Consider the following 56,052-nt stretch of genomic DNA (forward strand, 5'->3'; position numbering starts at 1 on the left):
GCGCGCGCCGCGGACGGCCGCCGCCGCGGCCGCGGTCATCGGGTTCCACGGCGGGGCGGGCTACCGGCGTCCGGGGCGCACGTTACGACGCCCCGTTCCCGGCCAGGTCGAGCCGCTGGTAGAGGAAGTCGCCGGCGTTCTCGACGACCAGGCTGACGTCGATCATCTCGTTCAGCGAGTCGGGCCGCGCCCCGCCCGCGCGCTCCACCCACGTCACCACGGCGTAGTGCCCGTAGACGCTGGCGTAGGCGGCGGTGAACCCGGGCCCGAACGACGCCACGCCCTTCGGCTGCAGCGGCGTCAGCCACCCGGCGCCGGTCGCCCGGTCGAGGTCGCGCAGCACCTGCGCGGAGCCGTCCTGGCTCGCCAGGTTCACGACCATGAACTGGCCGACGTACTTCTTGTCCGGGCTCACGTAGGCGCCGCGGACCACCTGCGTGCAGCCGTACTTGGCGAGATCGCCCTGCAGCCGCGCGCCCCAGGTCGCGCTCTTGCAGTCGGACGTGAGGTCCGAGGCGGCGAGCGTCATCGTGTACTTGCCCTGCTTGAGGGTCTTGGCGTCCGCCGAGAACGCCTCGCCCTCGGTGATCGCCCGGCTGTCGGCGGTGCGCTGGGCGATCTTGCTGAACCCGTCGCCGCTGAAGTCGGGCGTGTAGGCGGTCGGCAGCGCCTTCGCCGCAGGCTTGTCGCCGCCGCCTCCGCCGCCGAGCACGACCACGGCGACGACCGCGATCACGACCACGGCGACCAGGGCGGCCGCTCCTCCGTACAGCAGCTTGGGGTTCGGAAGGTTCCGGCGGGGCTTGTCCTCCGGCCAGAAGTCCTTCCCTGCGCCGTCGCGTCCGGCCGCGGGGGAACCAGTGTCACGGGCCTCGATCACGCCCCGGAGCTTAGCGGTCCCGCCGCCCCCGCCGCGCCCAAAAGGGCGATTCATCCGTATTTGTTGCACCGTCGGCCGGCCGCCCGCGCGCCGCCTGCGCGCGCCTACAGCCCGTTGGTGCCGATCACCGCGCCGACGCCGTAGGTGATCGCGGCGGCCGCCGCGCCGAACAGCAGCTGGCGCGCCCCGCCGAACCACCACGCCCGCGTCGTCACCCGCGACACCAGCGCCCCGGCGAAGAACAGCCCCAGCGCCGCCACCGCGGCCGCCGGCCACAGCGAGGACGCGCCCAGCAGGTACGGCAGCACCGGCAGCAGCGCCCCCACCGCGAACGACAGGAACGACGAGCCCGCCGCCAGCAGCGGCGACGGCAGGTCCCCCGGGGACACCCCGAGCTCCTCCTTGGAGTGCATCTCCAGCGCCCCCTCGGGGTTGCGCGACAGCTGCCGCGCCACCTCCGCCGCGGTCTCGCGGTCGACGCCGCGCGCCTCGAACACCTCGGCCAGCTCGTGCTGCTCGGCCACCGGGTTGCGGGCCAGCTCCAGCCGCTCGATCTCGATCTCCGCCAGCGCCAACTCCGACTGGGACGCGACGGAGATGTACTCCCCCGCCGCCATCGAGAACGCGCCCGCCGCCAGCCCGGCCAGGCCCGCCAGCAGCACGACCTTCGGGTCCTGCTTCCCGCCCGCGATCCCCGCGATGAGCGCGAAGTTGGAGACCAGGCCGTCCATCGCGCCGAAGACCGCGGGCCGCAGCCAGCCCCCGCTGACGTCGCGGTGCTGGTGGTGCAGCTCCGGCGGCCTGCCGGCCTTCTCTCCGGTCATCTCCCCCGTACCGGGCATCCCGTCCGCCTACTTCCCGTCCTTGACGGGCTCTCCCTTCCCTACCCGCTCGGGAGCGTCGGCGGCACCGTCCGCACCATTCTCGCTGCTCACGGCCGCGGCCGGCGCGCCGGGGCCCGTTTCGGACTCCGGCTCGGGCGCGGGCTCCTCCGCCGTCTCCTCCGGATGCTCAGCGGGCTCCTCGGCCGCCTCGGGGGCCGCTTCCGGTTCGGACGTCCCGTCGGGCTCCGCGGGGGCGTCCTCGGCGGGCTGCGCGTCCTCCGCGGCCTCCGCGGGCTCGTCCGCGTCCGGGACCTCCGGCTCCTCGGTCCCGGCCGCGGTCTTCGCGTCCTTCTCGGACGGGGCCGCCTCCGGCGCCGGCTCCTCGGCCTGCTCCGGCGCGGGCTCATCGGCCGTTTCCGGCGCCTCGGCCTCGTCCGCCGCCTCGCCGGGTTCCTCGGCCTCGGGGTCGGCGTCCTTCGCGGTGTCCTTCGCAGGCTCGTCGTCCGCGGGCTCGTCGTCCGCGGGTGCGTCCTTCGCCGGCACGTCGTCGGCGGGTGCGTCCGACGCGGTGGCCGCGGTGCCGCCGGACGGGGCGGCGGCACCCGGCGCGTGCCCGACGATCGCCTCGGGGCCGGTCTTGGTGCGCGCGAAGTACAGGTACGCGACGGCGCAGAGGAAGACCACGATCGAGGTGTAGTCGTTCAGCCGCAGGCCGAGGAAGTGGTGCGCGTCGTCGATGCGCAGCGCCTCGATCCAGCCGCGTCCCACCGTGTAGGCGGCGACGTACAGCGCGAACGCGCGGCCGTGGGTGAGCCTGTAGCGGCGGTCGGCCCAGACGATCAGGATCGCGACGCCGATGCACCACAGCGACTCGTACAGGAACGTCGGATGGTAGGTGCCGATGTTCTCGTACTTCGGGTCCAGGGCCGGGCCGTCGCCGAGCGTCGGGCGGTGGCTCGGGTCGATCTTCAGCGCCCAGAAGGTGTGCAGCGGCCTGCCGTACAGCTCCTGGTTCCAGTAGTTGCCCCAGCGGCCGACGGCCTGGGCCAGGACGACCCCGGGCGCGCACGCGTCGGCGAGCGCGAGGATCGAGATGCCGCGCCGCCGGCAGCCGATGTACGCGCCGACCGCGCCGAGCGCGATGGCGCCCCAGATGCCGAGGCCGCCCTTCCAGATCTCCAGCGCCCGCACCGGGTCGCCGTCGCTGCCGAAGTACCGCTGCGCGTCGGTGATCACGTGGTACAGGCGCCCGCCGACCAGGCCGAAGGGCACCGCCCACACGGCCACGTCGATGATCGTGCCGGGGGCGCCGCCCTTGGCCGCCCAGCGTCGCTCGCCGACCCAGACCGCGACGACGATGCCGAGAATGATCATGATCGCGTAGGCGCGCAGCGGGACGGGTCCGAGGTGCCAGACGCCCTGGGACGGGCTCGGGATGAAGGCGACCGGGTGCATGACCGTTGACGTTACCGCCTCCGGCGGCATGGGACGGAAACGTCGGCGGCACCGACGGCCGATCGCCGCGCTACGGACACCGGTTCGAGACCGTGCGGACGCCGCTCAGCCCCGCTCGGGGGCACGCCCCGCGGACCGCGGGACGGCGGACCCCGCCTTGGCGACCGCCTTCTGCAGGGCGCTCGGGGAGCCGAGGGCGTCGTTGCCGAGCTGCCGTCCGTTCAGCGCGAGGAACGGGGTCGCGGTGACGCCCGCCTTGCCGGCGTAGGCGGTGGCCTGGTCGACCTGGCGCATCTGCTGCGCGCCGTTCACGCACGCCGCGAAGGTGGGGGCGGAGACACCGAGCTGCCCGGCCCACTTGACCAGGTCGGCGTTGGCGAAGCCCTCGTCTCCTTCGGGCGGCTGCTCGGCGTACAGCTTGTCGTGGTACTTCACCCAGTGGTCGGCGGGCATGCAGGCGGCGGCGTTGGCGGCGCGCCGCGAGTTCGACATCAGCGGGTCCTGCTGGAACAGCTGGAACGGCCGGTAGACGACCTTCACCCGGCCTTCGGCGGCGAGTTTCTTGATCGTGCCGCCGACGCGGGCCTCCATCGCCTTGCACGCCGGGCACTGGAAGTCCTCGAAGACGTCCAGGACGGGCGCGGTGACGCCGGAGTTCGCCATGGCGACCGAGCCGTCCCGCTGGCGGGCGGCCGGCGCGATCGGGCCGGTGTACTTCTCGGCGGACGGCCCGCCGCCGCCGTTGTTCCCGACCGCGACGACGACGATGACGACCACGACGGCCGCGGCGGCCACCGCGCCGAGGACGACGACGAGCAGCCGCCTGCGCCGCTGCGCCGCCGCCGCCCGCCGCCGGTCCTCCGCGAGCCGGTCCCGCGCGGAACGCTCCCTGTCGGCCTTGCTCATCGGTCCCCCCACGGACGTGACGATGTGTTACCGAGCACATCTGCAGCGTAGTGGGCGGGGGCGTCCCGCGCGGTGAGGCCGCACGGAGGGTTCAGCGGTTCGGGCGGGCGGGGCTCGCTTCCGGGCTCACTTCTGGGCCGCGCCGGCGGCCGCGTCGACCGCGGCCTTCAGGCCGTCGGGGGTGAAGACCATGCTGCTGTCGAGCTTGCGCCCGTCGAGGAAGACCGTCGGCGTGCTGTCGACCCCGCGGGTCTGCAGCGCGTAGTTGGTCATCGCGTCGACCTGGGACTTCTTCTGCTCGTCCGTGACGCACTTGTCGAAGTTCGGGTCGGAGATCCCGATGTCCTTGCCCCACTTGACGAGGTCCTTCGGGGAGAAGCCCTTCTCGCCCTCGGCCGGCTGGAAGCGGAACAGCGCGTCGTGGTAGGAGATCCACTTGTCGGCGGGCACGCACAGCGCGGCCTCGGCGGAGCGCAGCGAGTTCGTCTTGACCGGGTCGGGGCTGTTGCCGAACAGGTGGAACGGCCGGTAGACGACCTTCACCTTGCCCTGCGCGGCGAGCTGCTCGACGGTCGAGCCGGTGTTCTTCTCGAACTGCTTGCAGTTCGGGCACTGGAAGTCCTCGAAGAGCTCCAGTTCCGGCTTGGTGACGCCGGCCTTGGCCATCACGATCGAGCCGTCGGCCTGGCGGCTGAGGGGGGCCAGCGCGCCCTGGTGGACCTCGGCGCGGCCGCTCTTGTTCTTGTGGTCGATGACGAGGACGGTCGCCACCACGATCACCGCTACCGCGACCACCGACCCGAGGACGATGGACAGCAGCCGCCGCTGCTTGGCCCGCGCCGCCTGCCGCCGCCGTTCGGCGGCGAGGCGCTCTCTCGCGGACCGCTCCCGTGCGGCCTTGCTCATTGGAACTCCTATGGATGGGGGCCGCGCGTGCTGGGTGCGGCGCGGGTCCGGCGGGACTAGTCGGCCTGACCGATCCGCCGGAACTCGTCGAACAGAACGAGGATGAAAAGCAGGATAGTGATGGCGTGGACCCCGCTGCACCACAGGCAGATCTTGTGCAGCACCGCCAGTTCGACCGTCACCAGGTAGACGACGAACAGGACCCCGACCGACACCGCCGCGAGCCGCGCCCAGCGCAGCGGCGGCCATGGCGAGCGCTGCGCCCACGGGGTGAGGAGGGCGCCGAACCCGGCGAAGAACGCGAGCCCGAACAGCGGCATGGGGATGCCGAGGAGCTCGGAGTACTCGCTGGTGGTGACCGCGTGGCAGTCCACCGTGGCGGTGGCCGAGCACACCAGGGCGCCCTGGTCGTAGTGCGTGATCGTCAGGTAGACGGAGATGCCGAGCCCGGCCAGGACGAGCAGCCAGGCGACGGCCTGGTACCACACGGGCGGGCCGGGCGCCGCCGCCGTCGCGCGTTCCCGCGCCGTCATCTCTTGCGTCATCGTGGATCCTTCCGGGACGGCCTCCGCCGGCGAAAACACCTTACGGGAGCGTGAGGCCGTCTCAAGCATGAACCGGACGGGGGCGACGGCGAGTTCCCGGAACGCGGAAAAACGTCCGCGGAGGACGGGACGGCCCCGTTCTCCGCGGACGTTCCACTGATCGTTCGGGGTCGGACCGGTGCGGGCGCCGGCCCCGGGAGCGCCGGGGTCAGCGGCCCTTGCGGACGCCCTCGGCCAGTTCCGCGGTGAGGGCGCGGACGCCGGCGAGGCCGGCGGCGAGGTCCCGGGCGTCCAGCAGCCGCCGGACGAACGCCGACCCGACGATCACCCCGTCGGCGAAGCCGGCGACCTCGGCGGCCTGGGCGCCGTTGCTCACCCCGAGGCCGAGCCCGATCGGCAGGTCCCGGCCGGACCGTCCGATGATCTCGCGGGTGCGCTCGACGAGCCGGGGCGCGCCGGTGTCGACGGCGGTGCGGGCGCCGGTGACGCCCATCAGCGACGCCGCGTAGACGAAGCCGCGGGACGCTCCGGTGACGGTCGCGACGCGCTCGTCGGTGGAGCTGAGCGCGACGAGGAACACCCGGTCGAGGCCGTGCTCGTCGGCGGCCTCGAGCCACTCGCCGCCCTCCTCGGGGGTGAGGTCGGGGGTGATCAGCCCGGCGCCGCCGGCGCCCGCGAGGTCGCGGGCGAACGCGCGGACGCCGTGCCGGTCGACGGGGTTCCAGTACGTCATCACCAGCGTCGGGACGCCGGTGGCGGCGACGGCCTCGACGGTGCGGAACACGTCGGCGACGCGGACGCCGCCGACGAGGGCCCGGTGCACGGCGTCCTGGATGACGGGGCCGTCCATCATCGGGTCGGTGTAGGGCAGGCCGATCTCGATGACGTCGCAGCCGGCGTCGACCATGGTCTTCGCGGCCTCGACGGCGCCGTCGACGGTCGGGAACCCGGCGGGCAGGTAGCCGACGAGCGCGGCGCGGTTCTCGGCCCTGGCCTTGTCGTAGGCGTCCTTGGCGGTCACTGCGGGTCCCCCTCGGGCATCAGGCCGAAGAAGGACGCGGCCGTGTGCATGTCCTTGTCGCCGCGGCCGGACAGGCACACCGCGATCGTGGCGTCCGGGCCGAGTTCCCGGCCGACCTTGAGCGCGCCGGCCAGGGCGTGCGCGGACTCGATCGCCGGGATGATCCCCTCGGTGCGGCACAGCAGCGAGAACGCCTCCATCGCCTCGGCGTCGGTGATCTCGCGGTACTCGGCGCGGCCGGAGTCGCGCAGCCAGGAGTGCTCGGGGCCGACGCCGGGGTAGTCCAGGCCCGCGGAGATCGAGTGGGTCTCCAGGGTCTGGCCGTCGTCGTCCTGCAGCAGGTAGGTGCGCATGCCGTGGATGACGCCGAGGGAGCCGCCGACGAGGGTCGCGGCGTGCCTGCCGGACGTGACGCCGTCACCGCCCGCCTCGAACCCGTACAGCCGGACGGACTCGTCGGGGACGAAGGCGTGGAACATGCCGATGGCGTTGGAGCCGCCGCCGACGCAGGCGACGACCGCGTCCGGCAGGGCGCCGGTGAGCTCGAGGCACTGCCGCCGCGCCTCCACGCCGATGATCCGCTGGAAGTCGCGGACCATCATCGGGAACGGGTGCGGGCCCATCACCGAGCCGATGCAGTAGTGGGTGCTCCCGACGCTGGCGACCCAGTCGCGGAAAGCCTCGTTGCAGGCGTCCTTGAGGGTGCGGCTGCCGGTCCGCACCGGGACGACCTCGGCGCCGAGCATCCGCATCCGGGCGACGTTGAGGGCCTGCCGCTCGGTGTCGACCTCGCCCATGTAGACGGTGCAGTCGAGGCCGAGCAGCGCCGCGGCGGTGGCGGTGGCGACGCCGTGCTGCCCGGCGCCGGTCTCGGCGATCACCCGGGTCTTGCCCATCCGGCGGGTGAGCAGCGCCTGCCCGAGCACGTTGTTGATCTTGTGGGAGCCGGTGTGGTTGAGGTCCTCGCGCTTCAGCAGCACCCGGGCGCCGCCCGCGTGCGCGGCGAACCGCTTCGCCTCGGTCAGCAGGCTCGGCCGGCCCGCGTAGTTGGCGAGCAGGTCGCCGAGCTCTTCGGTGAAGGCGGGGTCGCTCTTGGCGGTCTCGAACTCGCGGGTGAGCTCGTCCAGCGCCGCCATCAGCGCCTCGGGGGCGAACCGGCCGCCGAAGCGGCCGAAGTGGCCGGTGGCGTCGGGGACGGCGGCAGCGCGCGCCGCACTGTCGATGGTCATGGGAAAACGCGTCCTGTCATGCGTAAGGGGCCTGCGTCGGACATCAGTCGGATGCGCTGAGGCCCCGCCATCGCTCGTGGAGCGGCTCTGCGGGCATGACCGTAGCCTACCGAGTCCCGGCCGGCGCCGGTCGGCCGGTCAGCCGCTCTGCCGCAGCGCCGGGTGCGCGCCGGCGGCGACGAGGTCGGCGACGGCGGTCCGCGGGTCGCGGCCGATCACCAGGCTCTCCCCCACCAGCACCGCGTCCGCGCCGCTGGAGGCGTAGGCGAGCAGGTCGTGCGGGCCCCGCACGCCGGACTCGGCGATCCGCACGACGTGCTTGGGGATCGCGGGCGCGACGCGGGCGAAGACGTCCCGGTCGACCCGCAGGGTGCGCAGGTCGCGCGCGTTCACCCCGATGACCTTGGCGCCCGCGTCCACCGCGCGGGCGGCCTCCTCCTCGGTGTGCACCTCGACGAGCGGGAGCAGGCCGATCGACTCGGCCCGCTCGACCAGGGACACCAGCGCGTCCTGCTCCAGCGCGGCGACGATCAGCAGCGCCATGTCGGCGCCGTGCGCGCGCGCCTCCCACAGCTGGTAGGAGGTGACGATGAAGTCCTTGCGCAGGACGGAGACGTCGACGTTGGCGCGGACGTCCGCGAGGTCCTGCAGGCTGCCGCCGAAGCGGCGCCGCTCGGTCAGCACGCTGATCACCTTGGCGCCGCCGGACTCGTAGTCGCGGGCGAGGGCGGCGGGGTCGGCGATCGCGGCGAGCGCGCCCTTGGACGGGCTGCTGCGCTTGACCTCGGCGATGACCGAGACGCCGGGCCCGCGCAGCGCGGCGAGCGCGTCGCGGGGGGCCGGGGCGGCGGCGGCCTGGTCCTTCAGCGCGCCGAGCGGCACCTCCCGCTGCCGTTCGGCGAGATCGGCGCGGACGCCGTCGATGATCTCGTCCAAGACGCTCAAGTGGTAGGCCCCCTATTTCAGGTCGATCCGTGCACCGATCGTAGCCGCCCCCGCCGACGGTCCTCGCACCCGGGAGGGGTCCGGGACGTCCGCGGGACGCGGCGGTCCGGCGGCCGGCGGCACCGTCCGCGGGTCAGGGCGCCAGGGCGTGCGCGAACGGCAGGTTCCGCACGACCCAGTAGACGGCGACGACGCCGACGAAGACGTACACCGCGGCGGGCCGCAGCAGCGCCGACCACATCGGCCGCCCCTGGAGGCTCAGCACCGTCCAGCGGACGTACAGGTAGCCGAAGACGGGCAGCAGCAGGAACAGCAGCGGGTTGAACCCGAACGCGCCGCCGACGTGCCCGTGCGCGAGCGCGTTGACCAGCCGCATCGCGCCGCAGCCGGGGCAGTAGTAGCCGGTCATGGCGAGGAAGGGGCAGGTCGGGTAGTGGCCGGGCTGGTTCGGGTCGACGACCGCGACCAGGCCCGTCGCCGCGGCGGCCGCGGCCAGGACGATCCCGTGCGGCAGCAGCGCCCGCACCGGGCTCTTGCGCTCGCCCCCACCCGCCGGATGGGGATGCGCGTGGACGGCGGGACGGCTCACGCCCCCACCATAAGGCGGCCCCGCCGCAAGTCCGCCACCCGCGAGTCCGCTACTGGGCGTCGAGGACGTATCCGACGCCGCGGACGGTGCGGATGGGGTTGTCGTGGCCGAGCTTGGCGCGCAGCTGGGCGACGTGGACGTCGACGGTGCGGCTGCCCGCGCCGGCGCCGGGGCCCCAGGCGGCGTCGAGGAGCTGCTCGCGGGTGAAGACGCGGCCGGGGTTGGCCATGAGGAACGCGAGGAGGTCGAACTCGGTGACGGTGAGCGCGACGCGGTGGCCGCCGACGGCGGCGGTGCGCAGGTCCGGGTCGAGGGCGACGGGTCCGGCGCGCAGCGGGCCGGGGTCGGGCAGCGGGCCGCGGCGGCGCAGGGCGTCGGCGACGGCGGCGACGAGCACGCGGGGCCCGAAGGGGCGGTCCACGCGGTGCTCGCCGAGGTGCCGGGCGATCGCCGGGTCGAGGGGGCCGGTGACGGCGACGACGGGCGCGGGGCGGGCCGCCTCGGCGACGCGGCGGTACAGGTCGGCGGGCAGCGCGCTGGTGGACACGTCGAGGACGACGACGTCGGGGCGGGCGCGTTCGGCGGCGGCGGGCGCGCGGCCGGGGTCGGCCTCGATCCGCACGTCGTAGCCCTCGCGGGCCAGGTAGCGGCGCTGGAGTTCGGCGACGGCGGGATCGTGCTCGGCGACCAGGACGAGGCCGTCGGCGGTCACGGCCGGCCGTTCCGGGGGGCGGCGCGCTCGCCGGCCCTCGGGCCGTCCGGCTCCCCGGCCGGGTCGACGGGCTCGTCTTCGGCCGGCGCGCGCGCCGCGTCCTGCGCCGCGTCCTTGGCGGTCGGGTCCTCACCTCGGTCGAGGGACTTCCACAGGGCGGAGGGGTCGTCGGCGGGGGCGGCGGTCTTGGGGGCGGCGGGACGGGACGCGGGGGCGCCGGCCCGTTCGTAGCGGGCGGACATGCCGGGCCAGCGGCCGCCGCGTGCCGCGGCGACCAGGCCGCCCGCGACGAGCAGGACGCCGCCGGTCACCGACGCCATCCACCACAGGTTCACCGCGAGCGAGGGATGCGCGCCGATCTTCAGCAGGGCGCTCTTCTCCCCGGCGGCCGACAGCACGTGGGCGCGCTGGACGGCGGCGGCGGAGGCGTAGACGACGCCGGCGCCGAACAGGGCGATCAGCACGCCGACGGCTGACCGGACGCGGCCGCGGGTGGCGAACAGCGCGGCGAGCCCGGCGAGGCCGGCCCAGGCGAGCGCGGTCGCGGTGCCGCCGAGGTCGTGGCCGCTCAGGTGCGCGGAGAACGGCGTGATCGCATCCTCGGCCTTGACGGTGGCCCAGGTGCGGCCGCCGGCGAGCAGGGCCAGGCCCGCGCCGGCGGCGCACAGCAGCGCGGTGAGGCCGCGCTCACGCCCGGGGGTCATGACCGGGCGTCAGGGCGTTCCCCGACCACGGCGTCGAGCACGTCGGCGTCCCAGCAGGTGCGGTCGCCGGTGTGGCAGGCCGCGCCGACCTGGTCCACCTTGACCAGGATCGCGTCGGCGTCGCAGTCGAGCGCGACGGACTTGACCCACTGCTGGTGGCCGGAGGTCTCGCCCTTCACCCAGTACTCCCGCCGGCTGCGCGACCAGTAGGTGCAGCGGCCGGTGGTGAGGGTGCGGTGCAGGGCCTCGTCGTCCATCCAGCCGAGCATGAGCACCTCGCCGGTGTCGTACTGCTGGGCGATCGCGGGCACCAGGCCGCTGGCGTCGCGCTTCAGCCGCTCGGCGATCTTGGGGTCCAGGTTGGACGAGGGAACGGACATGACGTCCATTGTGCCGGGTGGTGCCCGGTACCCGCGACGGACCCCGCGCGGGGCGACCCGCCGGGGCGGCCCGCCCGGCGGCCGCCCGGCCGCCGGACACGAAAGGGCCCGCCCTCCCCCGCCGGGGGGAGACCGGGCCCAGACGTACGACTGCGGGTCTTACAGGGGGACGACCTGGTCGGCCTGCGGACCCCGGTTACCCTGCGTCACCTCGAACTGGACGCGCTGGTTCTCGTCCAGCGTGCGGTACCCGGAGGTCTGGATCGCCGAGTAGTGCACGAAGACGTCCGGCCCGCCGCCGTCCACGGCGATGAAGCCGAAGCCCTTCTCGGCGTTGAACCACTTCACGGTGCCCTGCTGGGGCATGTCTTTCTCCTTGCGGCAAAACACGGGCCCACACCTCGCGGGCCCGGCGCGGTCGCTGCGGAACGCTCTCGCCCCCGGTACGGTCCCGGAAAAGCCAAAACGCCCGCTGCCATCAGTCCGCGGGCGTCTGGACAAACGATCGAGAACCACGACTGCAACCGACCGCCCCACCGTATCACCGGTTCCGCGTAAAACGCAGGAGCGGGAAGGCCTGCGTTTCTCCTCTCGGCGAACCCTGCCGTTACCTGCCCGTTAAAGACTCCAACCGGTCTCGGTCAGGGTCTTGACAGAGTCCGTGGGCCCGGTGAGGCGGACCTTCGCGACGTCCGTACGGCCGAGCGTCCACAGGACCAGTTCCCCGACGGGCCCGTGCACCCGCACGGGTCCGGAGCCGCCGCCGGGCCCGCTCCGGCCCCGCGCGCGGCCCGCTCCGGACACCCGGACGCTGCGCCCGTCGGGCCGGACCAGCGTTACCTCGACGTGAACTTTTCTTAGTACAAACCGGGCAATTTTTATCCGTCTCCAGAGTAGTTCCTCGAGTTCACCGGACAGGTCCCTGGGCTCCCAGTCGGGCCCGGCCCGGCGGACGTCCTCATGGTGAACAAAGAACTCGACACCGTTGGCGATTTTGTCCATGCCCGGAACCGCGAACGGCGAGAACTTGGGCGGACCCTGCCGAAACCGTTCCACCAGGCGCTCGAACGGGACGGCCCGCGCGGTGCGGCGCCGGACGCGCTCGGTGTAGAAGGCCAGCGGGGGCAGCAGTATTCCGGGTCCGGTGTCCGGGCGCCCCTCCCGGACGACCAGGTGCGCGGCCAGGTCGCGGGCGTTCCAGCCGCCGCACCGGGTGGGCGCGTCGGGTCCCGCCTCGGCCAGGGCGCCGGCCAGCAGGCCGCGCTCGCGCCGGACGGGGTCGTCCTCGGGCGTGCTCATTGGATGATCGTAGGCCGCCCGGGCCCGCTCGGGAATAAGCGTCAGGGCCGCATGGTAGGGACTAATCAGGCCCGCGAATCCCCCACAACCCCGTACGCAGGGGGCATCACCCCGGGTCGCCGTGCCGTGATCGAGGAGTGAACCGTGCCGCCTGCGTCCAGACGCGTGTCCCCCCATGTCCTCCGCGAGGGACTGCGAGTGCTCTGGGTCGCCGTCCGCGCCGAGCCCCGGGTGTTCAGCGTCTCGGTGGTCGCCAGCGCCGTGTACGCGGCGATGACCGTGGCGACCGCCCAGGTGCTCGGCTGGGCGACCCAGACCGTCGTGCTGCCCGCGTTCCGGGAGGGCCGCACCACCGCCGGGGCGCTGTCCGGCGCCGCGGCGGCGATCGTCGGCGTCGCGCTGCTGAAGGCGCTCGGCGTCGCGGGCCGCCGCTTCTACGCGGGCCTCATGCAGTACCGGATGCAGGCCGCCTACCGCCGGTCGGTGACCCGGCAGTACCTGCGGCTGCCGCTCGCCTGGCACCACCGGCACCCGACCGGGCAGCTGCTGTCCAACGCCAACGCCGACGTGGAGGCGGTGTGGGCGCCGATCGCGCCGCTGCCGATGGCCGTCGGGGTCGTGTTGATGCTGCTGATCGCGGCCGTGTCGATCCTGGTCACCGATGTCGCGGTCGCCGCCGTCGGGTTCCTGATCTTCCCGGCGATCGCGCTGATCAACGTGGTGTACCAGCGCCGGCTCGCGCCGGTCGCGACCCGCGCGCAGCAGCTGCGCGCCGAGGTCAGCGAGGTCGCGCACGAGAGCTTCGAGGGCGGCCTGGTCGTCAAGACCCTCGGCCGCGAGGAGTCCGAGACCGCCCGGTTCCGGGAGCGGGCGCACGAGCTGCGCGACGCCAACATCGCGGTCGGCCGGATCCGCGGCCTGTTCGACCCGGTGCTGGAGGCGCTGCCGAACCTCGGCGTGCTCGCCGTCCTGCTGATCGGGTCCGTGCGCCTGGAGTCCGGCGCGATGACCGCCGGCGACCTCGTGCACGTCGCCTACCTGTTCACGCTGCTGTCGTGGCCGATCCGCGCGCTCGGCTGGGTGCTGGCGGAGGTGCCGCGCAGCGTCGTCGGCTGGAAGCGGGTCCGCGGCGTCCTCGACGCGACGGGGTCGCTGCCGTTCGGCGACGCGGCGCTCGGCGAGGACAAGGCGGCGGCGCTGGAGGTCCGCGACGTCCGGTTCGCCTACAAGGGCGCCGACGGCGACCGCGAGGTCCTGCACGACGTGTCGTTCGCCGTCTCCCCCGGCCGGACCGTCGCCCTGGTCGGGCCGACCGGGTCCGGCAAGTCCACGCTCACCTCGCTGCTGGTGCGGCTGGTCGACCCCGCCGACGGGTCCGTCCTGCTGGACGGCGTGGACCTGCGGGACGTCCGCCGCGGCGGCGTCGCGGAGACCGCCGCGCTCGTCCCGCAGCAGACGTTCCTGTTCGACGACACCGTCCGCGGGAACGTGACGCTCGGCCTGGACGTCCCCGACGAGCGCGTCTGGGAGGCGCTGCGGCTCGCGCAGGCCGACGGGTTCGTCGCCGCCCTCGCCGACGGGCTCGACACCCGCGTCGGCGAGCGCGGCGCGTCGCTGTCCGGCGGGCAGCGGCAGCGGCTCGCGCTGGCCCGCGCCCTGGTGCGGCGGCCCCGGCTGCTCGTCCTGGACGACGCGACGTCCAGCGTCGACCCGCAGGTCGAGGCGCGGATCCTGCAGAGCCTGCGGGAGGCCCGGTCGCTGCCCGACGACGACGGCGCGACCGTCGTGGTCGTCGCCTACCGCAAGGCCACGATCGCGCTCGCCGACGAGGTCGTCTACCTCGACCACGGCCGCGTCACCGGGCGTGGCACCCACGCCGAGCTGCTGGAGACGTCCGAGGGGTACCGCGACCTCGTCAACGCCTACGAGCGGGCGGAAGCGGAGCAGGAAGCGCTCGACGGCGGCGAGGAGGCCCTGGCATGACGGTCATCGACGAGGCGGCGGCCACCGAGGGCGGCCTCCGCACCCTGCGGCGGGGCCTGCGGCTCAGCCCCGAGTTCCGGGCCGGGCTGGCGGGCACGCTGGTGCTGGCGCTGCTGTCCACGGCGGGGCGGGTGGTGGTGCCGATCGCCGTCCAGCAGACCATGGACAAGGGCCTGGACCGCGCCGGCGGCCCCGACATCGGCTTCATCCGCTCGGCGGTGCTGCTGTGCGCGGTCGCGGTGCTGCTGACGGCGCTGTGCGCGTACGCGATGAACGTCCGGCTGTACAAGACGTCCGAGGGCGGTCTCGCGGGGCTGCGCGTCAAGGCGTTCCGGCACGTCCACGACCTGTCGATGCTGACGCAGAGCGGCGAGCGGCGCGGCTCGCTGGTGTCGCGGGTGACGACGGACGTCGACCAGATCAGCAACTTCATGCAGTCCGGCGGCCTGATGTTCATCGTGTCGATCGGGCAGCTGCTCGTCGCGAGCGTGCTGATGCTCGTCTACTCGTGGCAGCTCGCGCTGCTGGTGTGGGCGGCGTTCCTGCCGCTGGCGTTCGCGCTGCGCCGCTTCCAGCGGATCGTGTCCGCCCGGTACATGCGGGTCCGCGAGCGCATGGGCGACCTGCTCGCCGCGGTGAGCGAGTCGGTGGTGGGCGCCGCGGTCATCCGCGCGCACGCCGCCGAGGAGCGCACCGGCCGCCGCGTCGACGAGACCGTCGACGCGTTCCGCTCCACCCAGACCCGCGCGCAGGCGATGGTCGCGCTGACGTTCCCGGTCAGCGAGCTGGTCGCGGCCGTCGCGACCGCCGGCGTCGTCGTCGCGGGGACGCTGCTCGGCATCGGCGGCCACCTGACCGCCGGCGAGCTGGTGGCGTTCCTGTTCCTGGTCACCCTGTTCGTCAGCCCGATGCAGACGGCGACGGAGGTCCTCAACGACGCGCAGAACGCCATCGCCGGCTGGCGGCGCGTCCTCGGCGTCCTCGACACCGTCCCGGACGTCGCCGACCCCGGCGACGCCGGCGAGACGCTGCCGCGCGGCCCGATCGAGGTGCGGTTCGAGTCCGTCGGGTTCGCCTACCCCGGCGGCCCGCCCGTCCTGCACGACGTGAACGCCGAGATCGCGCCCCGCAGCCGCGTCGCGATCGTCGGGCAGACCGGGTCGGGCAAGACGACGTTCGCCAAGCTCCTCACCCGCCTCATGGACCCGGTGTCCGGACGCGTCCTCATCGACGGCGTGCCGCTGGACCGCGTCCGGTTCTCCTCGCTGCGCGAGCGGATCGTCATGGTGCCGCAGGACGGCTTCCTGTTCGACGCGTCCCTCGCCGACAACATCCGCTACGGCCGCCCCGACGCCACCGACGAGGACCTCGTCCTCGCCATGACGGAGCTCGGCCTCGCCGACTGGCTGGACGGCCTCCCCCAGGGCCTCGCCACCCCGGTCGGTCAGCGCGGCGAGTCCCTCTCGGCGGGCGAGCGGCAGCTCGTCGCGCTGGCCCGCGCCTACATCGCCGACCCGGACCTGCTCGTCCTGGACGAGGCGACGTCCGCGGTCGACCCGGCCACCGAGGTCCGCATCCAGCGCGCCCTGGACGGGGTGACCCGCGGCCGCACCGCGATCTCCATCGCGCACCGCCTGTCCACCGCCGAGGCCGCCGACGAGGTGATCGTCTTCGACGCGGGCCGCATCGTCCAGCGCGGCCCCCACGCCGACCTGGCCGCCCGCCCCGGCGTCTACGCCGACCTCCACGCCTCCTGGACCGCCCAGCGCGACATGTAACCCCGGCTGGGAAAACACCTCTAAAGCACTTGCCCGTTATCTGGTCTGGTGCGCATTCTGCTTGGGTGAGCAACGAGGTCGTGTTGGAATCGGCGGGCACGCTGCGGGGTCAGCTGCAGCGGGGGCTCGGGAGGGCCGCGCGGCGCGCGGCGGACAGGCCCGGCGCGGGCGAGTACGTCTATGACTGCATTCGCCGGGATCCGCGGTGGGATCGGCAATGCGAGGCGAGAGGCCTGTACTACGCCCGGTTGATGGTGGATCTGGAGTTGCCGGTGTGGCCGGTCGCGGAGCATCTCGCGGACCCGTCCGACCATGCGGACGGCGACGAGTGGCGGGTGCGGCTGGCGCTGGAGGTGCTGGGGCATCTGGTGCGGTTGAGCCGGCGGGAGGCGGCGGTGCCGCTGCGCCGGTACGCCGAGGAGGGCGCGCACTGGTTCGACGCGCTGGACGAGCTGGTGGAGCTGGGCGACCCGCGGTTGGCGGAGGGGCTGGACGGGCTTGTGGCGGCGCGGTGCGATGACGGTGACATCGGGTTGCTGGTGGCGGGCGGTGCGAATCCGGTGCTGGAGAGCTGGGCGGTGCGGCAGCCTCGGATAGCGGAGGCGCTGGCGCGGCGGCGGGAGGCGGGGCGGCCGCGGCGGCCGGTCGGTGCGGCGCCGGGCGGGCCGGAGCGGACGGACGCGGAGTTGGTGGAGCTGGCGCGGCGCCGGGACGACGGCGCCATCGCGGCGATCTTCGAGCTGGGGCGGCGGCGGACGCCGGCGCTGCTGGATCTGGCGGAGGAGCTGCTGCCGCAGCGGCCGAGCCGGTTCGGCGGGGCGGTGTGCCGGGCGTTGCGGGAGTACGGGCCGGAGGCGCTGCCGTGGGCGCGGGCGTGGGCGGCCGAGCGGGGCGGGTGCGCGTTCATGGGGATCAGCATGCTGGCGCGATATGGGACCCGGCAGGACGTCCCGCTGCTGATGGAGGAGTTGCGGGAGGCGCTGGAGAAGCGGGAGTGGCAGGGCGCGGCGGGCCCGATCGAGGGGCTCGGGAGGCTGCGCGCCGGTGAGGCCGTCCCGCTGCTGAAGACCGCTTGGACCGAATCACCCTACGCTTTCCTGAGACCTCGTATTGTGACCGCTTTGACTCGTACGGCGCCGCACACCGCGGAGGCGTACACGATCGAGGGCCTCTGGGACTGCCAGGAGGGCGTCCGGACGGAGGCCGCCCGGTTCGCGCCGCTGACCCGGGAGACCCGCATCCGGCTGCAGCGGCTGCACAACGACGACGCGGAGGATCCCGGCGTGCGGGCGGCGGCCGGCGGCCGCCTGGCCGCCTGAGCACCGGCTGAACCTTTCCGGGCCCGCGCGCGTACCGCCCGTCGTATCGCGCATCTCACCCCGGGAGGACGTGCCATGGGCTCCACGCATCACCTCGGACGTGCGGCGGGGGTCCCCCGCGCCGCGCTGGCGCTGGCGGTCGCCGCCGTGCTGGCGCTGCCGCTGGCGGCGGGCTGCAGCGCCGCCGGGAAGTCCGGCAAGTCCGGCGACGCCGACCGGGCCGCGGCGCCGGCGAACCTCGACGAGCTGGCCTCGCGGACGGGCTGCACCCTCGCCGGCCGCCGCAAGTCGCAGCAGCTGCAGCAGGGCAACTGCCGCAACTCGCGCGGCCAGTACGTGCTGCTCAGCTTCGACAGCGACCGGGACATGTCGTCGTGGCTGAACGAGGCGAAGCCGTGGGGCGGGACGTACCTGGTGGGGACGCGCTGGGTGGCGGTGAGCACCCCGGCGACGCTGCAGTCGCTCCGCAAGGACCTGGGCGGGCACATCCTGTCCGGCGAGATGCACGGGATGAGCCACTCCTAAGCCGGGGGCCGCTCAGGCGAGCGCGGCGGCCCAGCGTTCCAGCGCGGGGCCGGTGCGGGCGAGGACGCGCCGGGCGGCGAGGCCGCGGGTGACGGTGCCGGGCCGCAGCAGCGGGTGCCCGGGGCCGTCCACGACGACGCGGAGCGCGGCGACGGGGACGCCGGCCGGGAGCGCGGCGGCGACGTGCGCCGACTCCATGTCGACGACGCGGGAGCCGTCCGCCGCCCATGCGCGCCGCTCCGGCTCGCGGACGACCCGGTCCGCGGTGACGAGCGGCCCGGCGTGGGCGCGCAGGCCGTCGGCGGCGAGGGCGGCGGCGAGCGTCCGCGCGGCGGGGCAGGGCACGGGCTGGCCGCCGCCGCGGATCTCCTCGGCCACCACGACGTCGCCGGCGGCGAGCCGGTCGTCGAGCGCGCCGCCGAACCCGACGACGGCGACGGCGGCGCAGCCGGGCAGCCGGGCGGCGTGCCGGGCGCGGTAGCCGACGACCACGGCGGGCGCGCGGGTGAGCCCGCGCGCGACCGCGCGGGCCTCCAGCCGCAGCGCGGCGCACACGACCAGGCCGGGCGCTTCGTCACCGGTCATCCGTCCAGTGCAGCACGGGCCGGGCCGCGGATCCAGCTCCCTGGTGCGGCGGGCGCCGCGCGCCCCTATGATTCGTTCATGCGTTCGATCAGCACGGCGGAGCGGCGGGCGCGGCTCGTCCGGCGGCACCGGCTGGCGTCGGCGGCCCGCACCGACGACGTCCTGGAGATCGTCCGGTCGCTGGTCGTGCTGCACGCGACCGATCCGGCCACGGTGTTCCTGTCCGTCGCGGCCCGCAGCGGCGCGGCCGGGCCGTCCGACGTGGAGCGCGCCCTCTACGAGGACCGGACGCTGCTGCGGATGCTGGCGATGCGCCGGACGATGTTCGTCGCGCCGGTGGAGCTCGTCCCGGCGCTGCAGGCGTCCACCGCGTCCGCGCTCGCCGCCAAGCAGCGCCGCCGGTACGGGACGCTGATCGAGCGCGGCAGCGACATCGCGGACGTCCCGGCGTGGTTCCGCCGGGTGGAGGACGCGGCGCACCGGGCGCTGCTGGAGCGCGGCGAGGCGACCGGCGCGCAGCTGAGCGCGGCCGTGCCGGAGCTGCGCACCCAGGTCGACCCCGCGCCCGGCAAGCCGTACTCGCGGCCGACGGGCGTGACGACCTGGGTGCTGGTGACGCTCGGCTGCGAGGGGCTGATCGTGCGGGGCCGTCCGAACGGCGGGTGGACCAGCAGCCAGTACCGGTGGGCGCCGGTCGAGACGTGGCTGCCCGGCGGCGTCCCGGCCGTCCCGGCGGACGAGGCGCGCGCCGAGGTCGCGCGGCGGTGGCTGCGCGCGTTCGGCCCGGCGCCCGCCGCCGACCTGAAGTGGTGGACGGGCTGGACGGCCGGGGAGGTCGGCAAGGCCCTCGCCCCGCTCGGCACCGCGGAGGTCGACCTCGGCGGCGCGACCGGGCTCGTCCTCGCCGACGACCTGGAGCCCGTTCCCCCGGCCGAGCCGTCGGCGGCGCTGCTGCCCGCGCTCGACGCCACCCCGATGGGCTGGCAGGAGCGGAGCTGGTTCCTCGGCGGCCACGGGCCGCTGCTGTTCGACCGCAACGGCAACATCGGCCCGTCCGTCTGGTGGGACGGGCGGATCATCGGCGGCTGGGCGCAGCGCGGGGACGGCGAGATCGCGGTGCGGCTGCTGGAGGACGCGGGCGCGGACGCTGAGGCGGCCGTCGAGCGGGAGGCCGAGCGGATCGGCGCCTGGTACGGCGGCGTCCGCGCGACCCCCCGGTTCCGCACCCCGCTGGAGAAGGAGCTCACCGCCTGAGCGGGCGGCGGGTCAGGCCCGCTCCGGGCGGGGGACGCCGCCCGGCGGGAGGGCGGCGCGGGCGATGAGGCTCGCGAGGACCTGCGCCGTCTCGGGCGGGCCCGCGGCGAGCCGGCGCAGCACCGCGCGGTCGTAGTCGCCGAGCTCGACCCCGTGGTCGGCGCAGGCGCGCAGGAGCAGGTCGAGGTTGCGGGCCCGCATGACCCCGTGCTTGGCGTGGCCGGTGTAGATGTCGCGGACCTCGGCGAACGCGTCGGCCTCGGTGTCGTAGGGGCCGCTGGCGGCGCCCGCCGTCGAGGAGGCGGTCACCGGACGCGTCCCAGCCGGTAGGCGGAGCCGTCGCGCCACAGCAGCCAATCGCCCGCCGCGAGCACCGGGCCCTTCGTGATCGCCGTCCTGACGGCGGTCGGGTGCGTGCGCCCGGTCCCCAGTGTCCTGGTGTCGATCAGACCCGAGATCCCCCCGCTCGTGTAGGCGACCACGTGGTCGCCGGCGGTGATCCGCGCGCCGTCAGCCGCCTTCGCGTCCCGCGGTCTCGCGACGTCGAGCGTGGTGACGGTCCTCCAGCCATCCCGGGCGACGATCCGCAGCTTCCCGTCCGCGAGGGAGGCGAAGTACTCCTGGTTGGCCGCCGCCCGCCATTTCTGGTCGGGCCCGGTGCCGGGGACGGTCCGGTACACGGCCCCCGGGCCGGATTTTCCAGACTTCTCGGGCTGTTCGGTCTCGCCGGTGAGCTTCAGCGGCCGGACTCCGGGCGGCAGCGGATGCTGCGCGGTGATCGCCTGGGTCCGCAGGTCGATCTCGCGGACGACGTCGTCGTTGGAGGTGTCCGCGACGAACAGCGTCGGGTACGCGAGCGCGAGGGCCTGCCCGAGCACGCCCTTGCCGTGGTTGTCGAGGGTACGGCCGGTGTCGCCGCAGCCGGTGGCGGCGAACGGCTGCGCCATCGGGTCGTCGCCGACGACCGCGCCGCCGCCGGCGAGGACGGGGTCGGCGGGCGTGGCCCCCTGGGGGCCGATGGTGCCGGTGCGTCCGCCGGACGTGCGGCAGCTGAGCTTCCACGAGCCCGGCGCGATCCAGGTGACGAAGCCCTTCCCGGCCGCGAGACCGCCCTCGGCGCGGACGCCGAGCGGCCGGGGACGGCCGCCCTTCGGTCCGGCGGTGTAGACGCGGCCGTCGGCGGTGCGGCCGGCGACGGAGCCGTCGGCGCCGAGCGCTTCCGGAGTGAACGTCCCGCCGCCGGGCACGGCCGCCGGGATCGCAACGATAGTCGCGGGGTCGACCAGATTCCCCGGGGAACGGCCGCCCGCCACGGTGTTCGGGTCCGCCCGGTGCGGCCCGTCCCGCAGGCCCGCCGGGACGGCCGCCGCCGTGGCGACCGCGGCCAGCGCGAGCGCCGGCGCGGCGACCCGGCGCCGGGTCCGCGACCGGCGGATCCGGCGGTCGTTCTCCGCGCGCACGCCGGGGTGCGGGCGGACGGCGTCCGCGCGCGCGCCGAACGCGTCCTTCAGGCGCTCCTCGATGCCGTTCATGTCGCCTCCTCGTCCTTCAGCCGCCGGCCGAGCGCCGCGATGGCGCGGGCGGTGTGGGCCTTCACCGTGCCGGCGGCGATGCCGAGCGTCGCGGCGGTCTCGCGCTCGCTCAGGTCGAGCCAGTAGCGCAGCACCAGCACCTCGCGCTGCCGGCCGGGCAGGTCCGCGACCGCGGCGAGCAGCGCGCGGACCTCCTCGTCCCGGACGACCTCGTGCTCGGCGGACCCGGCGTCCGGCGGCGGCGCGAGCTGGGCGTGCCGGCGCCGCGCCATCCGCAGGTGCCGCAGCCGGCTGCGGCACGCGTTGCACACGCTCGACCGCAGGTAGGCGAGCGAGGCGTTCTGGTCGCGCAGGGTCCGGCGCCTGCGGTGCAGCCGGACGAACGCGTCCTGCACCACGTCCTCGGCGTCGTCGGCGCCGAGGAGGGTCGCAAGCCTGACCAGTCCCCAGAAGTGGGCGGTGAACAGTTCCTCGTACCCGTCGCCGGGACGCGCGAGCGGCACCGCTAAGGCCCCTGTCGTCTGCTGGTGGGTCACGAGGCAGAGACGAACGTGCGGGCGGAAGGTTTACCGCACTCGGGCGCTTTTGTTCCCGGAACCAAACCGAACAAAGCGGAGACCTCTTCCGCTCCGCCCTCGACCAGGGCTCTGATCAGCCATGATGTGGGCATGCCCGCAGATCGCATGCTCCCCTCGCCCGAGGCGGCGGACGTGGTCGCGCTCGCCCGCGACATCGCCCGCCGCGAGCTGGCTCCGCGCGCCGCGCCCGCCGAGGAGGCCGGCGCGTTCCCGCGCGAGGTCTTCCGGATGCTGGGCCGCGCCGGGCTGCTCGGCCTCCCCTACCCGCCCGACCTCGGCGGCGGCGGACATCCGTACGAGGTCTACCTGCAGGTGCTGGAGGAGATCGCGGCGGTGTGGGCGTCGGTCGCGGTCGGCGTCAGCGTGCACACGCTGTCGTGCTTCCCGCTGTACGCCTGCGGCACCGACGTGCAGCGCAAGCAGCTGCCCGAACTGCTGGAGGGCGACCTGCTCGGCGGGTACGCGCTCGCCGAGGAGCACGCCGGGCCGGACGCCGCGGGCCTCAGCACGCTCGCGGTCCCGGACGGCGACGGCTACCGGATCACCGGCACCAAGACGTGGATCACGCACGGCGGCGAGGCGGACTTCTACGTGCTGTTCGCCCGCGCGACCGGCGAGCCGGGCGGCCTGACCTGCTTCCTCGTGGAGGGCCGCATGGACGGCCTGGAGTTCGGGCCGCCGGAGCGCAAGATGGCGCTCACCGCGTCCACGACGGCGCGGCTGCACTTCGACGGCGCATGGGTGCCCGCGGACTGGCGGATCGCCGACGAGGGCTGCGGCTACCCGATCGCGGCGGCGGCGCTGGACGCCGGGCGGCTCGGCATCGCCGCGTGCGCCGTCGGCCTCGCGCAGGGCGCGCTGGACCACGCCGTCCGGTACGCGGCGGGGCGCGGCCAGTTCGGCCGCCCGGTCATCGCCAACCAGGGCATCGCGTTCCTGCTCGCCGACATGGCCGCCGCCGTGGAGACGGCGCGCGCCGGGTACCTGGAGGCCGCCCGGCGCAAGGACCGCGGGCTGCCGTACGCGCGGCAGGCGTCGATCGCCAAGCTCGCCGCGACCGACGCGGCGATGCGGGTGACGGCGGACGCGGTGCAGGTGCTCGGCGGCGACGGCTACACCCGCGACCATCCGGTGGAACGGTACATGCGGGAGGCGAAGGTGATGCAGATCTTCGAGGGCGCCAACCAGGTCCAGCGGATGGTGATCGGCCGCCACCTCGCCCGCGAGGCCGGCTACGCCTGCTGACCCGCCCGCCCGGCGGCGCCGGGTCCGCGCGCCCGGCCGACGGAGCCGGCGCCGGGTCCGCTGGCGGCGGCGCCGAGCCGCGCCCGCTGGTCGGCGCGGCTGCGGCGGATCAGCGCGACGGCGAACCCGGCCGCGGCGGCGACGCAGGCGGCGAGCACCGCGAGGAGCGCCAGGCCGAGGTAGAGGCCGGCGGTACCGTCCGGCGCCACCAGCAGCGGCCCGTCGGTGCCGCGGCAGGTCAGCACGGCCGTCCCGGTGAGCGGCGCGGTCATCGAGGCGGTGTAGCGGTAGCCGGGGCGGTCGGCGGCGCTCCAGGAGTTCTTGCGGGTCAACCGGACGCGGCCGCCGGCGCCGCCGTCCTCGACGGCGCACCCGAACGGCGCGGAACCGTCCCGCCGCACGTAGAGGAAGTAGGTGCGGCCCTCCGCCAGCCGCACCGCGATCCCGGCCGCCGCGTCGCCGGTGACGGCGGTCCCGGCGGCGGTGCCGGCGTCCCGCGCCGGCGCGGTGAGCAGGCCCGCGGCCGCCGGCACCAGCAGCGCCAGCACCGCCAGCGCGACCGGCACCGCGTACCGGCCGGCGGCGGGACGCGCGGGCGGCGGGCTCCAGGCCGGGACGGACTGCGCCGGCGCCTCCGCGGCGTTGACTCGCGGCCACATCCCGGTCCCCCCGATCCGAACGTCACCGTGCCGTGCCGCCACCATCCCAGACCATGGACCCGCACGTCAGGGACTTGGCGAGGGCGCGGAGGTGTCGTCCGGGCGCGAGCGGTTACTTACCAGGTAGTAGCAACCGTGGGAGGTCGCATGGCCCTCAGGGACCGCCTGCCCGCCCCGCCGATCCGGGTGCGCCGCCCGCGCGGGCTGCCCCGCTCGCCGCTGCCGCGCTACCGGGTCGAGCGGGACCTGCCGGTGACGATGCCGGACGGCGTGACGCTGCTCGCCGACCGCTACGTCCCGATAGGGGCGCGCAGGCCGCCGCCCACCATCCTCGTGCGCACCCCCTACGGCAGGCGCGGGCCCGCCGCGCTGGCGAACGGCCTGCTGTTCGTCCCGTTCGGGTTCCAGCTGGTCGTGCAGAGCGCGCGCGGGACGTTCGGGTCGGGCGGCGAGTTCGACCCGCTCGGCAGCGAGCGCGACGACGGCCTCGCCACCGTCGCGTGGCTGAAGGAGCAGCCGTGGTTCGGCGGGACGTTCGCGACCTACGGCGCCAGCTACCTCGGCTACTCCGCCTGGGCGATCGCCGCCGAGGCCGGACCGGAGCTGAAGGCGATGTCGCTGCAGATCACCGCGTCGTCGTTCCGGGACGCCGCCTACGTCGGCGGGTCGTTCGCGCTGGAGTCCACGCTCACCTGGACCGACCTCACCCACCGGCAGCAGCAGCCGCTCGGGCTGCTGACCGCGTCGCTGCTGTCGCGCCGGCGCGCCGTCCGCGCCGCCCGGTCCGGCCGCCCGCTCGCCGAGCTGGACGTCGCGACCGGCGGCGCGCAGATGCGGTTCTACCAGGACCTGCTCACCAACCACGGCACGGACGCGGGCTACTGGGACGGGCGCGACTTCAGCGGCACCGTCGGCGACGTCGCGGCGCCCGTCACCCTGCTCGGCGGCTGGTACGACGTGTTCCTGCCCTGGGAGATCAGGGACTACCTCGCGCTGCGCGCCGCCGGGCACCGCCCGTACCTCACCATCGGGCCCTGGTGGCACACCGACGCCCGGCACGGGCTCGTGTCGTTCCGCGAGACGCTCGCCTGGTTCCGCGCGCACCTGCGCGGCGACCCGTCCGGGCTGCGCGCCGACCCCGTCCGGCTGTACGTCACCGGCGCCCGCGAATGGCGGCACTACCGGGACTGGCCGCCGCCCGGCACCCGGCAGGAGCGCTGGCACCTGCACCCCGGCGGCGGCCTCGGCGGGGACGGCCCGCTCCCGTCCAAGCCGAGCGGCTACCGGTTCGACCCGGCCCGGCCGACGCCCGCGCTCGGCGGCCCGACGCTGCTCGGCAGCTCCCGCCCCGTCGACAACCGGCCGCTGGAGCGCCGCCCGGACGTGCTGGTGTTCACCTCGCCGCCGCTCGGCGAGCCGCTCGACGTGATCGGCCCGGTGGGCGCCGACCTGTTCGTCCGGTCCGACCGCGAGCACACCGACTTCGTCGTCCGGCTCTGCGACGTCGCCCCGGACGGGACGTCCCGCAACGTCTGCGAGGGCGGGCTGCGGCTCCCGGCGTTCGCCGAGAAGCCGGTCGGCACGGCGGGCGTCCGCCGCATCGCGGTCGACCTGTGGCCGACGGGGCACCGCTTCGCGCGCGGCCACCGCGTCCGCGTGCACGTGACCAGCGGCGCCCACCCGAAGGTCGCGGCGAACCCCGGCACCGGCGAGCCGCTCGCCACCGCCCGCCGGATGGTCACGGCCGACCAGGAGGTGTTCCACGACCCCGACCACCCGTCCGCGCTCATCCTCCCGATCACCCCGCCTCCCCGTTGACTTGTGGCGGGGGGGGGGGGGTGGGGGGGGGCGGCACCCCCCCCCCCCCCCCCGTTTTCTTGGGGGGGGGGGGGGTTTGGGCGGCGCCCAACCCCCCCCACACGCCACAAGTCAACGTCGGGGGAGGCGGGCGGTGACGGTTGTGGCGAGGCGGGTGGCGGCGTCCGCGGCGTGCTCGAGGTAGAGGGCCGGTTCGGTGAGCTCCAGCTCGATCAGCAGCGGGTCGCCGCCGGGGCCGGGGACCAGGTCGACGCGGGCGTAGAGCAGGTCGCGGCCGCCCGGGACGGCCGCGAGGACGCGGTGCGCGAGGTCCAGCTCGGCGGCGGTCGCGGTGGTCGCGGTGACCTTGCCGCGGGTCTCGCCGAGGCCGGCGAGGCCCTCGATGCCGGCGCCGGGGTTGAGGACCCGCGCCTTGCGGCCCGCGTGGCTGTACTCGCCGCCGATGAAGACCAGCGCGGTCTCGCCCGCGGTGTCGACGGCCTCCAGGTACGGCTGCAGCATCACCGTGCGGCCGGCGTCGCGCAGGGCGCGCAGGTGGGCGCGGGCGGCGTCCTCCTCGCCGGCGCCCCAGCGGGCGGTGTCGCGGGAACCGGACGACACCGACGGCTTCAGCACGAACTCCGGCCAGTCGGCGGGGATGTCGTCGGGGTCCCACCGGGTCGGGACGACCGGGACGCCCGCGGCCTCCAGGTCGCGCAGGTAGCGCTTGTCGGTGTTCCAGCGCAGCACGTCCGCCGGGTTGAGGACGCGCGGCAGGCTCTCCGCCCAGGCGAGGAACGCGTCCCGCCGGTCGGTGTAGTCCCAGGTGGAGCGGATGACGACGAGGTCGTAGCGGGACCAGTCGACGGCCGGGTCGTCCCAGACGGCGATGTCGGCGGCGACGCCGAGGCCGGTGAGGGCCGCGGCCAGCATCCGCGCGTCGCCGCTGCCCTCGGGCAGCCGGTCGCAGGTGGCGAGGGCGCACCGGGGTGAAGCGGTCACGAAGATTCCTTCTCGCGGGGGGCGTGAGGCAGGGGGGTCAGCGGACGGGGTTGCCCGCGGCGCGCAGCGCGTCCTTCACCTCGGAGATCTTCATCTCGCCGAAGTGGAAGACGCTCGCGGCGAGCACCGCGTCGGCGCCGGCGGCGACGGCCGGGGCGAAGTGCTCCACGGCGCCCGCGCCGCCGCTGGCGATGACGGGCACGGTGACGGTCTCCCGGACGCGGCGCAGCATCTCCAGGTCGAAGCCGGCCTTGGTGCCGTCGGCGTCCATCGAGTTCAGCAGGATCTCGCCGACGCCGAGCTCCTGGCCGCGCCGCGCCCACTCGACCGCGTCGATGCCGGTGCCCTTGCGGCCGCCGTGCGTCGTCACCTCGAACCCGGACTCGGTGTCGCCGGCACGGCGCGCGTCCACCGACAGCACGACGCACTGCGAGCCGAACCGGTGCGCGGCCTCCCGCAGGAACTCCGGCCGGGCGATCGCCGCGGTGTTGATCGACACCTTGTCGGCGCCCGCGCGCAGCAGCCGGTCGACGTCCTCGACGGTGCGGACGCCGCCGCCGACCGTCAGCGGGATGAACACCTGCTCGGCGGTGCGGCGCACCACGTCGTAGGTGGTGGAGCGGTCGCCGCTGGACGCGGTGATGTCCAGGAACGTCAGCTCGTCGGCGCCCTCGGCGTCGTAGCGGCGGGCCAGCTCGACGGGGTCGCCGGCGTCCCGCAGGTTCTGGAAGTTGACGCCCTTGACGACGCGCCCGGCGTCCACGTCCAGGCACGGGATGACCCGTACGGCGACGGTCATTTCACGGCCTCTAGGGCCTCTTCGAGCGTGAACGCTTGCGCGTACAGCGCCTTCCCTACGATCGCGCCCTCGACGCCGGTCTCCACCAGCTTCGCGAGTTCGCGCAGGTCGTCCAGGGACGAGACGCCGCCGGACGCCACGACCGGCTTGTCGGTGCGGGAGCAGACCTCGCGCAGCAGCTCGGTGTTGGGGCCGCGGAGCGTGCCGTCCTTGGTGACGTCGGTGACGACGTAGCGGGGGCAGCCGTCGGCCTCCAGCCGGGCGAGGACCTCCCACAGGTCGCCGCCCTCGCGCGTCCAGCCGCGGGCGGCGAGGGTCGTGCCGCGCACGTCCAGCCCGACCGCGATCTTGTCGCCGTGCGAGGCGATGATCTTGCGGCACCAGTCCGGGTTCTCCAGCGCCGCGGTGCCGATGTTCACCCGCGCGCAGCCGGTCGACAGCGCCGCCTCCAGCGACGCGTCGTCGCGGATGCCGCCCGACAGCTCCACCTTCACGTCCAGCCGGCCGGTCACCTCGGCGAGCAGCTCCCGGTTGGAGCCGCGACCGAACGCCGCGTCCAGGTCGACGAGATGGATCCACTCCGCGCCCGCGTCCTGCCAGGCCAGCGCGGCGTCGAGCGGCGCGCCGTAGGAGGTCTCGGTGCCGGCCTCGCCCTGCACCAGGCGGACCGCCCGGCCGTCGGCGACGTCAACCGCGGGAAGGAGCGTCAAAGTCATGCGGAAACCCTATCGATACAGGTGGACGGGCAGACGCGGTCAGGAGAGGGTGGACAGCCAGTTGCGCAGGAGCCGCGCTCCCGCGTCGCCGGACTTCTCCGGGTGGAACTGGGTCGCGCACAGCGGGCCGTTCTCGACCGCCGCGACGAACCGGTCGCCGTGCTCGGCCCAGGTGACCAGCGGCGGCTCGATCGTGCCGGTCGGGTCGGGCGCCAGCTCCCAGCGGCGCGCCGCGTAGGAGTGCACGAAGTAGAACCGGGCGTCCGCCAGCCCCTCGAACAGGACGGAGCCGTCCGGGACGTCCACGGTGTTCCAGCCCATGTGCGGCACGACCGGCGCCTCGAGGCCGTCGACCGTGCCGGGCCACTCGTCGCAGCCCTCGGTGGTGACGCCGTGCTCGATGCCCTTGGAGAACAGGATCTGCATGCCGACGCAGATACCGAGGACCGGCCGGCCGCCGGCGAGGCGGCGGCCGATGATCTGCTCGCCGCGCACCTCCCGCAGCCCCTTCATGCAGGCGGCGAACGCGCCGACGCCCGGGACGACCAGGCCGTCGGCGGCGAGCGCCGCGTCCCAGTCGGCGGTGACGGTGACGTCCGCGCCCGCGCGGGCCACGGCGCGCTCGGCCGAGCGCAGGTTGCCCGACCCGTAGTCGAGCACGACGACGGTCGGGCTCACAGCCACATCACTCCCCCGGCGAACGCGAGCCCCGCAAGGAACAGCACGATCAGCGCGGCGGCCTTCAGGCCCTGCTTGACGAAGCTGTAGACGCCGGCGAGCAGGAACAGCGCGACGGCGAAGACCGCGATGTTGAAGAAGGTGAAGTGCAGTCCGCCGATATTCACGGCTACAGCGCTCCCTTGGTGGACGGGATGCCGTGCACCTTCGGGTCGAACGCCACCGCGTCGCGCAGCGCGCGCGCCAGCGCCTTGAACTGCGCCTCGACGATGTGGTGCGCGTTGCGCCCGTACGGGACGTGGACGTGCAGCGCGATCTGCGCGTTCGACACGAACGACTCGAAGACGTGCCGGGTCATCGTGGTGTCGTACTCGGGGCCGATCATCGGGGCCATGCCGTCCGGCTCCACGTGCACCAGGTACGGGCGGCCCGACACGTCCACGGTGACCTGCGCGAGCGCCTCGTCCAGCGGGATGGACGCGTCGGCGAAGCGGCGGATGCCGGCCTTGTCGCCGAGCGCCTCGCGGAACGCCTGGCCGAGCGCGATCGCGGTGTCCTCGATCGTGTGGTGGCTGTCGATGTGCAGGTCACCGGCCGTCTTGACGGTCAGGTCGAACGACCCGTGCTTGCCGAGCTGCGCCAGCATGTGGTCGAAGAACCCGACGCCGGTCGCGACGTCGACCTGGCCGGTCCCGTCCAGGTCGATCTCGACGAGGACCCGCGTCTCCTTGGTCCCGCGCTCGACTCGTCCCTTGCGCGTCACACGCTCTCCTTAAGTGCAGTGCGGAAGGCGGCCATCTCCTCGGGGGTGCCGACGCTCACCCGCAGCCACTCGGGGGGCCCAACCTCGCGGATGAGGACACCGCGCTCCAGCAGCGCCTCCCAGATCCTCCGGCGGTCCGGGAACGTCCCGAACAGCACGAAGTTGGCGTCGGAGTCGGCCACCCGGAACCCCTCGGCGCGCAGCCACGCGACCAGGCCGTCGCGCTCGCGGCGCAGCGCCTCGACGCCGCCGAGCAGCTCCTCGCCGTGCGCGAGGGCGGTGCGCGCCACCGCCTGGGTGACGGCCGACAGGTGGTACGGCAGCCGGACCAGCAGCAGCGCCTCGATCACGGCGGGGTCGGCGGCGAGGTAGCCGAGCCGGGTGCCGGCCATCGCGAACGCCTTCGACATCGTCCGGGTGACGATCAGCCGGGGACGGCCGTCCAGCAGCGTCAGCGCCGACGGGGCGCCCTCCCGGCGGAACTCGCCGTAGGCCTCGTCGACGACGACCATGCCGGGCGCGGCGTCCACGACGGCCTCGATGGCCGCCAGCGGCAGCGCCGTGCCCGTCGGGTTGTTCGGCGAGGTCAGGAACACGATGTCGGGCCGGTGCTCCTGCACGGCCGCGATCGCGCGGGCCGGCTCCAGGCCGAAGTCCTCGTCGCGGAACGCGTCGATCCAGCGGGTCCCCGACACCCCGGTGATGATCGGGTGCATCGAGTAGGACGGCTCGAAACCGAGCGCGGTGCGGCCCGCCCCGCCGAACGCCTGCAGGATCTGCTGGATGATCTCGTTGGAGCCGTTCGCCGCCCACACCCGCCCGGCGGTGAGGCCGATGCCGGGCGTGTCGGTGTTCAGGAAGGCCGCGAGGTCCTCGCGGAGCGCGACGGCGTCGCGGTCGGGGTAGCGGTTCAGAGACCCGGCGACGTCCATGACGGCCTCGCCGAGCGCCTTCACGAGCCGCTCGGACGGCGGGTAGGGGTTCTCGTTGGTGTTCAGCGCGTACGGCACGTCCAGCTGCGGGGCGCCATAGGGCTCCCGGCCGCGCAGGTCGTCCCGCAGCGGCAGGTCGTTGAGCGAGGTCACGAAGGGATCTCCCAGTCGAAGCGGGCCTTGAGCGCCGCGCCGTGCGCGGGCAGGTCCTCGGCCTCGGCGAGCGCGACGACGCGCCCGGTGGCCGCGGCGAGGGCGTCGCGGTCGTACTCCACGACATGGACGCCGCGCAGGAACGACTGCACCGACAGCCCGGACGAGTGGCACGCGCACCCGCCGGTCGGCAGCACGTGGTTGGACCCGGCGAGGTAGTCGCCGAGCGACACCGGCGCGTACCGGCCCACGAAGACCGCGCCGGCGTTGCGGACGCGGGCGGCGACGGCGGGCGCGTCGGCGGTGTGGATCTCCAGGTGCTCGGCGGCGTAGGCGTCGACGACCTTCAGCGCGTCGCCGATCCCGTCCACCAGCACGATCCCGGACTGCCGGCCGGCCAGCGCCGCGGTGATCCGCTCGGTGTGCTTGGTGCGCGCGACCTGCGCCTTCAGCTCCCGCTCGACCTCGTCGGCGAGCCGCACCGAGTCGGTGACCAGGACCGCGGCGGCGAGCACGTCGTGCTCGGCCTGGCTGATCAGGTCGGCGGCGACGTCCACCGCGTCCGCGGTGTCGTCGGCGAGGATCGCGATCTCGGTCGGGCCGGCCTCGGCGTCGATGCCGATCACGCCCTTGAGCAGCCGCTTCGCGGCGGCGACGTACACGTTGCCGGGCCCGGTGACCAGGTCGGCGCGGGGGCACTCGTCGGTGCCGTAGGCGAACATGGCGATCGCCTGGGCGCCGCCGACCGCGTACACCTCCTCGACGCCGAGCAGCGCGCACGCCGCCAGGATCGTCGGGTGCGGCAGGCCGCCGAACTCCTTCTGCGCGGGCGAGGTGACCGCGAGGGACTCGACGCCCGCCTCCTGCGCCGGGACGACGTTCATCACCACGCTGGACGGGTACACGGCACGCCCGCCCGGCACGTACAGGCCGACGCGGCCCACCGGGATCCACCGCTCGGTGACGGTCCCGCCGGGCACCACCCGCGTGGTCGTGTCGGTGCGGCGCTGGTCGCGGTGCACGGCGCGGGCGCGGCGGATGCTCTCCTCCAGCGCCTCGCGGACGGCGGCGTCGAGCCCCGCGAGGGCCTGGTGGACCGCCCTGACCGGGACCCGGGAGCTCTCCAGCTCGATCCCGTCGAACGCCTTGGTGTACTCCCGCACCGCCTGCGAGCCCCTATGGCGCACGTCCTCGCAGATCGGCCGCACCTTGTCCAGGGCGGCCTCGACGTCGAGCTCGGCGCGGGGCAGCACGGAGCGCGGGTCGCCGGGCAGCGAGCCGCGCAGGTCGATACGGGAAATCACGCGCCCAGTCTACGGAGTGCCCCCGGTCCCCCGCGCACCGTCTCACGTGCCGAGACGCCCGTGTCGCCGGGGTCCGGGGACGTGCCGGAGGTCACACCCGCAGCGTCCCGTCCAGCACCGTGACCGCCGTGCCGGAGATGACCACGCGGTCGCCGCGCAGCGCCGCCCGGACCCGGCCGCCGCGCTCGGACGCCTGGTAACCGGTCAGCGCGTCGCGGCCGAGCCGCTCCGCCCAGAACGGGGCGAGCGCGCAGTGCGCCGACCCGGTCACCGGGTCCTCGCCGTCGCCGAGCAGGATCCGGGCGGCGAAGAACCGGGACACGAAGTCGTACCCTCCGGGCCCGCCGGTCCCGCCGTCAGCGGCGCGGGCGGTGACGATCACCCCGCGCCCGTCGATCCGCGCGAGCGCCGCCAGGTCGGGCGCCAGCGCGCGCACCGCCTTCTCGTCCGCGAGCTCGACGAGCAGGTCGTTCTGGACGTTGCGGCCCGTCCAGCCGATCTCGGCGCCGAGCGCCCCGGCCAGCTCCGCGGGCGGCGCGACGGGCTCGGGCGGGCAGGACGGGAAGTCCATCGCCAGCCCGCCGTCGCGGTCCGGGGTGACGGTGAGGACGCCGCTTTCCAGCGTCCGGAAGCGGATGGGGCGGTCCGCGGGCGCCGTCCCGGTGTCGTAGAGGGCGTGCGCGGCGCCCATGGTGGCGTGCCCGCACAGGGCCACCTCGACCATCGGGGTGAACCAGCGCAGCTCGAAGTCCGCGCCGGGCTCGTCGACGGGGCGGACGAACGCGGTCTCGGAGTGCTTCATCTCGGCCGCGACCCGCCGCATCCACGCCGCGTCGGCGGGGGCGTCCAGCAGGCAGACGCCGGCGGGGTTGCCGGCGAACGGGCGGTCGGCGAAGGCGTCCACGACGAGGATCCTCATGCCCGCGACGCTACCCGCGGCGGCCCCGGCGGCGGCACGGCCAATCGGACGCCGGTGGCCTGGCGCGCCCGGACTGGACGTCGGCGTGACACACGCTTCACACTGTGAAAAATCACCCCTTACCAAGATCATTGGCCGGGGCGTACGCTGGCGCGCAGGGCGTCCCCGGCCGGTGCGGGAAAGAGGCGACATGACGGAGCGGCTCCCCCTGTTCCCGCTGGGCACCGTGCTGTTCCCCGGCCTGGTGCTCCCGCTACACCTGTTCGAGGAGCGGTACCGGCTGCTGGTCGGCGACCTGCTCGAGCGGCCCGAGCCGCGCGGCTTCGGCGTGGTCGGCATCGAGCTCGGCCACGAGGTCGGCGAGGACGCGGCGCGCCGCCTGGCCGGCGTCGGCTGCCTGGCCGAGCTGCGCGAGGCGCGCCGCCACCCGGACGGCCGCTACGACATCGTCACCACCGGGACGCGCCGGTTCCGCGTCAAGCAGCTGGACCGGTCCCGCCCCTACCTGCAGGGCGAGGTCGAGTTCCTCCCGGAGGAGCCCGGCGCCGAGCCCGCGCCCGCCGCCCGGCGCGTGCGGCGGCTGTTCCGGCTCTACCGGGAGCGGCTGTCGGCCGCCGGCGCCGGCCGGGTCGACGACCCGGACCTGCCGGACGACCCGGTCGCGCTGTCCTACCTGATCGCGGCGTCGGTGGTGCTGGACGGGCACGAGAAGCAGCGGCTGCTGGAGTGCGAGGACGCGGCGCTGCGGCTGGCGGCCGAGCGCGAGCTGCTGGTCCGGGAGAACCGGATCCTGGACGCGCTGCCCATGATCCCCGCCGGCCAGTTCCTCGACGGCTCGTTCACGCTCAACTAGCCGCGGAGGGCCGGCGGAGCACCGCGGGCACGGCAGACTGTCCCCATGAGCAAGCGGGCAGGGAACGGGAAGCCGGGCGGCCGGGGGACGCCGGCCACGGTCGCCGCGGCCGACGCCGGGATCGAGTTCACCGTGCACGCCTACGAGCCGGACCCGGACGCCGAGTCCTACGGCGAGGCGGCGGCGGACGCCCTCGGCGTCCCCTACGACCGGATCTTCAAGACGCTGCTGGCGGAGGTGGACGGGCGGCTGACCGTCGGGATCGTCCCGGTGTCGGGGTCGCTGGACCTGAAGGCGCTGGCCGCGGCGGCGGGCGGGAAGAAGGCGGCGATGGCGCACCCGCGCGACGCCGAGCGCGCCACCGGCTACGTCGTCGGCGGGATCAGCCCGCTCGGCCAGCGGCGCCGGCTGCCGACGGTGATCGACGCGTCGGTGTCAGCCCTCGCGACCGTCTACGTCTCGGCCGGTCGGCGCGGACTGCAGATCGAGCTCGTCCCCGCCGACCTCGTCGCCCTCACCGGCGCCACCGTCGCCGCGATCGCCCGGGGGTAGCCGGCGGACCAGGACCTCCAGCAGCCCGTACGCGGCGACCGAGACCACCGGCCAGAACACCAGCACGCCCTTGGCGCGCAGGTCGGCGACGCCGGTGACGGTGGCGCCGTCGCGGCCGTGCCGGACGACGTCCTGGTAGTGGCCGAGCCCGATCAGGTGGCCGGTCTTCCAGGCGAGCAGGGACGCGGCGGCGCCGCCCGCGGCGAGCCCGAGGATCAGCGCGATGTCGTTGCGGCGGCCCCGCGCGGCGTAGCCGGCGATGCCGCACAGCAGGCCCGCCGCCAGGGCGATCAGCGCGAACCGGCCGTCGATCCCGACCGGGCCCTCGCCTTCCGGATCGGCGATCAGCGCCTCACCCTGGATGATCACATATGTGACCTTGGGGATGGTGTTTCGCCACAGCAGCCCCGCGAGCGGCCCGAGCAGCGTCACGATGGCGGTGGTGACCAGCCAGGTCGTCAACTGCCTGCCGGTCGGTCGCCGCACTGCGTACGCTCCTCGGTGGAAGTGTCCTCTGACAGCGAAAGCCTAGCCTGCCCAGGTCAGCTGATCGACAATCGAATGGTGTCCGATTACCGCCGTGATTCCCGCCCGCGACCGCCTCGGTTACTGGGATAATGTGCCCGACATGTCCGGATTCAGTCCCGCGTTCGAACGCCTCGGCGCCGCCCTGGCGGCCGTCGTCCTGCAGCGGCAGGAGACGCTCGCCGAGTTCCTCCCGCGCGAGGACTGGAGCGCCGACCTCACCGCCCGCACCTACACCAGCGGCGGCGTGACCGTCCGCGTCTCGCTGCTCGGCTCCTACGCCGCGCGCGAGCGCACCTGGCTGTGGGGGTGGGCGAACCCGCAGTTCGGCGACGCCCATCCCGCGGTCGTCCCGACGCTGGTGATCCGCGCCCTCGGCGAGCGGCTCGGCATCACCGAGTTCACCACCCCCGAGGTCGACCTGTCCTGGTACGACGGGCCCGCCGGGCACGGCGGCGAGCTGATCGCGATGGCGGCGGGCGGGGTGCTGCAGGGCGCCGGCTACATCGGCGCCGGCTACGACGGCGGCTCGGCCTACCTGCACGTCGACGACCCGCAGGTGCCGGCGGCCGGCTGGGACCCGATCCCGGTCCCGCGGCTGCTGACCGGGGCGGCGAGCCTGTTCCCGCACGAGCCGCGGCTCACCCTCGCGGGACTGCTGTCGCACCACCGCGTCGCCTACAGGCAGACCGACGAGGTGACGGAGATGCGGCTGCCCGGCGGCGGGACCGCCCGCGCGCTGTTCGACGGCCTCGGCCGGTTCGTCGACTGGCAGGCCGAACTGGTGCCCCCGGCGCCCGCCGCGCTCCGCGGCTGACCGCGCGGCGGGCCGGTACCGGACACCCGCTCGACGCCCCCTCTCACGGTGAGCCGCCACGCGGGGCAGGCCGGTGGGGAAGACGACGCCGTGGCCCTAGGGCGATCAGGCACCGATCATCGACCGCAACGAGGTCTCCAGCATCAGCGGCCGAGACAACTGCTCTACGGGGCCGCCGGCGCGGGCGTCCTCGCACACGTCCAGCACGGCGTCGGGATCAATGAGCCCGGCATCGGCGAGGATGGACCCGGACCGGATGACCTCTGCCAGCAGCGGAACACCCCACCGCCGCATCGCCGTCTCCATCACGGGCGCGAAGTTCTCGCGCAGCACCGGCCACACGACCGCCTCGGACATGCCACGCCGTCCCAAGAACCGGCGGAACAGCACCTTGCGGCGCCGCCACTGCACCGGAAGTTGCTCGGCGAAGCGCAACAGCTCCGGAGTGGCCAGCGGAGAGACCGGCCACAGCCCCTGCCGCATCGTCTGCGGCCACCGTGGCTCCAATCCGGTCAACGTCGTGTACTTCAGAACCGGCGCCGGTGCCGGGCCCTCTTCCAACCATGCCAGCGCGTCACGGCCGCTAGGACCGAGCCAGTCCGGGATCGACCGCAGCGTGCGCGGCCGGTTGAGCCGGCGGCGTTCCTCCGGGCGAAGATCCAGAAGGTCGTCGCCGGCGGCGCCGGTGAACACCGTGGTGACACCGGCGGCTACAAGTCGCTGTTGGAGCACGGTGGTGGCCTCGGCGGTGTTCCCGTCGCTGGGAGCGAACGGGACCCCCGCCCGGCGAACACCACCGGGCTTGAACGGCGCGTGCTCGGCGACCGGAACGACATGATCGGGTCCGAGCCCGAGCCGCTCGATCAACTCGTCCCGGCGGCTCATCTGCTGGACGCCGGCCTCGCCCGGCAGGTTGAGCACCGCCGTGTGGACACTGTGCGGAGAAGCTCGGTGCAGGTCGGAAAGCGCGACCGCGACGACCGCCGAGTCCATCCCGCCCGACAGCTCGATCGCGGTGCGGCCAGGCGCGGCACGCCACTGCCCGGTCACCTCGGTAAGCAGACCCTCCAGCACTGCGACCGGGTCGGCGCCGGACCTCAATTCGCGGGGCAGCGCGTGTCTGGCCGCCGACGGATAGACGATGTCCAGGCCCTTCCCGTCGAAGCAGGCGGTCGCGCGTTCGGTGAGCGTGTACACCTCCCGAAAGATGGTCTGAGTGCTATAGAGCACTCGCATCGACAAGAACCGGGTGGCCTCATCGAGGTTGATCCGGTCAGTCGACCAGAACGCCGACAGGTCCAGCAGGTCCCACGACCCGTGCAGCGTGCCGGCGTGGACGGTGAGTTGGAGCGGTGCGGCGCTGATCGATCCGCAACTGATCCGCGCCTGGCTGAGACCGGCCGCAGTGCCCGCGTCCAGGTCGATGACGACGAATCCCAGCGGCCAGGCGCCGGCAGCGCGACGTAGATCCTCGAACAGTTCGGCGTCCACCTGGACGGGACGCGCGCCGGGCTGCGGCGCGGGCAGGACGTCAGGGCCTGCGGCGCGCTCGCGCACCACCAGGAACGCTGCGGAGCCATCGGTCCTGGCGACCATCTGGTGCTCCAGCGCCTCGTGCGCGAACGGCTCGAACGACCCGCACGCGGACGACCAGCTTTTACCGTTGAACTCCCATCCAGCGATCGGGTCGGGGCCACCGGTGATCTGCAACTTCAGCATCGTTCCCTCGGTTTTCCTACGCAGGGGGAGCAAAGGGAGAGCGGCCCCGGAACCGGACGTGAGGGCGGAGCCATCCGAACTCCGGGGGCCGCTGGGGAGAAGAGGTCAGTCCTCCTCGGTGTAGGTGTCGCTGTCACCCGGGGTCTTGCTGTTGAGCGCCTCGGCCGCCGGGATCTCCAGCACCTGCGGACCCGCGAACAGGTCCTCCACCGCGCGTTGGGTCGTCTCGGTCATCATCTCGATCTCTCCTTTCCCCGGGCCGCCTGCCGGCCCGGCGGTCAGCGTGTCCCGCCTGTCATATACACAACTCCATTGGAACGGCGGCGACCATAGCGGCGTGTTTTTCTCGATTTTTCTTACCAGCCGGATAGGCGAGTGCCCTAGATTCCTGATGGCGAAGGGAAGATAGTGGCCCCCGGGAGGTGGCAACAATGCCGAGACCTCGCATGATCGAGATCCGCAACACCGCACTGGACACCGAACTGGCCCGGATCGGAATACCGCTCACAGCAGTCGCCGATCAGATCAACCAAGTAGCAGAGGAGAACAACTGCCACTTTCGCTACAACGCCAGTTCGCTGTCGCACTGGCTCACCGGACGTACACCCCAGCCAGAGCGGATCCCCGTGATCGTTGAAGCTTTCCGGAGGCTGCTCGTCGCGCCCGGCCTGCGTGCGGCCGACTTAGGCTGGGAAGAGGCTGATCAGGACGGGGAGGATCCGGAAGGTGCGGATCCGTGGCGAGCAGACCCGATGACCTGGTTGGACCACCTCGGGAGGCTCGATATGTACCCCGATGACCGCGTACCGGATCATCGTCCCGGCCGTCGAACCCTGCTGTTCTCGCTGGCGGCCGCCGCCGTTCCCGCCGCCTCCGGCGCTCCGCCCCGGCCATCACCCAGCCCGGGCAGGACGGCAGGCTCCGCCGAGGCCGCTCGTATCCGAGAAGTGAGCACGGTCTTCAGCGATCTGGACGACCGATTCGGCGGCGCCCATGTCCGCGCCTCGATCGCGGCCTACCTCACCAACCACGTCGTCCCCGTGCTCCGGCACGCGTCCCCTCGAAGTCGACCGGCACTCTTCGCCGCAGCGGCGGAAATGTCGTACCTAGCCGGATGGATGGCCAGCGACGCCGGAAAAGCCGGAATTGCTCAGGGATATTACATTCAATCGGTTCGGATGGCCGTTCAGGCGGACGACTACCGGTTGAAGGCCACCACCCTACGCGCCATGGCGCTACAGGCCGTGGAACTTGGCCACACCAGACACGGACGCGACCTTGCCGACGCCGCGGAACGGACTCTTCCGGCATCGGCGCCCCCTCGGCTCCGTAGCTGGATCACCGCCATGCGCGCGGAAGCCCACGCAGCCGACGGCGAATCTCAGGCCGCCCGTATTCTCCTGAAAGCTGCCGAGCGAGACCTTGAACGTGCCTCATCGTCCCAGGCCCCGGACTGGACGGGCTCCTCCTACTCCCACGCTGCCCTTCGCCACCAGACCGGAACAACTCTGGCCAGCGCCGGGGACCTGGCTCCAGCCGAGGAATACCTTTCGGCCTCCTTGATCGGCCGCCCCGGCACTCAACGCCGCTCCCGGTCGCTCATCGGAACTCGACTCGCCGCCTTGCAGCTTCGCCGCAACCAGCCGGACGCCGCCGCGCTGACCGTCGAATCCATCAGCAGCGACCTGACGATGGTGGTATCCGCCCGTGTCGACCGTGAGCTGGGCCGCCTACGCGCGAACTGGAGCAAGGCACGGTCCGATCCCACAGTCAGCGAGATCGATCATTTCGTCGCCGGGCTCATTCGGCAACGCGCGTAGCGAGCGCCCGGCCCAGACGGTCATTGGCGGACAGCGCGCGGGCCGAAGAGGCTTTTGACGTCTCCGAAGAACGCCGAGTCCGCGCGGACCTGGAAGTACTCCAGGTTGTAGAGGGTGCCACGGCCGCCGGGGAGCAAGCATTCCAGATGGACGGGGGCTTCTCCTGGATGGGCGGTGAGAACGCGCTTGAGTTCGAGGACGGTCTTGTTGTTGATCTTGTCGTTGGGGACGCTGATGACGACGGGCGGCTCTTTGCCCGTGGCGGCGGACACGTCCAGCACTTGCATCTCCTGGGCATTGATGGAGACGCTGCCGTCACGTTCGTTGATCTTGCCCAGGACGCTGATGACCACGTCGGACGCGAGCGCCGCGCTGTAGAGCTGGTAGGAGGAGGGGAAGAACAGGACCTCGATGGTGCCGTCGAGGTCTTCGAGCTTGACGATCGCCCAGGTGTTGCCCTGCTTGGTGACCTTGCGGTCCAGCCCGGAGATCAGCCCGGCCAGCCGCACCATGCCCTGCCGGCCGCCGGCGCTGGCCTCGGCGGTGGTGACGTCCCGGTTCTTCTCCAGGATCCGTTCGGCCCCGTCCAGCGGATGGGACGACACGTACAGGCCGAGCATCTCCCGCTCGAAGGTCAGCAGCGTCGACTTGTCCCACTCGTCGCCATCGGGGATGGTCACGGCGAGCGATGAACCGCCGGCGTCGTCGGTGTCCAGGCCGCCGAACAGCGAGTCCTGTCCGATCGCGGCGTTCTTCTTCTCGCTGATCACCGACTCGACGGCCGCTTCATGGACCATCATCAGCGCCCGGCGCTGGTGCCCGAGGTCGTCGAACGCGCCCGCCTTGATCAGCGATTCGATGGCGCGCTTGTTGCACACCGGCATCGGCACCTTGTCGAGGAAGTCGCCGAAGTCGGTGTAGGCGCCCTTCTCCTTGCGGGCGGTGATGATGCCGTCCACGACGTTGTCGCCGACGTTGCGGATCGCGCCGAGCCCGAACCGGACGTCGTCGCCGACCGCGGCGAACACCCCGATGGACTCGTTGACGCTCGGCGGCAGCACCTTGACCTTCATGCGGCGGCATTCGCCGAGGTAGACCGCCATCTTGTCCTTGTTGTCGCCGACGGAGGTCAGCAGCGCGGCCATGTACTCGGCGGGGTAGTTCGCCTTCATGTACGCGGTCCAGTACGACACCATCCCGTACCCGGCGGTGTGGGACTTGTTGAACCCGTACTGGGAGAACGGCACCAGGACGTCCCAGACCGCCTGCGCGGCTTCGGCGGAGTAGCCCTTGTCCGCCATGCCCTTGGAGAAGATGGACCACTGCTTGTCCATCTCCTCCTTCTTCTTCTTGCCCATCGCGCGGCGCAGCAGGTCCGCGCCGCCGAGGGTGTACCCGGCGAGCTGCTGCGCGATCGCCATGACCTGCTCCTGGTACACCACCAAGTGGTAAGTGGTACCGAGGATCGGCTCCAGCGCGTCCTTCAGCTCGGGGTGGATCGGGGCGATCTCCTGCTGCCCGGCCTTGCGGAGGGCGTAGTTGACGTGGGCGTTGGCGCCCATCGGGCCCGGCCGCCCGAGCGCGAGGACGGCGGAGACGTCCTCGAACCGGGTCGGCGCCATCAGCTTGGTGAGGTCCCGCATCATCGACGAGTCGAGCTGGAACACACCGAGTGTCCACCCGGCGCGCAGCAGCGCGTAGGTCTTCTCGTCGTCCATCGGGATGTCGGTCAGCTTGACCTCGATCCCGCGGTTGGCCTTCACGTTGTGGATCGCGTCACCGAGGATCGTCAGGTTCCGCAGCCCCAGGAAGTCCATCTTGAGCGCGCCCAGCTCCTCGCAGGAGGGGCCGTCGTAGCCGGTGATGCGGGCGCCGTCGTCGGGGCGCTGGTGGATCGGCATCACGTTGATCAGCGGCTCGGAGGACAGGATCACCCCGGCGGCGTGCACGCCGGTGCCGCGGGTCAATCCCTCGATGCCGACGGCGGTGTCCATCACGCGTTTGACGTCGACGTCGTCGGAGTACAGCTGGCGCAGCTCGGTCGCTTCGCTGTAGCGGGGGTGGGACTCGTCGAACACCGCCGACAGCGGGATCTCCTTGCCGGCGGCGGCCGGCGGGAACGCCTTGGTGATGCGGTCGCCGAGCGCGAACGGCAGTCCGTGGATGCGGCAGGAGTCCTTCACCGCCGCCTTGGACTTGATGGACATGTAGGTGATGATCAGTGAGACGTTGTCCCGGCCGTACTTCTCGGTGACGTAGTCGATCATCTGCTCGCGCTGGCGGTCGTCGAAGTCGAGGTCGACATCGGGCATCGACACGCGCTCGGGGTTGAGGAACCGCTCGAAGATCAAACCGTGCTCGATCGGGTCCAGGTCGGTGATGTCGGTGACGTAGGCGACCATCGACCCGGTCGCCGACCCGCGACCCGGACCCAGCCAGATGCCGTTGTTCTTGGCGTACCGGCAGATGTCGGAGACGACGAGGAAGTAACCGGGGAACCCCATGTCGTCGATGACCTTGAGTTCGTACTCGATGCGCTCGAGCACCTCGGCGGGGACGGGGTCACCGAACCGGTTCACCGCGCCGGCCATCGCCTCCTTGCGCAGCCAGCTGCTCTCAGTCTCGCCTTCGGGAATGGGGAACTTCGCGGCAAGGTCGCGGCGCTCGTACACCTCGTCGTAGGGCTCGACCATCTCGGCGACGAGCAGGGTGTTACGGCACCCCTCCAGCCAGGCGTCGGAGGAGTCCACGGCCCGCATCTCATCAGCGGTCTTGAGGTAGTAGCCCGACCCGCCGAACCGGAACCGGTCAGGGTCGGTGATCAGCGCCTGCGTTCCGACGCACAGCAGCGCGTCGTGCGCGGTCGCCTGGTCCTCGGTGACGTAATGGGAGTCGTTGGTGACCAGCGGCGGGATCCCGAGCGTCTGCGCGATCTTCAGCAGATCCTCGCGGACCCGCCGCTCCAGCGGCAGCCCATGGTCCATCAACTCCAGGAAGTAGTGGTCCTTGCCGAAGATCTCCTGGTACTTCGCCGCCGCCTTCAACGCCTCGTCGTACTGGCCGAGCCGAAGACGCGTCTGCACCGCCCCCGACGGGCATCCGGTCGTGGCGATGAGGCCCTTGGAGTGCTCGGCGAGCAGCTCATCGTCCATCCGGGGCCACTTGCGGTAGTGCCCCTCCAACGAAGCGCGCGAAGAGAGTCGCATCAGGTTCCGCAGGCCCTCGGCGTCACGCGCCCAGATCGTCTTGTGCAGGTACGACCCGGACGCGGAGACGTCACCGCCCTCACCGGTCTGCTCGTTGGTCTTCTTCTGGTGCGGCTCGCCCCACAGGATCGGCTTCTTGACGAACCGCGACTCGGGCGCCACGTATCCCTCAATCCCGATCACGGGCTTGATGTCGGCCTTCTTGGCCGCCTTCCAGAACTCATACGAGCCGAACAGGTTGCCGTGGTCGGACATGGCCACCGCCGGCATGCCCAGTTCGGCGGCCCTGGCCACCAGCGGACTGATCTTCGCAGCGCCGTCCAACATGCTGTACTCGGTGTGAACATGCAGGTGAACGTAAGAGTCGGCCATGCCCGATGCGCCTCCTGATGCTCGCATGCGACCGCCCACGTGCGTGGCCCGCACGTGGTCGCGTTATCGGTCCCGGGGGAAGATCGCCGTCCCGGCCGGGTCGCCGGGATGGCGCGGTCCTGAGAGCCTAACCCCGTCCGGGGGGCGTCCGCTCCCCGACGCGCCCACCGTCTCGCGCGTCACATCCGGCACTCGCCGCGCCCTCTCCGGGATGTCTCACGGAGCGAGACGGGCGTCCGGGATTTGACCGGCACGGGGCCTCCCGCCCTACCATTCACCGACCGACTTCCGACCGACCTCCCGGCCTGGGGCAGGCCTTCCGAACGCGGCCCCGGGCACGGATCCCCCGCGCGGTCCGGTCGCCGCGAGAGAGGGAGACCGCCATGCACGACCAGGTCATCGACGCCGCCGGGACGTCCTGCCCCGCCTGCGAGCCCGCCGACCCGCTGCTGCGCGTGCCGCTGCCGTCCGTCGCGGACCTGGGCACCGTTGCGGAGGCGCGCGCGGCCATCGACGGGCTGGACGCGGCGCTGGCCGTGCTGCTGGAGCGCCGCGCCGAGGTCGCCGCGCTCGTCCAGCGGCTCAAGCCCGTCGGCGGGTTCGCGGGCCGCAACCCCGACCGGGAGCGGGCGATCGTCGACGCGATGGCCGAGCGCGCGCCCTCCCTCGGCCGCGACCGGCTCGCGCGGATCATGAACGCGGTGATCGAGGCCGGCCTGGACGCCGCCGAGCGCTGACCGGCGGTCAGGACTCCGCGGAGACGATCTCCAGGGCGTGCGCCAGGTCGTCGGGGTAGGGGCTCTCGAACTGCACCCAGTCGCCCCGCGTCGGGTGCTCGAAGCCCAGCCGGACGGCGTGCAGCCACTGCCGCCGCAGGCCGAGCCGCTCCGCGAGCGTCGGGTCGGCGCCGTAGGCCATGTCGCCGGCGCACGGGTGCCGGATCGCGGACATGTGCACGCGGATCTGGTGCGTGCGGCCCGTCTCCAGGTCGATGTCCAGCAGCGTGGCGGCCCGGAACGCCTCGACGGTGTCGTAGTGCGTGACCGACGGCTTGCCGCCCGCCACGACCGCGAACCGGCCGTCGCCCGACGGGTGCCGGTCGATCGGCGCGTCCACCGTCCCGCGGAACGGGTCCGGGTGGCCCTGCACGAGCGCCTGGTAGCGCTTGTCGATGCGGCGCTCCTTGAACGCCCGCTTGAGCCGCGAGTAGGCGACCTCGCTCTTGGCCACCACCATCGCGCCGGTCGTGTTGGCGTCCAGTCGGTGGACGATCCCCTGCCGCTCGGACGCGCCGCTGGTCGCGATCGTGTGCCCGGCGCCGAGCAGCCCGCCGAGGACGGTCGGGCCCGTCCACCCGGTCGTCGGGTGGGCGGCGACGCCGGTCGGCTTGTTCACCACGACGATGTCGTCGTCCTCGTACAGGATCCCCATCCCGGGGACGGGCTCGGCGACCGGCGCGGGCGCCGCCGGCGGGGGCGGGAGCGTCACCTCCAGCCACGCGCCCGCCTGCAGCCGCTCGGACTTGGTCGCCACCTCCCGGCCGTCCAGCAGGACGTCGCCGGCGGCGATGATGTCGGCGGCCCCGCCCCGCGACAGGCCGAACAGCCGGGCCAGCGCGGCGTCGACCCGCTCGCCCTCCAGGCCGTCCGGCACGTGCAGGCTGCGCACCTCACCGCCCATCAGGGCTTCTCCTCGCGCGCCGGGACGTCCTCGTCCCCGGCCGCCGGGGAACCGGTGCCGTCCGGGCCGGGCGGCCCGTCCTCGGCATGTGGCGCCGCCGGTCCGGGCTCGTTCGCGGTGCCGGGCCTGTCGGCGGCGGGCGGGGGCGGGTCGGCGGAGGCGCCGTCCGGATCCTTGTCGGCGTCCTTGCCTTCCGCTACGCGCGTCCCGTCGATCTGGAGGCCGCGCGCGGCCAGCACCACGGCCAGCACGCCGCCGCAGACGATCGCCGAGTCCGCCAGGTTGAACACCGGGTAGTGGGGGAACTCGATCCAGTCGACGACATGGCCCTTCAGCGGCGCGGGGGCCCGGAACAGCCGGTCGAGCAGGTTTCCGACCGCCCCGCCGAGCAGCAGCCCGAGGCAGACCGCCCAGGGCAGGCTGCGCAGGTTGCGGGCGGTGCGCAGGATCGCCACCACCACGCCGCAGGCGATCACGGTGAAGACGATCGTGTAGCCGGTGCCGATCGAGAACGCGGCCCCGCTGTTGCGGGTCTCGCGCAGTTTCAGCAGCCCGCCGAGCAGCCGGACCGGCGCCCGGTCCTGCAGCGTGGCCACCACGATGGTCTTGGACACGATGTCGGCGGCGAGCGCGGCCAGGGCCACGGCGATCAGCACGCCGACGCGGCGCGGCCGGGGAGATCCCGTGGATTCCCCGGCCCCTCCGTCAGGGTTCGTTTGGTCGCTCAGCGACGTTCCTCGCGTTGTTTGCATGTCACACACAGGGTCGCACGCGGGAAGACCTGGAGGCGCGCCTTGCCGATCGGCTCGACGCACGACTCGCAGATCCCGTACGTGCCGGCTTCCATTCGCTGGACGGCCCGCTCGATCTGGGCCAGCAGGTCCCGTGAATTGTATGCGAGGGCCAGCTCGTGCTCGCGCTCGTAGGTCTTGGCGCCCGCGTCGGCCTGGTCGTCGCCGGCGCCCTCGTTGATGTCGCCCTCGGCGATCTGCACCGCGGACGCCGCGATCTCCTCGCGCAGCGCGACGATCTGCTCCTCCAGCCCGGCCCGCACCTCGGCCAGCTCCGTGGCCGTCCAGTGCCCCTCGCCCTCGCGGACCGGCAGGTCCGCCGCCTTCGCCGCGCCGCCCTTGCCGGCGCGGCCCGGCTTGGCCGCGGCCTTCCCGGCGGCGGGCTCGGCCGTCCTGGAGCCGCCGGCGGACCTGGTCGCGGGGGCCGTGCCCGCCGAGCCCTTGGCCGCGGGCGCCTTCGCCGGGGCCTGGCGCGCGCTCCGGCCCTTCTTCCCGGCGGCCGGAGTCCTGGCGGACGGGCCCGCCTCTCCGGACGGCGCCGCCTTTCCAGAGGGCACCGTGCCCTTCGCCGCGCCGGCCATGGTGGCCTCCTCAGCGCTGATCGCCTCGACAGGCAGTGCGGGCAGCATAAGTCCCCTTTCGCGGGCCGGGTAAACACCTCGGGTCGGTTACCGACCGCTTATGCCCGGCGCTCGCTCACAAGGAAACTCCAGCGAATAGCAGGAGATCGCAAAGGAACCCCGCGGCCGCGGACGGCCGCCGGCGGGGCCCCGGCGGGCCGGTAATCGGGAAGAGAGCGGGCGCCGGGTGCGTTAGAGTCGGGGCAGCAGTCTTTTTGGCAGGCCGTGATGGGGACACCTGCCGCCGTACGCAGCGATGAGCGACCCGGGGACGGTGCGAGCCCGGGGGCGAGCCCGGCGGCCTGATCACCCCGGAGCCGCCGGAAGAACCGTCCCGGACGCGCCGCCGCGCCCGCGGGCCCAGTAGACCCGGCAGCCGAGACTCGAACGAAGCGGGCCGCGCATGTCCGGGCGACCGGGCCGGCGCGGTCAAGGAGGGTGGTACCGCGGGTCCCCGCTCGGCCGGTCCGGGCAGGCGTCTCGTCCCTCCGGTCCACGTGCAGGCCCACGCGTCGATCCGGAGGTCCCTCGAAGTGAGCCGTAGTTTCCGGCCGCTGCCCGCGCAGGTCGATCTGCCCGCCATGGAGCGGGACATGCTGCGCCGCTGGCGGGAGAGCAAGGTCTTCGAGCGGTCCCTGGAGCGCACCGCGTCCGGGACCCCTTGGGTCTTCTATGAGGGCCCGCCCACCGCGAACGGCATGCCCGGCGTCCACCACGTCGAGGCGCGCGTGTTCAAGGACATCTTCCCGCGCTTCAAGACGATGAAGGGCTACCACGTCCCCCGCAAGGCGGGCTGGGACTGCCACGGCCTGCCCGTCGAGGTCGCCGTGGAGAAGGAGCTCGGCCTCACCGGCAAGAAGGACATCGAGGAGTACGGCGTCGCGGAGTTCAACGACCGCTGCCGCGAGTCGGTCCTGCGCCACGTGGACGCGTTCGAAGAGATGACCGAGCGCATGGGCTACTGGGTCAACACCGACCAGGCGTACCGGACGATGGACCCCGAGTACGTCGAGGCCGTGTGGTGGTCGCTGAAGCAGGTCTTCGACAAGGGGCTGCTGTTCCGCGACTTCCGCATCACCCCGTACTGCCCGCGCTGCGGCACCGGCCTGTCCGACCACGAGCTGGGGCAGCCCGGCGGGTACGAGACGGTGTCGAGCCCGTCGGTGTACGTGCGGATGCCGGTCACGTCGGGCCCGCCGGCCGAGCTGGGCGCCGCGCTGCTGATCTGGACGACGACGCCGTGGACGCTGGTGTCCAACACCGCGGTGGCCGTCCACCCGGACGTCACCTACGTCGCCGCGCGCCCCGCCGGGTCCGACGAGGTCCTCGTGGTCGCCGAGCCGCTGGTCGACCAGGTCCTCGGTGACGGCGCCGAGCGCCTTGCGACCTACCAGGGCCGCGAGCTGGAGCGCACCACGTACAAGCGGCCGTTCGAGCTGGTCGACATCCCCGACGCGCACTACGTCGTCCTGGGCGACTACGTCACCGTCGAGGACGGCACCGGGCTCGTCCACCAGGCGCCCGCGTTCGGCGGCGACGACATGACCGTCTGCAAGAACTACGGGATGCCGATCGTCAACCCGATCGGGCCGGACGGGCGGTTCCTGCGCGAGGTGCCCCTGGTCGGCAACAAGTTCTTCAAGGACGCCGACGAGCCGCTCACCGACGACCTGCGCGCGCGCGGGCTGCTGTACCGGGGCGGCCACTTCGAGCACAGCTACCCGCACTGCTGGCGCTGCCACACGCCGCTGCTGTACTACGCGCTGCCCGCCTGGTACATCCGCACCACGCAGATCAAGGACCGGCTCCTCGAGGAGAACGAGAAGACCAACTGGTTTCCCGAGACCGTCAAGACCGGCCGGTACGGCGAGTGGCTGCGCAACAACGTGGACTGGTCGCTGTCCCGCAGCCGCTACTGGGGCACGCCCCTGCCGCTGTGGGTGTGCGGTGACGACGAGGACCACATCACCTGCGTCGGCTCCCTGAAGGAGCTGGGCGAGCTGGCCGGCGGCGACATGTCCTCGCTCGACCCGCACCGCCCCTACGTGGACGACGTCACGATCCCGTGCCCGCAGTGCGGCACCGAGGCGCGCCGCGTCCCCGACGTCATCGACGCCTGGTACGACTCGGGCTCCATGCCGTTCGCGCAGTGGGGCGCCCCGCACCGCAACAACGACGTCTTCGAGAACACCTACCCCGCCCAGTACATCTGCGAGGCGCAGGACCAGACCCGCGGCTGGTTCTACTCCCTCATGGCGATCGGGACGCTGGTGTTCGACCGGTCGTCCTACGAGAACGTCCTGTGCCTCGGCCTCATCCTCGCCGAGGACGGCCGCAAGATGAGCAAGCACCTCGGCAACGTGCTGCAGCCCATCCCGCTGATGGATCGGCACGGCGCCGACGCGCTGCGCTGGTTCATGCTCGCCAGCGGCCTGCCGTGGGCGTCCCGCCGGGTCGGCGACGCCGCCCTGGAGGAGATCGTCCGGAAGGTCCTGCTGACCTACTGGAACACCGCGTCCTTCTTCGTCCTGTACGCCAACGCGGCGCAGGCGCAGGGCAGGGCGTGGACGCCGGACCGGCTCGGCGAGGCGCCCGCGCCCGCCGACCGGCCGCTCCTGGACCGCTGGGCCCTCGCCGAGCTGCACCGCACCGTCCGCGAGGTCGACACCTCGCTCGAGCAGTTCGACACGGCGCGCGCCGGGCGGCGCCTCGCCGAGTTCGTCGACGACCTGTCCAACTGGTACGTCCGGCGGTCCCGCCGCCGCTTCTGGGAGGGCCCCGGGACGCCCGAGGGCGCCGCCGCGTTCGCGACGCTCTACGAGTGCCTGGAGACCCTCACCCGGCTGATGGCGCCGATGGTGCCGTTCATCACCGACCACGTGTGGGACGTCATCCGGCCCGAGGACGGCCCCGAGTCGGTGCACCTCGCCGACTGGCCCACCGTGGACGAGGACCTGCTCGACGCCGGCCTCACCGCCCAGATGGCCCTCGTCCGCCGGCTGGTGGAGCTCGGCCGGTCCGCGCGCGCCGCCAGCGGCGTGCGGACCCGGCAGCCGCTCGGCCGCGCCCTCGTCGGGGCCCCCGGCTGGACGGCGCTGCCCGAGCAGCTGCGCGCGCAGATCGCCGACGAGCTGAACGTCCAGGCGTTCGAGGAGCTGTCGTCCATCGGCGGCGACCTCGTCGAGTACGAGGTCAAGCCGAACTTCCGGGAGCTCGGCAAGCGGTACGCCAAGGACACCCCGAAGGTCGCCAAGGCCGTCACCTCGGCCGACCCGGCGGCGCTCGTGCACGCGCTGCGCGACACCGGCACGGCCGAGGTCGACGCCGCGGGCGTCGGCGCGGTGAGCCTGTCCCCCGGCGACGTCATCGTCACCGAGCGGCCGCGCAGCGGCTGGGCGGTGGAGAGCGCCGCGGGCGAGACCGTCGCCCTCGACCTCACCGTCACCGCCGAGCTGCGCCGCGCCGGGCTCGTCCGGGAGGCCGTCCGGCTCGTCCAGGAGGCCCGCAAGGCCGCCGGGCTGGAGGTCACCGACCGGATCGAGCTGTGGTGGCAGGCCGCCGGCGACGACCTCGCCGAGGCGCTGCGCGCCCACGGCGACGAGGTCGGCGCCGAGGTCCTCGCCACGTCCGTCACCGAGGGCCGCCCGGAGGGCCTCACCGCCGGCCGCGATGACGAGCTCGGCCTGACGTACTGGCTCCGCAAGTCCTAGCCCGGCGTTCCGGCCGGCGGGCCGTCCCTGCGCACAGCGGCGGGCGGCCCGCCGGCCGGCGCCCGCCCGAGCGGTGGCCGGCGATCCGGCCGGACCGGCCGCCGCTTTTTCGCGACACATCGCGTTTGCCGCGCCGGGTTTGCGATGATGGTTCCGTGAACCTTCCCGAGCAGCCCTCCGAGCCCGACTCACCGGCCCCCATGCGCGCCTCGGACGCCGACCGCGACCAGGTCGCCGACCGTCTCCGCGAGGCCCTCGCGGAGGGCCGCATCACCGCGGAGGAGCACGCCGAGCGCATCGACGCCGTCTACCGGGCCAAGACCTACGCCGACCTCGACCCGCTCCTCGCCGACCTCCCGTCCGAGCAGGCGCCGCGGCCCAGGGTGCGGCTGCACAAGGACGAGGCGCCGCTCGGGCCGCCCGCCCCGCAGTCGCCCAACCTCGTGGCGATCTTCAGCGGGGTGACCCGCAGGGGACGCTGGCTCGTCGAGCCGACCACCAACGTCTCCTGCGTGTTCGGCGGCGTCGACCTGGACTTCCGCCAGGCCGTCCTCAGCCAGGGCGAGGTCACCGTCAACGTCAGCTGCCTTTTCGGCGGGATCGAGATCACGGTGCCGCCCGGCGTGCGGGTGACCAGCTCCGCCGCGATGGTGTTCGGCGGCGCCGACCTGCCCGACGACGTCATCGACCCGGACGCGCCGCTGATCAGGCTGACCGGCATGGTGATCTTCGGCGGGTTGAGCGTGCACCGCCGCGAGATCGGCGAGAAGCGCTCCCGGCACGACCGGCATCTGGAACGGCACCGGCGGCATCTGGAGCGGATGGAGGAGCACCACGAGCGGATGCTGGAGCGGCACACGGACATGCACCGACGCCGCGACGAGCGCCGCGAACGGCTCCGCGAGCTGCGCGCCGAACGCCGCCGCCACCGCTGACGTCCCACCCTCCGCGGCGGGGTGTGCACCCTGAACCGCTCGGAGGGAGCAGGACCCGGCGTCAGTCCCGGGCGTGCTCGCGGTCGGGCTGGCAGACGAGGCAGGGCGTGCAGCCGCGGGCCTTGGCCTCGGCGCGGGACAGCGCCTCCAGGTCGTCCGCCTCGTCGCCGATGTCCTCGATGAGCGCGCAGTCGGTGCGGTGGTAGCGCTTCGTGCCGCTGAGGATCCGGACCTGCGGGCCGTCGTCGGCGTCCTCGGGCTCGGCGGGCTCATCGTAGCCGTCGCCGGCGGGCTCGTCGTAGCCGTCGCCGGCGGGCTCGTCGTAGCCGTCGCCGGCGGGCTCGTCGTAGCCGTCGCTCGCGGGCTGCTCGTCCGCGGCGGGCGCGGCGTGCTCGGACACGGCCGCGTCGTCGGCGTCGCGGGGACGCGGCGCGGCCGCGGCACCGAGGTTCAGCGGGTCGTCACCGAAGTCGGCGGTGACGTCGGTCGGCGCGGATCCGGCCGCAGCGGGCCTCTCCGGCGCGGGCGCGGCCTCGGGCTCGGGTTCGGGCTCCCCGGCCGCCTGCGGCTCGACGGCGGGCTCTTCGGCCCGCTCGGGCTCCCGGCGCGACGGGCCGGTGACGGGGATGTCCGTCAGCGTCGGCCCGGCCGGGCTGCGGAAGGGCGCGGGGGCCTCGGGCTCCGGGTCTGGGTCGGCGGGCGAGGACGACCAGGCGGACGGCACGCGGCCGGCCGGCGGCTCCTCGCGGCGCTCGGCCGCCGGGCGGTCGTGCTCCGGCTCGCCCGGCTCCGGGACGCGGGGGATCTCCGCCGTCGGGCCGAACGGCGCGGGCGCCGGATGCGGCGCGGCGTGCGGCGAGGCGGGCGAGGTCTTCGCCAGCCCGGCCAGGCCGCCCTCCGGGCCGGGCGCGGAGCGGTCCACGCGGGGCCCGCCGAGGCCGGGCTTGGTGAGGCCGGGCTTGGTGAGGCCGGGCTTGCTGAAATCGGGCTTGGTGAGGTCGGATCCGTCCGCGACCGTCCTGCCCGGGTCCGGTGATCCGGGTCCCGACGCCGCGGCGCGCGCCGCCAGTGCGGTGTCGGGCATGCAGGCGGTGCAGGGGCTGAACCCCTCCTCCTTGGCCTCGGCGTAGGTGAGCTCCTCGGTGTCGCGCCCGGCGAGCTGCCGGCACGTGTCGAGGTGGTAGCGCTTGCGTCCGCGCACGACGAACACCAGGGCGCCGTCGGGCACGTCGACGGGCTGGACGGGGATCTCGACCTCGTCATCGGGCTCGGCCGGGGCGTCCAGGGACGGCCGCGACGCCGCGGGGGCGCCGGCCGCGCTCTTGGCCGCGGGCACCGGCGGAGCCGGCCGCGGGCGCTTGGCCTTGCCCTTCCTGGCCGGCGCGGCGGGGGTGCCGGTGCCGAAGAGCTCCTTGCGGCGCAGGAACACCCCGATGGCCAGGCACAGCGCGGAGACGATGCTGACGGCGATCGAGATGTAGATCACCACCAGCGCGTCCAGGCCGAAGACCTGGGCGCTGTCTCCGTTGCCGGCGACGATTCCCGCGACCAGCAGGGCGATCGCCGCCACCACGAGAACGCCACTCAGGATGATCACAGCGTCTCTCCCCCTCGTTCGGACCGCTCGGCTCCGGGCCGCCCTTCAGGCCCAGGTGTCACGCCGACATCGCCGGGACGGCGACGGTGCCCTCCTCGGCGCGGCGATCGTGACGACACTATCGCCTGCGGTGCCCGCGTCAGCGCCTCTCGTGCGGCGGGTTGTCACCGCCGCCGGAGTGGAACGCGCCGGTCGCCGAGTGCTGCACCTGCTGGGTGTGCTCGGCGGGCGACGGGAACGTCGGCCCGGCGGGGTTGGAGCCGCCGGCTCCGCCGTTGCGGTTCTCGCTGTGCGGCAGCGAGTTCTGCGGGCCCGCCTGCGGCGCGGGGGGCTGCGGGGCGGGCGGCTGCGCCACCGAGGGCGCCGCGCCCGGGACGGCGGCGAACGCGCCGGTCTCGGTGCTGCCCGCCTCCAGGTCGCGCAGCTGGCCCTCCAGGTAGACCTTCAGGCGGCTGCGGTACTCGCGCTCGAAGGCGCGCAGGTTGTCGACCTCGCGCTCGAGCTCCTCGCGCTGCTGCACGAGCGAGCCCATGACCTGGCGGTGCCGCTCCTGGGCGTCGCGGTCGAGGGCCTCGGCGCGGGACCGGGCCTCGCTGACGATCTGGTCGGCCTGCCGGCGGGCCTTGCCGAGGATCTCCTCGGCCTCGCGGCGGGCGCGGCCGAGCGTCTCGTCGGCCTCCCGGCGGGCGTCGGCGATCGCCTGGTCGGCGGTCTGCTGCGCCAGCGCCAGCACGCGCGCGGCGGTGTCCATGTTGTCCTCGCCGGTGGGCGCGGGCGCCATGCCGAGGCCGCCGAGGGGGACGGGCTCCGGCTCGGGCTGCGGCTGCGGCTCCGGGCGGGGGGGCTCGGGGATCTTCTGGACGTCCGGCTTGGGCTCCACGATGGGGGCGGCCATGGCGGGAACCTTGCCACGGAGGCACTCGGCGAGCTTGGCCCGCAGCTCCTCGTTCTCCTGGATGAGGCGGTCGAGCTCGGCCTCGACCTCGTCGAGGAAGGCGTCCACCTCCTCCTCGTCGTACCCCGGCCTCAGCCTGGTGGTACTGAACTGCTTGTTCCGCACATCGGCGGGTGTCAGCGGCATGTTCGTCTCCTTGGCGCGCTTGGAGTCTGTCCCGAAGGACGGTATCCGATCAGAGCCTCTGCACGAAGATGATCAAGACCCACACCACAAAGATGAGGAAGGTGAAACTGAGGTCCAGCGCCACGTTACCCAGCCGTATGGGAGGGATGAAACGCCTCAGCAGCTTCAGCGGCGGATCGGTGATGGTGTAGGTCGCCTCGGCGATCACGAGCACCACCCCTCTGGGACGCCACTGCCTGGCGAACGACTGCAGCACCTCCAGGACCAGCCTGCCGATCAGGAACAGCAGGAAGATGTACAGGAGGTACGTCAGCACCTGTCCAACGATGTTCACGGACACTCTCGCATGTGGCTGTCAGCTTTGGTTGAAGAACCCTCGTTCTGCCATCCGGGCCTTGTCCTCCGCGGTCACCTCCACGTTGGCCGGTGAGAGGAGGAACACCTTGTTGGTAACACGCTCGATGCTCCCGTGCAGGCCGAACACGAGACCCGCCGCGAAGTCGACGAGCCGTTTGGCGTCGCTGTCGACCATCTCGGTCAGATTCATGATCACCGGTGTGCCCTCACGGAAGTGCTCCCCGATGGTCCTCGCCTCGTTGTAGGTCCTAGGGTGCAGCGTAGTGATGCGCGCAAGGTCGGTGGTACCGGACTCGTAGAGCGCCACGGAGCGTCGCTCGGGCGGTGACACCGCGTGATGATCGCGTTCCCGGTCCGCGCCCTCTTCGGCTCGGGTAAGCTGACCGCCGGATTCGTCCTCGCGACGGCGCCCCTGGCCGGGGTCGGTCTCGTCGTCGTAGGGCTCGTAGTCGTACTCGTCGCCGTACTTGTCGTCGTAGCGGTCGTCCTCCACCAGGCCGAGGTAGACCGCCATCTTGCGCATCGCGCTGGCCATACGCCCCTCCGTGTCCTGTGGTCGCGGCACCCGGCGCCTCCGGCGCCGCTGGACCGATCCGTCTACGTGGCCCGCGTTCCGGCAGGTACCACTCCCGGGACATTACCTGACGATTGCCCGTCGGCCGCCGAGCAACGCCGTACCGATCCGCACGTGTGTCGCGCCGCACGCGATCGCCTGTTCCAGATCACCGCTCATGCCCGCAGAGACGCTCCGCGCGTCCGGATGGTTCCGGCGCAGGTCCGCCGACACCGCGGCGAGCCGCTCGAACGCGGGCGCCGGGTCGGCGCCGAGCGGCGCGACGGCCATCAGCCCGCCGAGCTCCAGGCCCGCGGCGGCGGCGACCGCGTCGGCGAGCGCGGGGACCTCCGCCGGGGACGCGCCGCCGCGGTGCTCCGCCTCGTCCAGCGAAACCTGCACGAGGCAGCGCAGCGTGCGGCCGGCTCGGGACGCGGCGTCCGACAGCGCGGCGACCAGCCGGGACCGGTCGACCGAGTGCACGACATCGGCGTAGGACGCGACCGCGCGGGCCTTGTTGGTCTGGAGCCGGCCGACGAAGTGCCAGGTGAGCGGGAGGTCGGCGCATTCGGCCGCCTTCGGGCGCGCCTCCTGGTCGCGGTTCTCGCCGACGTCGGTGAGGCCGAGTCCGGCCAGCAGCCGCACGTCGGAGGCCGGGAAGGTCTTCGTCACCGCGATGAGGGAGACCTCGGCCGGGTCGCGTCCGGCGGCGGCGCAGGCGGCGGCGATACGGTCGCGGACCTCGGCGAGGTTCGCGGCGAGTTCGGCGCGCCGCTCGCCCTGCCCCGCGGGGCGTCCGGGCTCGCCGGGGGTCACGCGCCGCCGTCCTGGAGCCAGACGAATCCGGCGAACCGGCCGGTGCGGCCGTCGCGGCGGTAGGAGAAGAGGCCGGGGGTCTCGATGGTGCAGCGCGGGTCGACGCGGACGTCGTCCACCCCGCTCGAGGCGAGCTGCGCGGCGATGCCGGCGCGGATGTCGAGGCCCGGGGTGCCCTTGGACGTCGTCGCGTACGCGGCGGGGACCACGGCGGCGACCTCGTCGCGCATCTCCGCGGGCACCTCGTAGCAGCCGCCGCACGCGGCGGGGCCGATGGCGGCGCGGATGCGGGCGGGGTCGGCTCCGCGCTCGCACATCGCCTTCACCAGGGCGGGGACGACGCCGGCGGCGGTGCCGGGCCGGCCGGAGTGGGCGGCGCCCGCCACGCCGGCGGCGGGGTCGGCCAGCAGGACGGGGGCGCAGTCGGCGACGACGACGGCGAGGACCAGGCCGGGGACGGTGGTGACGATCGCGTCGACCGGGCCGTGGCCGGCGGGGCCGGCGGGCTCGGTGACGAACGCAACGTCGGCGCCGTGCACCTGGCGCATCCAGACGGTGCGCGCGGGGTCGACGCCGAGGGCGGCGGCGGCGCGCCGCCGGTTGGCGGTGACGGCGGCCGGGTCGTCGCCGACCGCGCCGCCGAGGTTGAGGGAGTCGTAGGGGGCCGTGCTCACGCCGCCGGACCGTCCGGTGAAGGCGGCGCCGACGCCGTCGCCCAGGGCGACGGTGGTGATCACTTCAGGAAGTCGGGCACGTCGAGGTCGTCGTCCTCGTCGAAGACGACCGGGCGGCGGCGCCCTCCGGCGGGGGCGGGGCCGCCGTCGTTCTCGCCGGCGTGCACCCGGGAGGGGGTCGACTCGGCGGACGGGCGCGGCGCGGGGGCGCGCGAGCCGGTGTCGGAACCCTGGTCGCGGTCGGCGGGCTGCGCCGCCGGCTGCTGCTCGGCGCGGCCTGACTCGGCACGGGCCGGGTCGCCGGGTGGCGACCCGCCGCGGCCCCCGGCGCGGTCGTCGCCGGCCGGTCCCGGGGAGCGCTCGGCCTCCGGCCGCGGCGCGGGCGCGGGGACCGGCGCCGACAGCGGCGCGGACGGCTGCGGCGCGGCGGCGGCCTGCGCGACCGACTGCTGCGGCGC

At 73.7% G+C, this 56,052-nt stretch carries 57 protein-coding genes (1 of these 57 only partly in view); 14 read left to right on the forward strand and 43 right to left on the reverse strand.

All coding sequences use genetic code 11. From position 1 onward, the window contains the following. Nucleotides 1-82 precede the first annotated feature (82 nt). The 15 genes from F8568_RS28610 to F8568_RS28680 all read right to left on the reverse strand — a co-directional run bounded on the left by F8568_RS28610 (nt 83) and on the right by F8568_RS28680 (nt 12,395). Nucleotides 83-880 (reverse strand): hypothetical protein, encoded by a 798-nt coding sequence (locus F8568_RS28610; protein ID WP_151596802.1) that lies wholly within the window; start codon nt 878-880, stop codon nt 83-85. Between the two features lie 104 nt (nt 881-984). Continuing rightward, nucleotides 985-1,704: a VIT1/CCC1 transporter family protein gene (locus F8568_RS28615; RefSeq protein ID WP_151596803.1), complete on the reverse strand. Its 720-nt coding sequence runs from the start codon at nt 1,702-1,704 to the stop codon at nt 985-987. 27 nt (nt 1,705-1,731) lie between these two features. Beyond that, complete coding sequence (gene lgt / locus F8568_RS28620) at nt 1,732-3,159, reverse strand: prolipoprotein diacylglyceryl transferase (RefSeq protein ID WP_151596804.1); 1,428 nt, start codon at nt 3,157-3,159, stop codon at nt 1,732-1,734. A gap of 105 nt (nt 3,160-3,264) precedes the next feature. After that, complete coding sequence (locus tag F8568_RS28625; RefSeq protein ID WP_151596805.1) at nt 3,265-4,065, reverse strand: DsbA family protein; 801 nt, start codon at nt 4,063-4,065, stop codon at nt 3,265-3,267. A gap of 126 nt (nt 4,066-4,191) precedes the next feature. Continuing rightward, nucleotides 4,192-4,971: a DsbA family protein gene (locus tag F8568_RS28630; RefSeq protein ID WP_151596806.1), complete on the reverse strand. Its 780-nt coding sequence runs from the start codon at nt 4,969-4,971 to the stop codon at nt 4,192-4,194. Between the two features lie 56 nt (nt 4,972-5,027). Then, nucleotides 5,028-5,516, reverse strand: coding sequence for a vitamin K epoxide reductase family protein (locus F8568_RS28635; RefSeq protein WP_151596807.1), 489 nt, complete (start codon nt 5,514-5,516; stop codon nt 5,028-5,030). Nucleotides 5,517-5,724: 208 nt separating this feature from the next. Beyond that, nucleotides 5,725-6,537, reverse strand: coding sequence for a tryptophan synthase subunit alpha (gene trpA / locus F8568_RS28640; protein WP_151596808.1), 813 nt, complete (start codon nt 6,535-6,537; stop codon nt 5,725-5,727). Further along, a complete protein-coding gene (trpB, locus tag F8568_RS28645; RefSeq protein WP_151596809.1) occupies nt 6,534-7,766 on the reverse strand; it encodes a tryptophan synthase subunit beta in 1,233 nt (410 codons plus the stop codon). The genes trpA and trpB overlap by 4 nt, the downstream gene beginning before the upstream one ends. A 138-nt stretch (nt 7,767-7,904) precedes the next feature. Beyond that, entirely contained in the window at nt 7,905-8,711 is an 807-nt protein-coding gene (gene trpC, locus F8568_RS28650) for an indole-3-glycerol phosphate synthase TrpC (protein WP_151596810.1), read from the reverse strand. A gap of 133 nt (nt 8,712-8,844) precedes the next feature. Then, the gene (locus F8568_RS28655; RefSeq protein WP_328601058.1) at nt 8,845-9,300 is read right to left on the reverse strand and encodes a DUF2752 domain-containing protein; all 456 of its coding nucleotides are present in this window, start codon (nt 9,298-9,300) and stop codon (nt 8,845-8,847) included. Nucleotides 9,301-9,349: 49 nt separating this feature from the next. Beyond that, nucleotides 9,350-10,012 (reverse strand): response regulator transcription factor, encoded by a 663-nt coding sequence (locus tag F8568_RS28660; protein ID WP_151596811.1) that lies wholly within the window; start codon nt 10,010-10,012, stop codon nt 9,350-9,352. Further along, nucleotides 10,009-10,716: a Trp biosynthesis-associated membrane protein gene (locus F8568_RS28665; protein ID WP_151596812.1), complete on the reverse strand. Its 708-nt coding sequence runs from the start codon at nt 10,714-10,716 to the stop codon at nt 10,009-10,011. Before F8568_RS28665 ends, F8568_RS28660 begins: the two co-directional genes overlap by 4 nt. Next, the gene (hisI, locus tag F8568_RS28670; RefSeq protein ID WP_202125456.1) at nt 10,713-11,096 is read right to left on the reverse strand and encodes a phosphoribosyl-AMP cyclohydrolase; all 384 of its coding nucleotides are present in this window, start codon (nt 11,094-11,096) and stop codon (nt 10,713-10,715) included. Before hisI ends, F8568_RS28665 begins: the two co-directional genes overlap by 4 nt. A 159-nt stretch (nt 11,097-11,255) precedes the next feature. Beyond that, nucleotides 11,256-11,462, reverse strand: a complete 207-nt coding sequence (locus F8568_RS28675) for a cold-shock protein (RefSeq protein WP_026405868.1) — start codon at nt 11,460-11,462, stop codon at nt 11,256-11,258. A 252-nt stretch (nt 11,463-11,714) separates the two neighbouring features. Beyond that, entirely contained in the window at nt 11,715-12,395 is a 681-nt protein-coding gene (locus F8568_RS28680; protein WP_151596813.1) for a TIGR03085 family metal-binding protein, read from the reverse strand. A gap of 198 nt (nt 12,396-12,593) precedes the next feature. On the opposite strand from F8568_RS28680, the gene F8568_RS28685 reads away from it, so the two are divergent. The 4 genes from F8568_RS28685 to F8568_RS28700 all read left to right on the forward strand — a co-directional run bounded on the left by F8568_RS28685 (nt 12,594) and on the right by F8568_RS28700 (nt 18,000). After that, nucleotides 12,594-14,378 (forward strand): ABC transporter ATP-binding protein, encoded by a 1,785-nt coding sequence (locus tag F8568_RS28685; protein WP_407924492.1) that lies wholly within the window; start codon nt 12,594-12,596, stop codon nt 14,376-14,378. After that, nucleotides 14,375-16,156: an ABC transporter ATP-binding protein gene (locus F8568_RS28690; protein ID WP_151596815.1), complete on the forward strand. Its 1,782-nt coding sequence runs from the start codon at nt 14,375-14,377 to the stop codon at nt 16,154-16,156. The genes F8568_RS28685 and F8568_RS28690 overlap by 4 nt, the downstream gene beginning before the upstream one ends. Nucleotides 16,157-16,221: 65 nt before the next feature. Continuing rightward, nucleotides 16,222-17,475, forward strand: a complete 1,254-nt coding sequence (locus F8568_RS28695; protein WP_328601059.1) for a hypothetical protein — start codon at nt 16,222-16,224, stop codon at nt 17,473-17,475. A 75-nt stretch (nt 17,476-17,550) separates the two neighbouring features. After that, nucleotides 17,551-18,000, forward strand: coding sequence for a hypothetical protein (locus F8568_RS28700; RefSeq protein ID WP_151596816.1), 450 nt, complete (start codon nt 17,551-17,553; stop codon nt 17,998-18,000). Between the two features lie 12 nt (nt 18,001-18,012). Here the strand turns inward: F8568_RS28700 and F8568_RS28705 are convergent, their stop codons facing one another. After that, on the reverse strand, nt 18,013-18,585 hold the full coding sequence (locus F8568_RS28705; protein WP_151596817.1) for a phosphorylase family protein: 573 nt from the start codon (nt 18,583-18,585) through the stop codon (nt 18,013-18,015). 78 nt (nt 18,586-18,663) lie between these two features. On the opposite strand from F8568_RS28705, the gene F8568_RS28710 reads away from it, so the two are divergent. Then, on the forward strand, nt 18,664-19,839 hold the full coding sequence (locus F8568_RS28710; protein ID WP_151596818.1) for a winged helix DNA-binding domain-containing protein: 1,176 nt from the start codon (nt 18,664-18,666) through the stop codon (nt 19,837-19,839). 12 nt (nt 19,840-19,851) lie between these two features. Here F8568_RS28710 and F8568_RS28715 read toward each other — a convergent pair whose 3' ends face one another. Genes F8568_RS28715 through F8568_RS28725 form a run of 3 tightly spaced genes read right to left on the reverse strand, consistent with a single transcriptional unit; the run spans nt 19,852 to nt 21,874 of the window. Further along, nucleotides 19,852-20,148, reverse strand: coding sequence for a hypothetical protein (locus F8568_RS28715; RefSeq protein ID WP_151596819.1), 297 nt, complete (start codon nt 20,146-20,148; stop codon nt 19,852-19,854). Beyond that, a complete protein-coding gene (locus tag F8568_RS28720) occupies nt 20,145-21,371 on the reverse strand; it encodes a hypothetical protein (protein WP_151596820.1) in 1,227 nt (408 codons plus the stop codon). Before F8568_RS28720 ends, F8568_RS28715 begins: the two co-directional genes overlap by 4 nt. Beyond that, nucleotides 21,368-21,874, reverse strand: a complete 507-nt coding sequence (locus F8568_RS28725) for a sigma-70 family RNA polymerase sigma factor (protein ID WP_151596821.1) — start codon at nt 21,872-21,874, stop codon at nt 21,368-21,370. Before F8568_RS28725 ends, F8568_RS28720 begins: the two co-directional genes overlap by 4 nt. A 165-nt stretch (nt 21,875-22,039) precedes the next feature. On the opposite strand from F8568_RS28725, the gene F8568_RS28730 reads away from it, so the two are divergent. Continuing rightward, on the forward strand, nt 22,040-23,194 hold the full coding sequence (locus F8568_RS28730) for an acyl-CoA dehydrogenase family protein (protein ID WP_151596822.1): 1,155 nt from the start codon (nt 22,040-22,042) through the stop codon (nt 23,192-23,194). On the opposite strand, the gene F8568_RS28735 is transcribed toward F8568_RS28730, so the two are convergent. Next, nucleotides 23,182-23,853: a hypothetical protein gene (locus F8568_RS28735; RefSeq protein ID WP_151596823.1), complete on the reverse strand. Its 672-nt coding sequence runs from the start codon at nt 23,851-23,853 to the stop codon at nt 23,182-23,184. The genes F8568_RS28730 and F8568_RS28735 overlap by 13 nt on opposite strands. Nucleotides 23,854-24,000: 147 nt before the next feature. Between F8568_RS28735 and F8568_RS28740 the strand changes: the two genes are divergently transcribed. After that, on the forward strand, nt 24,001-25,671 hold the full coding sequence (locus F8568_RS28740) for a CocE/NonD family hydrolase (protein WP_151596824.1): 1,671 nt from the start codon (nt 24,001-24,003) through the stop codon (nt 25,669-25,671). A 111-nt stretch (nt 25,672-25,782) separates the two neighbouring features. Here F8568_RS28740 and F8568_RS28745 read toward each other — a convergent pair whose 3' ends face one another. The 9 genes from F8568_RS28745 to F8568_RS28780 form a co-directional block, all read right to left on the reverse strand. Then, nucleotides 25,783-26,652, reverse strand: coding sequence for an ATP-grasp domain-containing protein (locus tag F8568_RS28745; RefSeq protein ID WP_202125458.1), 870 nt, complete (start codon nt 26,650-26,652; stop codon nt 25,783-25,785). A gap of 37 nt (nt 26,653-26,689) precedes the next feature. Further along, nucleotides 26,690-27,451, reverse strand: coding sequence for an imidazole glycerol phosphate synthase subunit HisF (gene hisF / locus F8568_RS28750; protein ID WP_151596826.1), 762 nt, complete (start codon nt 27,449-27,451; stop codon nt 26,690-26,692). Further along, on the reverse strand, nt 27,448-28,167 hold the full coding sequence (priA, locus tag F8568_RS28755; protein ID WP_151596827.1) for a bifunctional 1-(5-phosphoribosyl)-5-((5-phosphoribosylamino)methylideneamino)imidazole-4-carboxamide isomerase/phosphoribosylanthranilate isomerase PriA: 720 nt from the start codon (nt 28,165-28,167) through the stop codon (nt 27,448-27,450). The genes hisF and priA overlap by 4 nt, the downstream gene beginning before the upstream one ends. Nucleotides 28,168-28,206: 39 nt before the next feature. Continuing rightward, a complete protein-coding gene (gene hisH / locus F8568_RS28760; RefSeq protein ID WP_151596828.1) occupies nt 28,207-28,845 on the reverse strand; it encodes an imidazole glycerol phosphate synthase subunit HisH in 639 nt (212 codons plus the stop codon). After that, the gene (locus F8568_RS47075) at nt 28,842-29,012 is read right to left on the reverse strand and encodes a hypothetical protein (protein ID WP_202125488.1); all 171 of its coding nucleotides are present in this window, start codon (nt 29,010-29,012) and stop codon (nt 28,842-28,844) included. The genes hisH and F8568_RS47075 overlap by 4 nt, the downstream gene beginning before the upstream one ends. A gap of 2 nt (nt 29,013-29,014) precedes the next feature. Then, the gene (gene hisB, locus F8568_RS28765; RefSeq protein WP_151596829.1) at nt 29,015-29,608 is read right to left on the reverse strand and encodes an imidazoleglycerol-phosphate dehydratase HisB; all 594 of its coding nucleotides are present in this window, start codon (nt 29,606-29,608) and stop codon (nt 29,015-29,017) included. Continuing rightward, complete coding sequence (locus tag F8568_RS28770; RefSeq protein ID WP_151596830.1) at nt 29,605-30,693, reverse strand: histidinol-phosphate transaminase; 1,089 nt, start codon at nt 30,691-30,693, stop codon at nt 29,605-29,607. The genes hisB and F8568_RS28770 overlap by 4 nt, the downstream gene beginning before the upstream one ends. Continuing rightward, nucleotides 30,690-31,997: a histidinol dehydrogenase gene (gene hisD / locus F8568_RS28775; protein WP_151596831.1), complete on the reverse strand. Its 1,308-nt coding sequence runs from the start codon at nt 31,995-31,997 to the stop codon at nt 30,690-30,692. Before hisD ends, F8568_RS28770 begins: the two co-directional genes overlap by 4 nt. Nucleotides 31,998-32,088: 91 nt before the next feature. After that, entirely contained in the window at nt 32,089-32,916 is an 828-nt protein-coding gene (locus F8568_RS28780; RefSeq protein WP_151596832.1) for a PhzF family phenazine biosynthesis protein, read from the reverse strand. Nucleotides 32,917-33,106: 190 nt separating this feature from the next. Between F8568_RS28780 and F8568_RS28785 the strand changes: the two genes are divergently transcribed. Then, a complete protein-coding gene (locus tag F8568_RS28785; RefSeq protein ID WP_151596833.1) occupies nt 33,107-33,769 on the forward strand; it encodes an LON peptidase substrate-binding domain-containing protein in 663 nt (220 codons plus the stop codon). A gap of 45 nt (nt 33,770-33,814) precedes the next feature. Continuing rightward, on the forward strand, nt 33,815-34,321 hold the full coding sequence (gene ybaK / locus F8568_RS28790) for a Cys-tRNA(Pro) deacylase (protein ID WP_151596834.1): 507 nt from the start codon (nt 33,815-33,817) through the stop codon (nt 34,319-34,321). Here the strand turns inward: ybaK and F8568_RS28795 are convergent. Further along, entirely contained in the window at nt 34,205-34,807 is a 603-nt protein-coding gene (locus F8568_RS28795) for a hypothetical protein (RefSeq protein WP_328601060.1), read from the reverse strand. The genes ybaK and F8568_RS28795 overlap by 117 nt on opposite strands. 142 nt (nt 34,808-34,949) lie before the next feature. Between F8568_RS28795 and F8568_RS28800 the strand changes: the two genes are divergently transcribed. Continuing rightward, nucleotides 34,950-35,663 carry a DUF6882 domain-containing protein gene (locus F8568_RS28800; RefSeq protein ID WP_151596835.1) on the forward strand — a complete coding sequence of 238 codons (714 nt, stop codon included), beginning with the start codon at nt 34,950-34,952 and terminating at the stop codon, nt 35,661-35,663. Nucleotides 35,664-35,768: 105 nt separating this feature from the next. Here F8568_RS28800 and F8568_RS28805 read toward each other — a convergent pair whose 3' ends face one another. Together F8568_RS28805 and F8568_RS49845 are read right to left on the reverse strand one after the other, a co-directional pair. Further along, nucleotides 35,769-37,154, reverse strand: a complete 1,386-nt coding sequence (locus F8568_RS28805; RefSeq protein WP_151596836.1) for an asparagine synthetase B family protein — start codon at nt 37,152-37,154, stop codon at nt 35,769-35,771. A gap of 333 nt (nt 37,155-37,487) precedes the next feature. Next, nucleotides 37,488-37,619, reverse strand: coding sequence for a hypothetical protein (locus tag F8568_RS49845; protein WP_268896402.1), 132 nt, complete (start codon nt 37,617-37,619; stop codon nt 37,488-37,490). Between the two features lie 209 nt (nt 37,620-37,828). On the opposite strand from F8568_RS49845, the gene F8568_RS28810 reads away from it, so the two are divergent. Then, on the forward strand, nt 37,829-39,202 hold the full coding sequence (locus F8568_RS28810; protein WP_151596837.1) for a hypothetical protein: 1,374 nt from the start codon (nt 37,829-37,831) through the stop codon (nt 39,200-39,202). A 20-nt stretch (nt 39,203-39,222) separates the two neighbouring features. Here the strand turns inward: F8568_RS28810 and dnaE are convergent, their stop codons facing one another. Continuing rightward, on the reverse strand, nt 39,223-42,780 hold the full coding sequence (dnaE, locus tag F8568_RS28815) for a DNA polymerase III subunit alpha (RefSeq protein WP_151596838.1): 3,558 nt from the start codon (nt 42,778-42,780) through the stop codon (nt 39,223-39,225). Between the two features lie 383 nt (nt 42,781-43,163). Here dnaE and F8568_RS28820 point away from each other — a divergent pair, with 383 nt between their 5' ends. Beyond that, entirely contained in the window at nt 43,164-43,517 is a 354-nt protein-coding gene (locus tag F8568_RS28820) for a chorismate mutase (RefSeq protein WP_151596839.1), read from the forward strand. Between the two features lie 7 nt (nt 43,518-43,524). On the opposite strand, the gene F8568_RS28825 is transcribed toward F8568_RS28820, so the two are convergent. From F8568_RS28825 to F8568_RS48695, 3 genes are all read right to left on the reverse strand, one after another. After that, complete coding sequence (locus F8568_RS28825; RefSeq protein WP_151596840.1) at nt 43,525-44,460, reverse strand: RluA family pseudouridine synthase; 936 nt, start codon at nt 44,458-44,460, stop codon at nt 43,525-43,527. Then, on the reverse strand, nt 44,460-45,116 hold the full coding sequence (gene lspA / locus F8568_RS28830) for a signal peptidase II (RefSeq protein ID WP_328601061.1): 657 nt from the start codon (nt 45,114-45,116) through the stop codon (nt 44,460-44,462). The genes F8568_RS28825 and lspA overlap by 1 nt, the downstream gene beginning before the upstream one ends. Before the next feature lie 68 nt (nt 45,117-45,184). Next, nucleotides 45,185-45,565, reverse strand: a complete 381-nt coding sequence (locus F8568_RS48695) for a TraR/DksA family transcriptional regulator (protein WP_236009291.1) — start codon at nt 45,563-45,565, stop codon at nt 45,185-45,187. Nucleotides 45,566-46,404: 839 nt separating this feature from the next. Between F8568_RS48695 and ileS the strand changes: the two genes are divergently transcribed. Both ileS and F8568_RS28845 read left to right on the forward strand, forming a co-directional pair. Then, entirely contained in the window at nt 46,405-49,581 is a 3,177-nt protein-coding gene (gene ileS, locus F8568_RS28840; protein WP_151596842.1) for an isoleucine--tRNA ligase, read from the forward strand. A 155-nt stretch (nt 49,582-49,736) separates the two neighbouring features. Beyond that, complete coding sequence (locus F8568_RS28845) at nt 49,737-50,516, forward strand: DUF1707 SHOCT-like domain-containing protein (RefSeq protein ID WP_328601062.1); 780 nt, start codon at nt 49,737-49,739, stop codon at nt 50,514-50,516. 61 nt (nt 50,517-50,577) lie between these two features. Here the strand turns inward: F8568_RS28845 and F8568_RS28850 are convergent, their stop codons facing one another. From F8568_RS28850 to ftsZ, 7 genes are all read right to left on the reverse strand, one after another. Continuing rightward, nucleotides 50,578-52,113, reverse strand: a complete 1,536-nt coding sequence (locus F8568_RS28850; RefSeq protein WP_151596843.1) for a hypothetical protein — start codon at nt 52,111-52,113, stop codon at nt 50,578-50,580. 139 nt (nt 52,114-52,252) lie between these two features. Then, a complete protein-coding gene (locus F8568_RS28855) occupies nt 52,253-53,194 on the reverse strand; it encodes a DivIVA domain-containing protein (RefSeq protein WP_151596844.1) in 942 nt (313 codons plus the stop codon). Nucleotides 53,195-53,243: 49 nt separating this feature from the next. Next, the gene (locus F8568_RS28860; protein ID WP_151596845.1) at nt 53,244-53,528 is read right to left on the reverse strand and encodes a YggT family protein; all 285 of its coding nucleotides are present in this window, start codon (nt 53,526-53,528) and stop codon (nt 53,244-53,246) included. A gap of 21 nt (nt 53,529-53,549) precedes the next feature. Next, on the reverse strand, nt 53,550-54,086 hold the full coding sequence (locus F8568_RS28865; RefSeq protein ID WP_151596846.1) for a cell division protein SepF: 537 nt from the start codon (nt 54,084-54,086) through the stop codon (nt 53,550-53,552). 102 nt (nt 54,087-54,188) lie between these two features. After that, on the reverse strand, nt 54,189-54,920 hold the full coding sequence (locus F8568_RS28870) for a YggS family pyridoxal phosphate-dependent enzyme (protein ID WP_151596847.1): 732 nt from the start codon (nt 54,918-54,920) through the stop codon (nt 54,189-54,191). Further along, nucleotides 54,917-55,657 carry a peptidoglycan editing factor PgeF gene (gene pgeF / locus F8568_RS28875; protein WP_151596848.1) on the reverse strand — a complete coding sequence of 247 codons (741 nt, stop codon included), beginning with the start codon at nt 55,655-55,657 and terminating at the stop codon, nt 54,917-54,919. Before pgeF ends, F8568_RS28870 begins: the two co-directional genes overlap by 4 nt. After that, nucleotides 55,654-56,052, reverse strand: the end of a protein-coding gene (ftsZ, locus tag F8568_RS28880; protein ID WP_151596849.1) for a cell division protein FtsZ. The gene runs 1,089 nt beyond the window's last position; 399 of the gene's 1,488 nt are visible here — the last part of the coding sequence; its start codon lies beyond the right edge, outside the window; it ends in the stop codon at nt 55,654-55,656. Before ftsZ ends, pgeF begins: the two co-directional genes overlap by 4 nt.

It is taken from the genome of Actinomadura physcomitrii (assembly GCF_008923205.2).
Classification (GTDB): domain Bacteria; phylum Actinomycetota; class Actinomycetes; order Streptosporangiales; family Streptosporangiaceae; genus Spirillospora; species Spirillospora physcomitrii.

What these genes read in the sequence shown, in the direction of transcription:
- F8568_RS28675 (WP_026405868.1), bottom strand. Translation starts at nt 11,462, where the DNA reads ATGCCCCAGCAGGGCACCGTGAAGTGGTTCAACGCCGAGAAGGGCTTC.
- F8568_RS28780 (WP_151596832.1), bottom strand. Translation starts at nt 32,916, where the DNA reads ATGAGGATCCTCGTCGTGGACGCCTTCGCCGACCGCCCGTTCGCCGGC.
- F8568_RS28635 (WP_151596807.1), bottom strand. Translation starts at nt 5,516, where the DNA reads ATGACGCAAGAGATGACGGCGCGGGAACGCGCGACGGCGGCGGCGCCC.
- F8568_RS28690 (WP_151596815.1), top strand. Translation starts at nt 14,375, where the DNA reads ATGACGGTCATCGACGAGGCGGCGGCCACCGAGGGCGGCCTCCGCACC.
- F8568_RS28785 (WP_151596833.1), top strand. Translation starts at nt 33,107, where the DNA reads ATGACGGAGCGGCTCCCCCTGTTCCCGCTGGGCACCGTGCTGTTCCCC.
- F8568_RS28680 (WP_151596813.1), bottom strand. Translation starts at nt 12,395, where the DNA reads ATGAGCACGCCCGAGGACGACCCCGTCCGGCGCGAGCGCGGCCTGCTG.
- F8568_RS28720 (WP_151596820.1), bottom strand. Translation starts at nt 21,371, where the DNA reads ATGAACGGCATCGAGGAGCGCCTGAAGGACGCGTTCGGCGCGCGCGCG.
- F8568_RS28810 (WP_151596837.1), top strand. Translation starts at nt 37,829, where the DNA reads ATGATCGAGATCCGCAACACCGCACTGGACACCGAACTGGCCCGGATC.
- F8568_RS28630 (WP_151596806.1), bottom strand. Translation starts at nt 4,971, where the DNA reads ATGAGCAAGGCCGCACGGGAGCGGTCCGCGAGAGAGCGCCTCGCCGCC.
- F8568_RS28800 (WP_151596835.1), top strand. Translation starts at nt 34,950, where the DNA reads ATGTCCGGATTCAGTCCCGCGTTCGAACGCCTCGGCGCCGCCCTGGCG.
- F8568_RS28705 (WP_151596817.1), bottom strand. Translation starts at nt 18,585, where the DNA reads ATGACCGGTGACGAAGCGCCCGGCCTGGTCGTGTGCGCCGCGCTGCGG.
- trpB (WP_151596809.1), bottom strand. Translation starts at nt 7,766, where the DNA reads ATGACCATCGACAGTGCGGCGCGCGCTGCCGCCGTCCCCGACGCCACC.
- ybaK (WP_151596834.1), top strand. Translation starts at nt 33,815, where the DNA reads ATGAGCAAGCGGGCAGGGAACGGGAAGCCGGGCGGCCGGGGGACGCCG.
- F8568_RS28665 (WP_151596812.1), bottom strand. Translation starts at nt 10,716, where the DNA reads ATGACCCCCGGGCGTGAGCGCGGCCTCACCGCGCTGCTGTGCGCCGCC.
- F8568_RS28710 (WP_151596818.1), top strand. Translation starts at nt 18,664, where the DNA reads ATGCGTTCGATCAGCACGGCGGAGCGGCGGGCGCGGCTCGTCCGGCGG.
- F8568_RS28735 (WP_151596823.1), bottom strand. Translation starts at nt 23,853, where the DNA reads ATGTGGCCGCGAGTCAACGCCGCGGAGGCGCCGGCGCAGTCCGTCCCG.
- F8568_RS28865 (WP_151596846.1), bottom strand. Translation starts at nt 54,086, where the DNA reads ATGGCCAGCGCGATGCGCAAGATGGCGGTCTACCTCGGCCTGGTGGAG.
- F8568_RS28625 (WP_151596805.1), bottom strand. Translation starts at nt 4,065, where the DNA reads ATGAGCAAGGCCGACAGGGAGCGTTCCGCGCGGGACCGGCTCGCGGAG.
- F8568_RS28615 (WP_151596803.1), bottom strand. Translation starts at nt 1,704, where the DNA reads ATGACCGGAGAGAAGGCCGGCAGGCCGCCGGAGCTGCACCACCAGCAC.
- priA (WP_151596827.1), bottom strand. Translation starts at nt 28,167, where the DNA reads ATGACTTTGACGCTCCTTCCCGCGGTTGACGTCGCCGACGGCCGGGCG.
- F8568_RS28855 (WP_151596844.1), bottom strand. Translation starts at nt 53,194, where the DNA reads ATGCCGCTGACACCCGCCGATGTGCGGAACAAGCAGTTCAGTACCACC.
- F8568_RS28730 (WP_151596822.1), top strand. Translation starts at nt 22,040, where the DNA reads ATGCCCGCAGATCGCATGCTCCCCTCGCCCGAGGCGGCGGACGTGGTC.
- dnaE (WP_151596838.1), bottom strand. Translation starts at nt 42,780, where the DNA reads ATGGCCGACTCTTACGTTCACCTGCATGTTCACACCGAGTACAGCATG.
- F8568_RS49845 (WP_268896402.1), bottom strand. Translation starts at nt 37,619, where the DNA reads ATGATGACCGAGACGACCCAACGCGCGGTGGAGGACCTGTTCGCGGGT.
- F8568_RS28825 (WP_151596840.1), bottom strand. Translation starts at nt 44,460, where the DNA reads ATGGGCGGTGAGGTGCGCAGCCTGCACGTGCCGGACGGCCTGGAGGGC.
- lgt (WP_151596804.1), bottom strand. Translation starts at nt 3,159, where the DNA reads ATGCACCCGGTCGCCTTCATCCCGAGCCCGTCCCAGGGCGTCTGGCAC.
- F8568_RS28740 (WP_151596824.1), top strand. Translation starts at nt 24,001, where the DNA reads ATGGCCCTCAGGGACCGCCTGCCCGCCCCGCCGATCCGGGTGCGCCGC.
- hisI (WP_202125456.1), bottom strand. Translation starts at nt 11,096, where the DNA reads ATGTCCGTTCCCTCGTCCAACCTGGACCCCAAGATCGCCGAGCGGCTG.
- F8568_RS28700 (WP_151596816.1), top strand. Translation starts at nt 17,551, where the DNA reads ATGGGCTCCACGCATCACCTCGGACGTGCGGCGGGGGTCCCCCGCGCC.
- F8568_RS28820 (WP_151596839.1), top strand. Translation starts at nt 43,164, where the DNA reads ATGCACGACCAGGTCATCGACGCCGCCGGGACGTCCTGCCCCGCCTGC.
- hisF (WP_151596826.1), bottom strand. Translation starts at nt 27,451, where the DNA reads ATGACCGTCGCCGTACGGGTCATCCCGTGCCTGGACGTGGACGCCGGG.